The sequence below is a fragment of the Variovorax sp. Root411 genome (assembly GCF_001425205.1).
Lineage (GTDB): Bacteria > Pseudomonadota > Gammaproteobacteria > Burkholderiales > Burkholderiaceae_C > Variovorax.
The window spans coordinates 1-56,241 of record NZ_LMDW01000007.1 but is presented as its reverse complement, the minus strand read 5'-3'; the positions used below and the strand labels follow the sequence as shown (position 1 = coordinate 56,241).

49 protein-coding genes, 1 other RNA gene and 1 pseudogene are annotated in these 56,241 nt (G+C 67.3%); 26 read left to right on the top strand and 25 right to left on the bottom strand.

The features are described 5' to 3' along the window. Positions 1 to 35: 35 nt before the first annotated feature. The 5 genes from ASC92_RS10620 to ASC92_RS10600 are packed head-to-tail and all read right to left on the bottom strand — an operon-like array spanning position 36 to position 6,597. Positions 36 to 848 carry an oxepin-CoA hydrolase, alternative type gene (locus ASC92_RS10620; RefSeq protein WP_056514475.1) on the bottom strand — a complete coding sequence of 271 codons (813 nt, stop codon included), beginning with the start codon at positions 846 to 848 and terminating at the stop codon, positions 36 to 38. Continuing rightward, on the bottom strand, positions 845 to 1,999 hold the full coding sequence (locus ASC92_RS10615; RefSeq protein WP_056514471.1) for an acyl-CoA dehydrogenase family protein: 1,155 nt from the start codon (positions 1,997 to 1,999) through the stop codon (positions 845 to 847). The genes ASC92_RS10620 and ASC92_RS10615 overlap by 4 nt, the downstream gene beginning before the upstream one ends. 11 nt (positions 2,000 to 2,010) lie before the next feature. After that, positions 2,011 to 3,219: an acyl-CoA dehydrogenase family protein gene (locus ASC92_RS10610; protein WP_056514469.1), complete on the bottom strand. Its 1,209-nt coding sequence runs from the start codon at positions 3,217 to 3,219 to the stop codon at positions 2,011 to 2,013. A gap of 10 nt (positions 3,220 to 3,229) precedes the next feature. After that, complete coding sequence (locus ASC92_RS10605; protein WP_056514466.1) at positions 3,230 to 4,420, bottom strand: acetyl-CoA C-acyltransferase; 1,191 nt, start codon at positions 4,418 to 4,420, stop codon at positions 3,230 to 3,232. A 32-nt stretch (positions 4,421 to 4,452) separates the two neighbouring features. Then, positions 4,453 to 6,597, bottom strand: a complete 2,145-nt coding sequence (locus ASC92_RS10600) for a 3-hydroxyacyl-CoA dehydrogenase NAD-binding domain-containing protein (RefSeq protein WP_056514464.1) — start codon at positions 6,595 to 6,597, stop codon at positions 4,453 to 4,455. A 142-nt stretch (positions 6,598 to 6,739) separates the two neighbouring features. On the opposite strand from ASC92_RS10600, the gene ASC92_RS10595 reads away from it, so the two are divergent. Continuing rightward, entirely contained in the window at positions 6,740 to 7,654 is a 915-nt protein-coding gene (locus tag ASC92_RS10595; protein ID WP_056514462.1) for a LysR family transcriptional regulator, read from the top strand. Positions 7,655 to 7,661: 7 nt separating this feature from the next. Here the strand turns inward: ASC92_RS10595 and ASC92_RS10590 are convergent, their stop codons facing one another. The 4 genes from ASC92_RS10590 to ASC92_RS10575 all read right to left on the bottom strand — a co-directional run bounded on the left by ASC92_RS10590 (position 7,662) and on the right by ASC92_RS10575 (position 10,681). Further along, the gene (locus tag ASC92_RS10590) at positions 7,662 to 9,161 is read right to left on the bottom strand and encodes a GGDEF domain-containing protein (RefSeq protein WP_200935969.1); all 1,500 of its coding nucleotides are present in this window, start codon (positions 9,159 to 9,161) and stop codon (positions 7,662 to 7,664) included. 75 nt (positions 9,162 to 9,236) lie between these two features. Then, the gene (locus ASC92_RS10585; protein WP_056514459.1) at positions 9,237 to 9,812 is read right to left on the bottom strand and encodes a YbhB/YbcL family Raf kinase inhibitor-like protein; all 576 of its coding nucleotides are present in this window, start codon (positions 9,810 to 9,812) and stop codon (positions 9,237 to 9,239) included. 27 nt (positions 9,813 to 9,839) lie between these two features. Continuing rightward, positions 9,840 to 10,181 carry a Rieske (2Fe-2S) protein gene (locus tag ASC92_RS10580; RefSeq protein ID WP_056514456.1) on the bottom strand — a complete coding sequence of 114 codons (342 nt, stop codon included), beginning with the start codon at positions 10,179 to 10,181 and terminating at the stop codon, positions 9,840 to 9,842. A 143-nt stretch (positions 10,182 to 10,324) separates the two neighbouring features. Continuing rightward, positions 10,325 to 10,681, bottom strand: a complete 357-nt coding sequence (locus ASC92_RS10575; RefSeq protein WP_056514452.1) for a TfoX/Sxy family protein — start codon at positions 10,679 to 10,681, stop codon at positions 10,325 to 10,327. A gap of 175 nt (positions 10,682 to 10,856) precedes the next feature. On the opposite strand from ASC92_RS10575, the gene ASC92_RS10570 reads away from it, so the two are divergent. From ASC92_RS10570 to htpX, 7 genes are all read left to right on the top strand, one after another. Further along, on the top strand, positions 10,857 to 11,072 hold the full coding sequence (locus ASC92_RS10570; protein ID WP_056514449.1) for a DUF2892 domain-containing protein: 216 nt from the start codon (positions 10,857 to 10,859) through the stop codon (positions 11,070 to 11,072). Positions 11,073 to 11,075: 3 nt separating this feature from the next. Beyond that, the gene (locus ASC92_RS10565; RefSeq protein WP_056514446.1) at positions 11,076 to 11,618 is read left to right on the top strand and encodes an RNA polymerase sigma factor; all 543 of its coding nucleotides are present in this window, start codon (positions 11,076 to 11,078) and stop codon (positions 11,616 to 11,618) included. Beyond that, the gene (pyrC, locus tag ASC92_RS10560; protein ID WP_056514443.1) at positions 11,615 to 12,646 is read left to right on the top strand and encodes a dihydroorotase; all 1,032 of its coding nucleotides are present in this window, start codon (positions 11,615 to 11,617) and stop codon (positions 12,644 to 12,646) included. The genes ASC92_RS10565 and pyrC overlap by 4 nt, the downstream gene beginning before the upstream one ends. Before the next feature lie 160 nt (positions 12,647 to 12,806). Next, positions 12,807 to 13,634: an NYN domain-containing protein gene (locus ASC92_RS10555; protein WP_056514440.1), complete on the top strand. Its 828-nt coding sequence runs from the start codon at positions 12,807 to 12,809 to the stop codon at positions 13,632 to 13,634. Beyond that, complete coding sequence (locus ASC92_RS10550) at positions 13,631 to 14,401, top strand: DUF3025 domain-containing protein (RefSeq protein WP_056514436.1); 771 nt, start codon at positions 13,631 to 13,633, stop codon at positions 14,399 to 14,401. The genes ASC92_RS10555 and ASC92_RS10550 overlap by 4 nt, the downstream gene beginning before the upstream one ends. Positions 14,402 to 14,483: 82 nt before the next feature. Beyond that, entirely contained in the window at positions 14,484 to 16,733 is a 2,250-nt protein-coding gene (locus ASC92_RS10545) for an IgaA/UmoB family intracellular growth attenuator (RefSeq protein ID WP_056514432.1), read from the top strand. Positions 16,734 to 16,930: 197 nt separating this feature from the next. After that, entirely contained in the window at positions 16,931 to 17,803 is an 873-nt protein-coding gene (gene htpX, locus ASC92_RS10540) for a protease HtpX (RefSeq protein WP_056514428.1), read from the top strand. Between the two features lie 96 nt (positions 17,804 to 17,899). Here the strand turns inward: htpX and ASC92_RS10535 are convergent, their stop codons facing one another. From ASC92_RS10535 to cysK, 4 genes are all read right to left on the bottom strand, one after another. Further along, entirely contained in the window at positions 17,900 to 18,862 is a 963-nt protein-coding gene (locus ASC92_RS10535) for a ProQ/FinO family protein (protein WP_056514426.1), read from the bottom strand. Positions 18,863 to 18,912: 50 nt separating this feature from the next. Beyond that, positions 18,913 to 19,536, bottom strand: a complete 624-nt coding sequence (locus tag ASC92_RS10530; RefSeq protein ID WP_056514423.1) for a flavin reductase family protein — start codon at positions 19,534 to 19,536, stop codon at positions 18,913 to 18,915. A 33-nt stretch (positions 19,537 to 19,569) separates the two neighbouring features. After that, positions 19,570 to 21,207 (bottom strand): NAD(P)/FAD-dependent oxidoreductase, encoded by a 1,638-nt coding sequence (locus tag ASC92_RS10525; RefSeq protein ID WP_056514421.1) that lies wholly within the window; start codon positions 21,205 to 21,207, stop codon positions 19,570 to 19,572. A 151-nt stretch (positions 21,208 to 21,358) separates the two neighbouring features. Further along, entirely contained in the window at positions 21,359 to 22,279 is a 921-nt protein-coding gene (cysK, locus tag ASC92_RS10520) for a cysteine synthase A (protein ID WP_056514418.1), read from the bottom strand. A gap of 96 nt (positions 22,280 to 22,375) precedes the next feature. Here cysK and rnpB point away from each other — a divergent pair. The 6 genes from rnpB to ASC92_RS10495 all read left to right on the top strand — a co-directional run bounded on the left by rnpB (position 22,376) and on the right by ASC92_RS10495 (position 28,084). Further along, positions 22,376 to 22,733, top strand: an RNA gene (rnpB, locus tag ASC92_RS10655) — RNase P RNA component class A. A 165-nt stretch (positions 22,734 to 22,898) separates the two neighbouring features. Continuing rightward, the gene (locus tag ASC92_RS10515; protein WP_056514488.1) at positions 22,899 to 23,342 is read left to right on the top strand and encodes a MarR family winged helix-turn-helix transcriptional regulator; all 444 of its coding nucleotides are present in this window, start codon (positions 22,899 to 22,901) and stop codon (positions 23,340 to 23,342) included. Between the two features lie 3 nt (positions 23,343 to 23,345). Continuing rightward, positions 23,346 to 25,457, top strand: coding sequence for an FUSC family protein (locus tag ASC92_RS10510; RefSeq protein WP_056514415.1), 2,112 nt, complete (start codon positions 23,346 to 23,348; stop codon positions 25,455 to 25,457). Beyond that, a complete protein-coding gene (locus ASC92_RS10505) occupies positions 25,454 to 25,660 on the top strand; it encodes a DUF1656 domain-containing protein (protein ID WP_007838217.1) in 207 nt (68 codons plus the stop codon). Before ASC92_RS10510 ends, ASC92_RS10505 begins: the two co-directional genes overlap by 4 nt. Before the next feature lie 13 nt (positions 25,661 to 25,673). Continuing rightward, entirely contained in the window at positions 25,674 to 26,612 is a 939-nt protein-coding gene (locus ASC92_RS10500; protein WP_056514412.1) for an HlyD family secretion protein, read from the top strand. Next, positions 26,609 to 28,084: an efflux transporter outer membrane subunit gene (locus ASC92_RS10495; RefSeq protein WP_056514409.1), complete on the top strand. Its 1,476-nt coding sequence runs from the start codon at positions 26,609 to 26,611 to the stop codon at positions 28,082 to 28,084. Before ASC92_RS10500 ends, ASC92_RS10495 begins: the two co-directional genes overlap by 4 nt. A 19-nt stretch (positions 28,085 to 28,103) precedes the next feature. Here the strand turns inward: ASC92_RS10495 and ASC92_RS10490 are convergent, their stop codons facing one another. The 3 genes from ASC92_RS10490 to ASC92_RS10480 form a co-directional block, all read right to left on the bottom strand. Next, entirely contained in the window at positions 28,104 to 28,646 is a 543-nt protein-coding gene (locus ASC92_RS10490) for a hypothetical protein (protein WP_056514406.1), read from the bottom strand. Positions 28,647 to 28,724: 78 nt separating this feature from the next. Further along, positions 28,725 to 29,453 (bottom strand): RNA pseudouridine synthase, encoded by a 729-nt coding sequence (locus ASC92_RS10485; RefSeq protein ID WP_056514404.1) that lies wholly within the window; start codon positions 29,451 to 29,453, stop codon positions 28,725 to 28,727. After that, on the bottom strand, positions 29,450 to 31,114 hold the full coding sequence (locus ASC92_RS10480; RefSeq protein WP_056514401.1) for an MBL fold metallo-hydrolase: 1,665 nt from the start codon (positions 31,112 to 31,114) through the stop codon (positions 29,450 to 29,452). The genes ASC92_RS10485 and ASC92_RS10480 overlap by 4 nt, the downstream gene beginning before the upstream one ends. 119 nt (positions 31,115 to 31,233) lie before the next feature. Here ASC92_RS10480 and ASC92_RS10475 point away from each other — a divergent pair, with 119 nt between their 5' ends. After that, positions 31,234 to 32,238, top strand: coding sequence for a Bug family tripartite tricarboxylate transporter substrate binding protein (locus tag ASC92_RS10475; protein ID WP_056514398.1), 1,005 nt, complete (start codon positions 31,234 to 31,236; stop codon positions 32,236 to 32,238). A gap of 117 nt (positions 32,239 to 32,355) precedes the next feature. Here ASC92_RS10475 and ASC92_RS10470 read toward each other — a convergent pair whose 3' ends face one another. Continuing rightward, positions 32,356 to 33,291: a DMT family transporter gene (locus tag ASC92_RS10470; protein WP_056514396.1), complete on the bottom strand. Its 936-nt coding sequence runs from the start codon at positions 33,289 to 33,291 to the stop codon at positions 32,356 to 32,358. A 345-nt stretch (positions 33,292 to 33,636) separates the two neighbouring features. On the opposite strand from ASC92_RS10470, the gene ASC92_RS10465 reads away from it, so the two are divergent. Then, positions 33,637 to 34,668 (top strand): patatin-like phospholipase family protein, encoded by a 1,032-nt coding sequence (locus ASC92_RS10465; RefSeq protein ID WP_056514394.1) that lies wholly within the window; start codon positions 33,637 to 33,639, stop codon positions 34,666 to 34,668. A gap of 36 nt (positions 34,669 to 34,704) precedes the next feature. Next, positions 34,705 to 35,217, top strand: a complete 513-nt coding sequence (locus ASC92_RS10460; RefSeq protein ID WP_056514391.1) for an RICIN domain-containing protein — start codon at positions 34,705 to 34,707, stop codon at positions 35,215 to 35,217. A 37-nt stretch (positions 35,218 to 35,254) separates the two neighbouring features. On the opposite strand, the gene ASC92_RS10455 is transcribed toward ASC92_RS10460, so the two are convergent. Next, positions 35,255 to 36,121: an alpha/beta hydrolase gene (locus tag ASC92_RS10455; RefSeq protein WP_235505774.1), complete on the bottom strand. Its 867-nt coding sequence runs from the start codon at positions 36,119 to 36,121 to the stop codon at positions 35,255 to 35,257. A gap of 310 nt (positions 36,122 to 36,431) precedes the next feature. Here ASC92_RS10455 and ASC92_RS10450 point away from each other — a divergent pair, with 310 nt between their 5' ends. After that, on the top strand, positions 36,432 to 36,983 hold the full coding sequence (locus ASC92_RS10450) for a hemerythrin domain-containing protein (RefSeq protein WP_056514384.1): 552 nt from the start codon (positions 36,432 to 36,434) through the stop codon (positions 36,981 to 36,983). Positions 36,984 to 37,000: 17 nt separating this feature from the next. Here the strand turns inward: ASC92_RS10450 and ASC92_RS10445 are convergent, their stop codons facing one another. Together ASC92_RS10445 and ASC92_RS10440 are read right to left on the bottom strand one after the other, a co-directional pair. Then, positions 37,001 to 37,315 (bottom strand): hypothetical protein, encoded by a 315-nt coding sequence (locus ASC92_RS10445; protein ID WP_056514382.1) that lies wholly within the window; start codon positions 37,313 to 37,315, stop codon positions 37,001 to 37,003. A gap of 102 nt (positions 37,316 to 37,417) precedes the next feature. Further along, the gene (locus ASC92_RS10440) at positions 37,418 to 39,187 is read right to left on the bottom strand and encodes a sigma-54-dependent Fis family transcriptional regulator (protein WP_235505773.1); all 1,770 of its coding nucleotides are present in this window, start codon (positions 39,185 to 39,187) and stop codon (positions 37,418 to 37,420) included. A gap of 262 nt (positions 39,188 to 39,449) precedes the next feature. On the opposite strand from ASC92_RS10440, the gene ASC92_RS10435 reads away from it, so the two are divergent. Genes ASC92_RS10435 through ASC92_RS10425 form a run of 3 tightly spaced genes read left to right on the top strand, consistent with a single transcriptional unit; the run spans position 39,450 to position 42,726 of the window. Further along, positions 39,450 to 40,925, top strand: coding sequence for a benzaldehyde dehydrogenase (locus ASC92_RS10435; RefSeq protein ID WP_056514376.1), 1,476 nt, complete (start codon positions 39,450 to 39,452; stop codon positions 40,923 to 40,925). Positions 40,926 to 40,959: 34 nt separating this feature from the next. Next, positions 40,960 to 41,727: a coniferyl-alcohol dehydrogenase gene (locus tag ASC92_RS10430; protein WP_056514371.1), complete on the top strand. Its 768-nt coding sequence runs from the start codon at positions 40,960 to 40,962 to the stop codon at positions 41,725 to 41,727. Between the two features lie 6 nt (positions 41,728 to 41,733). Further along, complete coding sequence (locus tag ASC92_RS10425) at positions 41,734 to 42,726, top strand: alpha/beta hydrolase (RefSeq protein ID WP_056514368.1); 993 nt, start codon at positions 41,734 to 41,736, stop codon at positions 42,724 to 42,726. Between the two features lie 48 nt (positions 42,727 to 42,774). On the opposite strand, the gene ASC92_RS10420 is transcribed toward ASC92_RS10425, so the two are convergent. The 4 genes from ASC92_RS10420 to ASC92_RS28565 form a co-directional block, all read right to left on the bottom strand. Beyond that, a complete protein-coding gene (locus ASC92_RS10420) occupies positions 42,775 to 43,167 on the bottom strand; it encodes a hypothetical protein (protein ID WP_056514365.1) in 393 nt (130 codons plus the stop codon). 46 nt (positions 43,168 to 43,213) lie between these two features. Next, complete coding sequence (gene dkgB, locus ASC92_RS10415) at positions 43,214 to 44,035, bottom strand: 2,5-didehydrogluconate reductase DkgB (protein ID WP_056514362.1); 822 nt, start codon at positions 44,033 to 44,035, stop codon at positions 43,214 to 43,216. 43 nt (positions 44,036 to 44,078) lie between these two features. Continuing rightward, on the bottom strand, positions 44,079 to 45,281 hold the full coding sequence (locus ASC92_RS10410; protein WP_056514359.1) for an MFS transporter: 1,203 nt from the start codon (positions 45,279 to 45,281) through the stop codon (positions 44,079 to 44,081). 195 nt (positions 45,282 to 45,476) lie between these two features. Further along, positions 45,477 to 46,580, bottom strand: coding sequence for a hypothetical protein (locus tag ASC92_RS28565; protein ID WP_157609032.1), 1,104 nt, complete (start codon positions 46,578 to 46,580; stop codon positions 45,477 to 45,479). A gap of 363 nt (positions 46,581 to 46,943) precedes the next feature. On the opposite strand from ASC92_RS28565, the gene ASC92_RS10405 reads away from it, so the two are divergent. The 3 genes from ASC92_RS10405 to ASC92_RS10395 all read left to right on the top strand — a co-directional run bounded on the left by ASC92_RS10405 (position 46,944) and on the right by ASC92_RS10395 (position 48,732). Continuing rightward, positions 46,944 to 47,276, top strand: coding sequence for a hypothetical protein (locus tag ASC92_RS10405; RefSeq protein ID WP_056514356.1), 333 nt, complete (start codon positions 46,944 to 46,946; stop codon positions 47,274 to 47,276). 60 nt (positions 47,277 to 47,336) lie between these two features. Beyond that, entirely contained in the window at positions 47,337 to 48,293 is a 957-nt protein-coding gene (locus ASC92_RS10400; RefSeq protein ID WP_056514353.1) for an AraC family transcriptional regulator, read from the top strand. Positions 48,294 to 48,441: 148 nt separating this feature from the next. Further along, positions 48,442 to 48,732, top strand: a complete 291-nt coding sequence (locus ASC92_RS10395) for a putative quinol monooxygenase (RefSeq protein ID WP_056514351.1) — start codon at positions 48,442 to 48,444, stop codon at positions 48,730 to 48,732. Positions 48,733 to 48,744: 12 nt separating this feature from the next. On the opposite strand, the gene ASC92_RS10390 is transcribed toward ASC92_RS10395, so the two are convergent. Continuing rightward, complete coding sequence (locus tag ASC92_RS10390; protein WP_235505771.1) at positions 48,745 to 49,332, bottom strand: hypothetical protein; 588 nt, start codon at positions 49,330 to 49,332, stop codon at positions 48,745 to 48,747. A 334-nt stretch (positions 49,333 to 49,666) separates the two neighbouring features. On the opposite strand from ASC92_RS10390, the pseudogene ASC92_RS10385 reads away from it, so the two are divergent. Continuing rightward, positions 49,667 to 52,427, top strand: a pseudogene (locus ASC92_RS10385) (type VI secretion system Vgr family protein). A 50-nt stretch (positions 52,428 to 52,477) separates the two neighbouring features. Continuing rightward, positions 52,478 to 56,241, top strand: a 3,764-nt coding sequence (locus tag ASC92_RS10380) for a DUF6531 domain-containing protein (RefSeq protein WP_056514346.1), incomplete at its 3' end; no start/stop codon positions are given.

Below are 56,241 nucleotides of genomic sequence, written 5' to 3'. Positions count from 1 at the left end.
CGTGCGAGAGGTTGAAAGGATCGGCACGGCGCGTGTCAGGACGCGTCCTGCTTCTGGCGGCGCAGTGCGACGAAGTCGGCGCTGCGCTTGCCGAGGAACGCACCGATGCCTTCGGCCGATTCAGCATCGCCTTGCGACTCGACCATGAACACGGCCTCGGCGTCGAGCTGTTCTTCCAGCGTGGCATGGTGCGCCTGGCGGCACAGCGTCTTGATGCGCGTGGTCGCCCGTTGTGGACCGGTCGCCACCTTGGCCGCGAGCGCGACGGCCTCGGCCAGCGCGGCACCCTTGTCGGTGAGGCGGTTGACGGCGCCCAGCGCGTGCAGGCGCTCGGCCGGCATGCGGTCGCCGGTCAGGCACATCTCGGTCAACACCTGGCGCGAGACGAACTCGGCCAGGAAGGCCGTGGCGCCGCCGTCCGGCGTGAGGCCGACCTTCACGTAGGCGACTGTGAAGAACGCATCGCGTGCCGACACGAGCATGTCGCAGGCCAGCGCCATCGACAGGCCCGCGCCCGCCGCGCCGCCCTCGACGGCCGCGATCACGGGCTTGCTGCAGTCGCGCAGCGCGCGGATCAGGTTGTTGAGGCCTTCGAGGATCTCGCGGCGCTCGGCCGTCGGCAGCTCGCGCCGCTTGGCCAGCAGGTTGAGGTCGCCGCCGGAGCAGAAGAAATCGCCCGCGCCGGTGAAGACGATGGCGCCGACCTCGGGGTCGTTCTCGGCATCGGTCAGCGCGGCCGACAGCTCGGCATACAGCGTCGGTGTGATCGCGTTGCGCGCGCCAGGGTTGCTGTTGGTCAGGATGCGGACGGCGCCCTGCTGCGAGATCAGAACCGTCTTGTCCGTCATGCCGCGACCTCCTTGCCGGACTCTTTGCTCAGGGCAATGTAGCGCTGCAGATGATGGTCTTCGTCGCCCAGCTGATGGTCGATCATCACGAGCCGCTTGGCGTAGTGGGGCAGCGGCAGCTCCCACGTCATGCCGATGCCGCCGTGCATCTGAATGCTTTCTTCCGCCACCAGCGCACCGATGCGGCCGATGCTGAACTTTGCGGCCGACAGCGCGCGCTCGCGCGCCACGCGGTCCGCGCCATCGATGGCCGCGGCGGCGTTGATCACGGCCGAGCGGGCTTGTTCGATCTCGAGCAGCAGGTCGGCCATGCGGTGCTGCAGCGCCTGGAAGCTGCCGATCAGCGTGCCGAACTGCTTGCGCGTGCGCAGGTAGTCGAGCGTGGCGGTCTTGGCGGCTTCCATCGCGCCCAGCGCTTCGGCGCACAGCGCGAGCACGCCGCGGCCGATGGCGCGTTCCAGCGTCACAGCGCCTTGACCTTCAGCGCCCAGCAGCGCATCGGCGCCGAGCTTCACGCCGTCCAGCGTGAGTTCAGCGACGCGGCCGCCGTCGATGGAAGGACAGCCGCGCACCGTGAGACCGGCAGTCTTCGCGGGCACGAGGAACAGCGAGATGCCGGCTTCGTCATCCACCTTGCCCGAGGTGCGCGCGGAGACGAGGAACAGGTCGGCCTGCTCGCCTTGCGGCACCACGGCCTTGGCGCCATGCAGCACCCACCCGCCGCCGCTGCGTTCGGCACGGGTCGAAACGCGCGTGCGTTCGTAATGCGTATCGGCTTCGTCGTGCGCGAAGGCCGCGACGGTCACGCCGTTGATGATGTCGCCGAGCTTCTCTTTCTGCGCGTCGCTGCCGGCGGCGCTGATCGCCTCGCCGACCATCACCGCGCCCAGCAGCGGCTCGACCACCAGGCCGCGGCCCAGTGCCTCGAAGACCACGGCAATGTCGAAGCCGCCGCCGCCGAAGCCGCCATCGGCCTCGCCGAACAGCGCGCCGATCACGCCCAGTTCGGCGAACTGCTGGAAGATTTCCTTGCTGAACCCGTGTTCGGACTTCGCGATGCGGTCGCGCGCATCGAAGGCGTACTGCTCGCTGATGAAGCGGTTCAGGCTGTCGGCGAGCATGCGCCGGTCTTCGGTGTGTTCGAAGTTCATTGCATGTCTCCTTACAGGCCCAGGATCATCTTGCTGATGATGTTCTTCTGGATTTCATTCGAGCCGCCGAAGATCGACAGCTTGCGGTTGTTGAAGTAGCGCGATGCGGCAGCCGATGCATAGGCCGGGCCGAAGGTCTCGCATTCATAGCCGTCCTTCAATGCCTCGGCGATGAAGGGCCGGCCGTAGACGCCCATCGCGCGGCGCGCGAGCGACGAGATCTCCTGGCGGATCTCGGTGCCGCGGATCTTCAGCATCGAGCTTTCCGCACCCGGCACGCCGCCGCCGGCCACCGCGGCGATCACGCGCAGGTTGGTGGTCTTCATGTTCTCCAGGTCGATCTCGACGCGTGCCATGCGTGCCGCGAACGCAGGGTCTTCGTTCAATGGCTTGCCGTTCTTCGTCTGCGTCGCGGCAATGCCCTTGAGCTGCTCGAGTGCCGCCACCGAGAAGCCCACGCCCGCGATGTTCGTGCGCTCGTACGTCAGCAGGTACTTGGCGCAGGTCCAGCCCTTGTTCTCCTCGCCGACCAGGTTCTCGGCCGGCACGCGCACGTCGGAGAAGAACACCTCGTTCACTTCATGCTCGCCGTCGAGCGTGATGATCGGGCGCACTTCGACACCGGGCGATGTCATGTCGATCAGCAGGAAGCTGATGCCCTCCTGCTTCTTCGCCTCGCGGTTCGTGCGCACCAGGCAGAAGATCATGTTGGCGTGCTGGCCCAGCGTGGTCCATGTCTTCTGGCCATTCACGATGTAGTGGTCGCCCTGCGCATCGATGCCGCGCACGGCCGAGGTCTTCACGGCCGCGAGGTCGGAGCCCGCACCGGGTTCCGAATAGCCCTGGCACCACCAGTCGTCGCCGTTCAGGATGCGCGGCAGCCAATGGCGCTTTTGCGCCTCGTTGCCGTACTTGATGAGCACCGGTCCGAGCATGTTCACGCCGAAGGGCACGATGCGCGGCGCGAAGGCCAGCGCGCATTCGTGTTCGAAGATGAACTTCTCGACCGCCGTCCAGCCGGGGCCGCCGTACTGCTCGGGCCAGTGGTTGGCGAGCCAGCCGCGCTCGTTGAGGATGGCGTGCCATTCCTCCATGTCGGCCTTGGCGAGGATCTTGCCGCCGCTGACTTTCGCCGAGAGGCGCGCGGGCAGCTTGTCGGCGAGGAAGGCGCGCACTTCCGCGCGGAAGGCTTCTTCTTCGGGGGTGAAGTTCAGGTCCATCGCAGGCTCCTCAATAAATTTCGAACAGGCCCGCGGCGCCCATGCCGCCGGCAATGCACATCGTGACCACCGCGTACTTCGCGCCGCGGCGCTTGCCTTCGATCAGCACGTGGCCCGTGAGGCGCGCGCCGGTCATGCCGAAGGGGTGGCCGATGGAGATCGCGCCGCCGTTCACGTTGAGAAGCTCCGACGGAATGCCCAGCTTCTCCTGGCAGTAGATCGACTGCGAGGCGAAGGCTTCGTTGAGTTCCCACAGGCCGATGTCCTCGACCTTGAGGCCGTGGCGCGCGAGCAGCTTGGGCACGGCGAAGACCGGGCCGATGCCCATTTCGTCGGGCTCGCAGCCGGCCAGCGCGAGGCCACGGAAGGCGCCCAGCGGCTTGATGTTGGCGCGCTCCGCGTCTTTTGCCTCCATCAGCACGCAGGCCGATGCGCCATCCGACAGCTGCGAGGCGTTGCCGGCGGTGATGAACTTGTCCTCGCCCATCACCGGCTTCAGCTTGGCGAGCGCCTCGTAGGTGGTGCCGCGGCGGTTGCAGTTGTCCTCGGTGGCGGTGACTTCGCGGTAAGTGACTTCCTTGGTCTCCTTGTCGGTCACGGCCATCGTGGTGGTGCAGGCCACGATCTCGTCCTTGTAGCGGCCGGCCAGTTGCGCCTCTTCGGTCTTGCGCTGGCTCTCGGCGGAGAAACGGTCCTGCGCTTCGCGGCTGATGTTGTAGCGCTTGGCGACGATGTCGGCGGTGTCGATCATGGCCATGTACAGCGCGGGCTTGTGCTCGACGATCCACGGGTCCAGGCTGAGGTCGCCACCGTCGCCGGGGCTGCGGCCGCGGATCTGCGAGATGCTCTCGACGCCGCCCGCGATCATGGCCGGCGCGCCGTCCACCACGATGCGGCCCGCGGCCATCGCGATGGCCTGCAGGCCCGAGGCGCAGAAGCGGTTCACCGTGGTGCCGGCGATGCTGATGGGCAAGCCCGAGCGGATGATGGACTGGCGCGCGATGTTGCGGCCGGTGGTGCCCTCGGGGTAGCCGCAGCCGAGGATCGCGTCCTCGATCAGCGCCGGGTCCAGGCCCGAGCGCTCGACCGCGGCCTTCACCGCGAAGGAGGCCAGCGTGGCGCCGGGGGTGATGTTGAATTCGCCGCGGTGCGCCTTGGTGAGCGGGGTGCGGGCGGTGGAAACGATGACGGCTTCACGCATGGAAATGGCTCCTGTACGGCTGACGGTGTGGATTACTCGGATTGATTGAGGCTGGCGAAATCGGCACCGCGTTCGACAAGCTCCACGAGCAGCGGCGACGGCTTCCAGAAGATCGGGTCTTCCTTCGCGAATTCGCGGATGTCGGCCAGCACCTTCGGCAGGCCCACGGTGTCGGCGTATTTCATCGGGCCGCCGCGGTGGCGCGGGAAGCCGTAGCCGTAGAGGAAGGTCACGTCCACGTCGAGCGGGCGCAGCGCGATGCGCTGGAGCACGACGTTGGCGCCTTCGTTGATCATCGCGGCCATGTAGCGGCGCATGATTTCTTCTTCGGTGAACTGGCGCGGCGTGATGCCGGCGCGCACGCGTTCGGCGTCGATGATGGCCAGCACCTCGGGGTCGGGCACGCCGGTGCGCGCGCCTTCGGGGTACAGGTAGTAACCGCGCTGCGTCTTCTGGCCGAACCAGCCGCGCTCGCAGATGCGGTCGGCCACCTGCACGTAGCGCGCCTGCGGGTCGCGCGTGGCGGCCTTGCGCTTGCGCGTGGCCCAGCCGATGTCGCCGCCGGCCAGGTCCGACACCTGGAACGGGCCCATCGGGTAGCCGAAGTTGCGAACGGCCGCGTCGATCTCGTAGGGCGAGGCGCCGTCTTCCATCATGTGGTCGGCGGCCTGGCGGTACACCGCGAGGATGCGGTTGCCGATGAAGCCGTCGCACACGCCCGCGCGCACCGGCACCTTCTTGAGCTTCTTCGCGAGCTCGAAGCCGGTGGCGACCACGTCGGCGCTCACCTTGGCGGGCACCACGATCTCGAGCAGCTTCATGATGTTGGCGGGCGAGAAGAAGTGCAGGCCCACCACGTCCTGCGGCCGCGAGATGCTGTCGGCGATCTCGTCGATGTCGAGGTACGAGGTGTTGGTGGCGAGCACGGCGCCGCGCTCGCACACGCGGTCGAGTTCGGCGAACACGGCCTTCTTGACGCCCATCTCTTCGAACACGGCCTCGACCACGATGTCGACGTTGGAGAGCGCGTCATAGGAGGTCGAACCGCTGAAGCGCGCCATCACGGCGGCCTTGGCTTCGGGCGTCATGCGGCCCTTGGCGATGAGGCCGTCGTACACCTTCTCGACGTTGGCGCGGCCGCGCGCGAGTTGGGTGTCGTCGCGCTCGATCATGGTCACGGGCAGTCCCGCGTCCAGCATCGCCACCGCGATGCCCGCGCCCATGGTGCCGCCGCCGACGATGCCGGCCGACGCCAGCGCGCGCGGCTTGGCGCTGCGGGTCTCGGGCGCCTTCAGCACTTCGCGCTCGGCGAAGAAGGCGTGGATCAGGCCCGCGCGCTGCGGGCTGTCGATGCACTGCAGGAACAGCTTGCGCTCCAGCGCCATGCCTTCGTCGAAGGGCAGCGTGAGCGCGGCCTCGACGGCTTCGATGATCTTCATCGGCGAGAACAGGCCACGGCTCTTCTTGGCGGTGTCGGCGCGCGCGGCCTCGAGGGCGGCGCGACTGGCTTCCTTGTCGGCGAGGCCGGCGGCTTCGCGGGTGCGGCGCACCGGGGCCTTCGCGGCAACCAGTTCCTGTGCGTAGGCGAGGCCTTCGGCCAGCGCGTCGGCGTCGTTGCCGAGCCGGTCGACGAGGCCGAGCGACAGCGCTTCCTTGGCGCCGGCATGGCGGCCGCTGAGCATCAGTTCGAGCGCCGGCTTCATGCCGATCAGGCGCGGCGCGCGCTGCGTGCCGCCCGAGCCGGGCAGCAGGCCCAGCGCCACTTCGGGCAGGCCGAGCTTGGCGGTGGGCGAGGCGAGGCGGTAGTGCGCCGACAGCGCCACTTCAAGTCCGCCGCCGAGCGCGGCACCGTGGATGGCGGCGACGACCGGCTTCGTGCAGTTCTCGATCTTCAGGCAGGCCTCGGGCAGCGACGGCGGCTGCGGCGTCTTGCCGAATTCGCGGATGTCCGCGCCCGCGATGAAGTTGCGGCCCGCACCGACGATCAGCACCGCCCTGGCGGAGCTGTCGGCCTCGGCCGCGTCGATGGCGGCCACGAGGCCGCGGCGCACATCCACGCCCAGGGCGTTGACGGGCGGGTTGTCGATGGTCACCACGAACACGTCGCCGTGAACGTGGGACGGCTCGAAGGTGACGGGACCGGTGGACGTGGAGGGGCTGGGAGTGCTGGTGGCCATGTGCGTGTCGCTTGTCTCTTGCGTTGCGGGCCGGAGGGCCCGAGGCTCTGGGGTGAACCCCGCATTCTTGGACCGCGCCGCCTCTTTGACAATTGCATAGACGATTGACAGACTGTCAAAGAATTTTTGACACAATCGCCGCATGGACCTCCAATCGCTCACCCTGCTGGTGGAAATCCTCGACGCCGGCAACCTGAGCGCCGCCGCCCGCCGGCTCAAGATGAGCCGCGCCAACGTCAGCTACCACCTGAACCAGCTGGAGCGCTCGGTGGGTGCGCAGCTCGTGCGGCGCACCACGCGGCGCGCCGAGCCGACCGAAATCGGCCTGCGGCTCTACCAGCACGGCGTCGCCATCCAGGGCGAGCTGCTGGCCGCGCGCGAATCGGTCACCACGCTGGGCCAGGAGCTGCAGGGCCGCGTGCGGCTGAGCGTGCCCAGCGGCTACGGCCAGCTCGTGATGGCCGGCTGGCTGATCGACTTCAAGCGCCAGTACCCCGGCATCGTGCTCGACGTGGTGTTCGAGAACCGCATCGAGGACCTGCTGCGCGACGAAGTCGACATCGCGATCCGCGTGATTCCCGAGCCGCCGCAGAACCTCGTGGCGCGCGAGATGGGGCCGGTGCGCTACGTGGCCTGTGCCTCACGCGACTATGCAGAAAAACATCCGCTGCCCGTGCAGCTCGACGAACTGCACGGGGCGCCGGTGGTCACCGCCGCCGTCATCGGCCGCCAGCTGCGCGTGTCGGCCTATCAGGGCGAGACACGGCGCGAGGTGATCCTGGAGCCGACGCTCATTTCAGAGAACTTCCTGTTCCTTCGCCAAGCCGTCCTCGCGGGCCTGGGCATCGGCCTCGTGCCCGACTACGTGGTGCAGGAAGACGTGCGCCGAGGCGACGTGGTGACCACGCTCGACGACTGGCGCCTGAGCATCTTCGGCACGCAGATGTTCATGCTCTACATGCCGAACCGCCAGCACACGCGGGCGATCCGGACCTTCATCGATTTCATCCTGGAGCGGGTGCGGCCGGTGCCCGGTCAGGCGCCGCAGGCGCGATAGCCGGCGGCTACGCCTGCCGCCGCTCCACCCCGGTGCTCTCGTAGTGCCGCGCCTTGTCCACGTACATCGCCCGGTCCGCCCGCTGCAGCGCCGCCTCCAGCGACTCGTCCCCGTGGCAGGTCGCCAGCCCGATGGCCAGGCTCAGCGCATGGCCGCTCTGGCCCGCATGGAACTGGTTGTTCATTTCGAGCAGCGTGAGGATGCGCTCGCGCATCGCCTCGGCGCCGCGCTCGTCGGTCATGGGCAGCAGCACCGCGAACTCGTCGCCGCCGATGCGCGCGGGCCAGGCGGGCAGGGCGACGGCCTTGTCGAGTACTTCGCCCATGCGGCGCAGCAGCGAGTCGCCGGCGGCATGGCCTTCGTGGTCGTTGATCTGCTTCAGCCCGTTGAGGTCGATGGCCACGATCGACACCGGCCAAGGCCCCTTGCGCGACAGGCGGTTGAGCTCCTCGGTGTAGTAGGTGCGGTTGCACAGCTGCGTGAGCACGTCGTGCTTGCCGAGGTATTCGAGGTAGGCCTCGGCCTTCTTGCGCGCGGTGATGTCGACCAGCGACACCAGCACCAGGTCCCAGGTGTCGAGCCGGTCGTCCTGCACCGCGAACTGCATGTGGATGTTCAGCACCTCGCCCGACAGCGAATAGTTGAGCACCTCGCGCTGCTGCACGGTCTTGCCGTTCCACAGGTCCTGCAGCTGCTCGGCGAAGGAGTCGCGCATCTCGTCGCGGAAGATGCGCGAGATGCTGCCCAGCAGGGTCTGCAGGTCGGGCGCGCCGAACATGCGCAGCGTTTCCTGGTTCACGTCGACGACGCGGATCTCCTGCATGCAGCGCGTCACGAAGTCGGGGTGCACCTTGATGAAGGTGGCGAAGTCGGTGATGCCGCGCGCGCGGATGGTCTCCAGCAGCGAGCGCACCGCGCTGAAGTCTTCCACCCACAGCGACACGGGCGAGCGGTCGAACAGGCTGCGCGCGTGCTTCGCACTCTCGTCGCGCAGGCGCTGCGCGGCCACGCGCTCGGTCACGTCGTCGAGCGACACCAGCACGCGGCTCCACGTATCTTCGTGGCCGGGCAGCACGCGGGCCCGCACGCGCACGTCGAGCCGCCGGCCGTCGAGCGCGTAATTGACGGTTTCGCTCTCGAAGGTGAGCTGGCCGCGCCACAGCTGGTCGAGCTCGTGCACCACGGTGGCCGACATGTCGCCGCGGAACACGCGGTCCAGCGCGCCCAGCAGGGTCTGCTGGCTGTCGGCGGCAAAGAGCCGCAGCGTGTGCTGGTTGACCCGCAGCACCTTCAGCAGCGCCATGCAGTCGCTCACCCGCCGCGGGTCCGCCGACAGGTGCGCCACCAGGTCGGTGACGCCCTCGGCGCGCCAGCCGTCGAGCTTGCGCTTCAGGTCGCCGTAGTCCTCGATCCAGAGCGAGACGGGCGCCAGGTCGAACATGCCGTCGAGGTCGTCGTGGGTCGGCGAAACCGAAGAGGGGGCGAACGCGGCTGCGGGCAGGGCCATCGATGAAGCTTTCGAGGAAGCGGCTGTGGATATCGGAAAAACGAGGACTTAATTATTACATTTGTTAACGCAGGGTCAGCGGCTGTAGAGGCCCACCACGCTCTGGCCGCCCAGCGCATGGCCCTTGAGCGCGGCCAGCAGCGCGTCGCGCGCGAGGCCGGCCGGCAGGCTGCCCGGTGCGAGGTCGGTGGCAATCACGGTCACTACGTAGTGATGCGGCCGGTCGCCCACCGGCGGGCACACGCCGCGGTAGGCGGGCGCGCCGGCCACGTTCGGGCCCATCGTGAAGTTGAAGTTCGAGCCCGCCTGTCCTTCGCCCGCCTTGAGCTCGCCGCGCTCGGCCGCGATGTTGTAGGCCACCCAGTGCGACACGCCGAGGCCGGCCGCACCGTCGGGGTCGAGCACCAGCACGGCGACCGATTTCGTCCTGGCCGGCAGGTTGCTCCACGCCACGGGCAGCGAGACGTTCTTGCCGCCGCAGTCGCCGGCGTGGTCGGCCGGAATGACGCCGTTGTCGCCGAAAGCGCTCGACGTGACTCTCATGCCCGTGAAGGCCTTGCCGGTGCCGGGCGACATCCCCGTGCAGCCCGCCAAGAGGCCGGTGAACGCGAAGGCCGCGATCGACAGGGCAAGAGGATTGTTGTTGCGCATTTCTCTATTTCTCCTGGAGGGTTGTCTTCATTCGGCCCGGCCGAGCCACACGCTGCCGTCCGCTCTTTCGTGCACCGCCAGCGGCGTGAGCCGCGCGCCGCGGCAGGGACCGCCGACGCACTTGCCGGTGTCGGGCTCGAAGATCGCGCCGTGCCGCGCGCACATCAGAAAGCGGCCTGAACTCTCCAGCACCTGGCCCTCGAAATCAAGCGGACCGCCCGCATGAGGGCACTGGTTGAGATAGCCGTGCACGCCGCCTTGCCAGCGCACGGCGAAGGCCCGCGCGCCGCCGGGCGCGGTGAACAGGGCGGCGGGGCCGCTCTCGGCGAGTGCTGGGGAGATCAGCTGGGGCTCTGTCGTGCTCTTCATTCTTTTGACTGCATTTCGCAAGGAAGCCTGGGCCTGAGCGAAGGAAACAGTATCTCTTGCGAGGTGGGGCGAGGCAAAGCAGTCTGCATGGCCGATCTCGCGTAGGAGCGCATGAACGATGCCGCTCCCGTCGACCCGCAAGGCTAGGTGCCCTTGCCGGCCGGCTTCTTCAGGCTTTGTGCCACCAGAACAGCTTCCCTTGCCAGGGCCGCCAACGCTTCATGGTCTTCGATGATCTCGATGGGGACCTCGAAGTACTTCCTGACCTGGACCCGCCGCGCCTTCGTGTCGTAGGCAAAGCACTTGCTGCCCAGCTTCTCGTACTTCGGCCGGGTGTCCTTGTCCACGACGAAGTACACGGTGCTGCCCATGATCATCGCGAACTGCGTGGCGTCGGCCGACAGTCCTGTTCCGCCGAAGAATCGGGTCTTGGCGATGCGCGGGATTCCGCGGAGACGGTCGACGATGAAGTCGACGAACTGCGACGAGGCTTCCGACATGATGCTGCTGGCGTCAGGCGCGCGATGAAAAGAGCGCAGTGTCGCCGAGTGCGGCCACGCTGCGTCGGCTCCCGGCAGTGGAAAATTTGTGGATTCCCGCGAACCGTTCGGCGGGTTCGACGCCTCCTTGTGTCCGAGGGTCTTCCTCATGCACCCAAGGATCGAAGGAGTCACCATGGTCTACGTCAAGAATGTCCCCGGTTGGGAACGCGCGCTGCGCATCGTCATGGGCCTCGCCGGCCTGCTTTTCGCCGCCATGAGCTGGGGCACGGCCGGCTTCGGGCTCGCGGTGATCGCCGGGCTCACGGGCGCGACGCTCGCGCTGACGGGCCTGTTCGGCTTCTGCCCGATGTGCGCCATGGTCGGGCGCAAGCCTGGCAAGGGGCGCTGAGCCATGGGCGTGGGCATCGACCGCACCGGACTGATCCAGGCCGCGCAGACCGGCGACCCCGCCGCCATCTCGGGCCTGCTCGCGGTCTGCCAGGCCGATGCGCGGCGCTACGCCTGGCGGCACTGCCAGGCCAGCGACGTCGACGACGCCGTGCAGGAATCGCTGCTGGTGATCGCGCGCAAGGTCCGGGCGCTGAAGGCGGCCGCGGCCTTCTCGTCGTGGCTCTTCACTGTCATCCGGCGCGAGTGCCTCAGGCTGCAGCGCGCGATGTTCCGGCACGAACCGCTCGACGACGAGCTGGCCGAGCGGCAACTGGCCAGCCGCAGCGACGGCGCTTTGCGCATCGACCTCACGCACGCGCTGGAGTCGCTTCCCGCGCACTACCTCGAAGTGGTGCTGCTGCGCGACTTCGAGGAGCTGACCATCGCCGAGATCGCCGAACGGCTCGGCGAACCGCCGGGCGCCGTGAAGAGCCGGCCGCACCGCGCGCGGGCGCTGGTGCGCGAGTATTTGCTGGGGGGCGATGCGACAATTGCCGGGCCATGACAGACACCCTCACGATCACCCGCCCCGACGACTGGCACCTGCACGTGCGCGACGGCGCCGCCCTCGAAGCCGTCGTTCCACACAGCGCGCGCCAGTTCGGCCGCGCGCTGATCATGCCGAACCTGCGCCCCCCCGTGACCACCGCCGCGCAGGCCATGGCCTACCGCGACCGCATCCGCGCCGCCGTGCCCGCGGGCACCGCCTTCGAGCCCGTGATGTCGCTCTACCTCACCGACAAGCTGCCGCCCGAAGAAATCGCGCTGGCCGCCGAGGCCGGCGTGCGCGCGCTCAAGCTCTACCCGGCCGGCGCCACCACCAACAGCGATGCCGGCGTGACCGACATCCGCAAGACCTACAAGACGCTCGAAGCCATGCAGAAGCACGGCCTGCTGCTGCTGGTGCACGGCGAGGTGACCGATCCGGCCATCGACCTGTTCGACCGCGAGGCCGTGTTCGTCGACCGCGTGATGATTCCGCTGCGCCGCGACTTCCCCGAACTCAAGGTGGTGTTCGAGCACCTGACCACCAAGGAAGGCGCCCACTACGTGCGCGACGCCGGCCATTTCACTGCTGCCACCATCACGGCGCACCACCTGCTCTACAACCGCAACGCCATCTTCACCGGCGGCATCCGCCCGCACTACTACTGCCTGCCGGTGCTCAAGCGCGAGACGCACCGCGTGGCGCTGGTCGAGGCGGCCACCAGCGGCAGCGACCGCTTCTTCCTGGGCACCGACAGCGCGCCGCACCCGGCGCACCTGAAGGAACATGCGCTCGGCTGCGCCGGCTGCTACACCGCGCTCACCGCCATCGAGCTGTACGCGGAAGCCTTCGACAACGCGCAAGCGCTCGACAAGCTCGAAGGTTTCGCGAGCTTCCACGGCCCCGACTTCTACGAACTGCCGCGCCATACCGACACCATCACGCTCAAGCGCGAAAGCTGGACCGTGCCGGAGACCGTGCCCTATGGCGATGCCACGCTGAAGCCGCTGCGCGGCGGCGAAACCGTGCAGTGGAAGCTCTTGTGAGTACTTCATCACGCGATCAGTCGCTCAACGCGCGGCATCTGAGGTTGGCAAGATCCCGTCGAGAAACACCACGGAACCGGCTTTGCCGGGCCGTTGGTGTTGCCCCCGGTGAGGGGGTGGGAGAAGCGACACGAAGTGCGCGCAGCCTGGGGGTGAGCCAATGACTCGCGTGATGCTGCTGATCGACGCCGACAACGTCTCGGCCGACGTGATCGAGCAGGCCGTGCAGCGCACGATGGACGAGTACGGCGCCATCCATGTGCGCCGCGCCTACTGCAATGCCGAGATGGCGGTGAACCGCCAAGCCCTGTTCAAGCGGCTGTCGGTGCGCCCGATGGTGAACCTGTCGACCGGCAAGAACAGCACCGACATCGCGCTGGCCGTCGACGCCATCGACCTCGTGATCGACGAGCGTCCCGACGTGGTGGTGCTGGTCTCGTCCGACTCCGACTTCGCGCCGCTGGTGATCCGCCTGCGCGAGAAGGGCTGCCGCGTCTGCGGCATCGGCCAGCAGGGCAAGACGGGCGAGGAAACGGTCGGCATCTACGACACCTTCATGGACCTGGCGCACCACGGCGCGGGCTACGCGGCGCCAGCAGTGCGCACCGCGCCAGCGAAGAAGACGGCCTCTGCCAAGTCGGCCGGCGCCAAGACCTCGCGGGCGAAGAGCGCCGGCACGACGACCGCAGCCGCACCTGCAGCGAAGAAGGCCGCGGCGAAGAAGACGGCACGCAAGACGGCGGCCAAGGCGCCCACCGCGCCGCAGCCGCAACCTCCGTCCGAAGCCGCCGAGTTCATCCTGCAGGCCGCGCCCGCATTGCGCGGCGGCAAGGACGTGCCGCTCAACGACGTGGCGAAAGCCTTGCGCACCGCCGGCCTGCTCGGCAAGCACGGCAGCTCGCTCAAGCTGTTCGACAAGCTCACCGCGGAGTTCGCGGTGATGCAGCACCCCGACCGCATCCGCTGGACGGGCGCGCCCGCGCCTTGATCCTGCCGGCGGTCGATTGGGCGCAGCCCTGGCTTGCGCCCTATCGTTCGAGCGGCGAAGCGGTGGCGCAGGCCGCGCGGCATGGCGGAGTCGCCGCCGCGCTGCAGGGCACCAAGCCTGCGCCTGTGCCCGCGTCTGTCCCCGCGCCAGTTCCCGACTTCGTGCACCAGCACGCACTGCCGCCAGGCCAGGCCTACGAGGCGCACATCTTCCAGACCCGCAGCGTGCCCACGCGCGACAACCTGCACGACTTCTTCAACGGGCTTGTGTGGCTTGCGTTTCCGCACACCAAGCGCCGGCTCAACGAACTGCAGGCGGGCGAGATCGCGCGCAGCGGTGTCGCGGCCGTGCGCGGTCCGCTGCGCGACGCGCTCACGCTGTTCGACGAGAACGGCGCGCTGCTCGATGCGCCACCCGCGCTGTGGCGGGCGCTGGTCGCGCGCGACTGGCATGCGCTGTTCGTCACGCAGCGCGGCCTGTGGAGCGAAGCGCGCCTGCTGCTGTTCGGGCACGCGCTGCTCGAGAAGCTGGTGACGCCGCGCAAGCCGATCACGGCGCACGTGCTGCTGCCTCGCGGCATGGACGTAGCGCCGACCCTCGACGACGCAGCGATCGCGAAGAATTTCGATGCGGACTGGCTCCAAACGAAGCCTTTCGTACCCCTTCCGGTGCTCGGCGTGCCCGGCTGGTGCGCTGAAAATACAGCGGCATCCTTCTACGCCGACGCGAGGGTCTTCCGGCCCTTGCCGAGCGCCTTGCAGGTGTAGTTTTCGCGGGCTCGGGAGGCCCGCCGCAGCGCGTGCACCGCACGCGGACTGCTTTCCATTTCAGAGGAGCTCAGACAACAACATGGACACCGTCATTCTTCTGCTCAAGGTCGGGCTGATTCTTTACGCGATCTACAGCTTCATCGTCTACGCCTCGCGCCGTTCCGGCAACCGCGATGCGCTGAAGGGCTTTCGCAACACGCCCGTGCTGCGCCGCATCACCGACGAAGAGAAATCCGCGCTGCAACCCTTTCTGATGGGACAGGGCCTCACGGTCGACGACGAGGTGCGCGAACTCCGCGGCGCCTTCCTGCGCCACGGCCTGCAGACGCAGGGCTCGTCGACCGAGCACGACACCATCGGCGACGTCGATGTGCTGCTGCCCTACGACGCCATCGATTACATCGAGCCGCACAACGAGGCGCTGGTCGTGCTGAGCAAGAAATGCGCGGTGGTGATCCGCGTGAACGGCTTCGACCTGCTCGAAGGCCGCCAGCGCGCGCAGCGCCAACAGGCGCAGGACAAGCAATGGAAGCGCGGCGAAGCCGGCGCGCTGCCGAGCCTCGACGAAGTCGCGCAGGACGCGAACCCGCTCGCCCGCTACGAACGCGGCGAGGTCGACATCCTCGGCCAGCGCACCGAGACCCCCGAAGAAGTCGCAAGCCGCATGGGCCGCGGCGGCTGGGCCTCCGCGCTCGCATGGCTGGCCGCCTTCGTGCTGTTGTGGATCACCACCTGGGACGCCACGCGCGGGGCGCAGGCCTACCTGCTGGGCGCGGGCCTGCTCGCGGCCCTGTGGGCCGCGTGGCTCTTCGTGCGCCGGCCGTCGTCGATGGCGGTGGTGCGCCAGCCGCAGCCCGTCAACCGCGTGCGCGGCATGCTCAACCAGATTGCCGTGGTCGACGTGCGCAACGTGGCGGTCAGGAAGGTCGGCATGTTCATCGGCGACAAGCTGAGCCTGGTGCTGCCTTCACACTGGAGCAACCCCGCGTCGGTGCCGTACGGCGAGGTGATCGAGGCCGAACTGCGCACCAGCGACTACAGCGCGGTGAGCTTCGGCGACAAGTGGTCCGTGGCCGACGAATGGCGACGCTTCCGGCCCGTGTATTGGGGGCGCCACCTGCTGCTGTTGCTGGTCGGGCTGCTGGCCCTCGGCGCGCTGGCGCTGTCGGCGCCCGACCTGCGCGGCGAAGCGGCGGTGGTTGCGCATTGGATCTCGCATGCAAAGAGCCCTGGCTACGCCAACCCCGCGCAAGTGGACGAGAACCCGCCGAAGTGGGCCAGCTTCGCCAACATGGAAGGCGAAGCCCGCTGCGAGATGGACATGAACGGCCGCAGCGAAGACGCGCACGCCGTGCCGGTCATCGACTGCACCACCGTGCGCTGGGCCGGCTCCGACCCGGTCGTGCCCGCGCTGGACATTCCGCAGAGCGTGCTGGCGCTTGCCGGGGCGGACTTCATCCGCGCGTCGGAGAACGGCATGTCGGCCGCCCTGATGGCGATGCTGCGCATGCAGATGGGCCAGGCGCCCGACCCGCTCGCGGCCTACCGCGCGCGCGAGAACGTGCCCATGATCGTGCGCGGCTTCGACCGTTCGGTGGCCATGATCGAGGCCGCCTGCCACGACAGCGGCGGCCTCTCGCCCGAAGCCTGCGCCCACCTGCAGCGCGAGCTCGTGCGCGCGATCGACGCCACCGTCGAGAAGGACGGCGCCGACACGCCGGTCACCACCTGGGCGGCGTTGGCCGCCAGCGCGAAGACGGGCGCGCAGAACGCCGACCTCGTGCTGTCTCGCGGCCAACTCGCGACCGTGCAGCGCGTGCTGCGGCAGGCCGTCGACAGCGTGGTCACCGCGAAGATCGCCGCCGCGCGCCCGGCCATCGTGCCTGCCAAGGGCGGCGTGCTGCTGGCGTCCACTTCCCGCATCGGCGATGCGCAGGGCAAGTCGGGTGAGTCCGACGCCGAGCCGGGAGAAGACGGCGCCGATGGCCCGGCCGATGACGTGCCTCGCGGTTCCCTGCTCGAACGCTGGGAACGCCTGCGTCGCAATGCCACCACCGATGGCCTGCATCCCTTCGTGCTCGAGGGGTTGGTGACCGCCGTCGGCGAGGACGCCAAGGGCACGACGCTGGTGCGCATCGACCCGAACCTGGACGCCGCGCGCACGGCCAGCGCCGGTGCGTACACGCTGTGGGCGCTGTTCGCGGCGCTGCTGGTGCTGGTCAACGGCATGCTGTTCGCGGTGCGCCTGACGCAGGGCATGCGCCGCAGCGCCCGCCTGCACGCCGACATCGCCACGCGTCCGGCGCCGGGAACGACAGGCCTCTTCTGAGTTCTTCGACAGGCCTTTGCGCGGCCGGGGAATACCCGGGCGTTGGAACTTTTGCTCCTATCATGGCCTTGCCGGCTACCGCCGGCCGGAGCGCCCCACAACGCACAACAACACCCAGGACCTCCATGCCGCGCACGGCTTGAAGAGAGCCGCGAGGCCCTCATCTGGGTGGCAGATTTCCCCACGGAGAATTCAACTTGAAACGTATCCTTCTGTTCGTCCTGACCAATGTGATGGTCGTCGCGGTGCTCGGCATCGTCGCCAGCCTGCTCGGCGTCAACCGCTTTCTCACGGCCAACGGGCTCAACCTCACGGCGCTGCTCGGCTTCGCGCTCATCATGGGCTTCGGCGGCGCGTTCATCTCGCTGCTTATCAGCAAGCCCATGGCCAAGTGGACGGCCGGGCTGCGCATGATCGACAACCCCCAGTCGCCCGACGAGGCCTGGATCGTCGGCACGGTGCGCAAGTTCGCCGACAAGGCCGGCATCGGCATGCCCGAAGTTGCAATCTTCGAAGGCGAGCCCAATGCCTTCGCGACCGGCGCGTTCAAGAACTCCTCGCTGGTGGCGGTGTCCACCGGCCTGCTGCAGAACATGACGCGCGAAGAGGTCGAGGCCGTCATCGGCCACGAGGTGGCGCACATCGCCAACGGTGACATGGTCACCATGACGCTGATCCAGGGCGTGATGAACACCTTCGTCGTGTTCCTGTCGCGCGTGATCGGCTATGCGGTCGACAGCTTCCTGCGCCGCGGCGACGACCGCTCGTCGGGCCCCGGCATCGGCTACTACGTGAGCACCATCGTGCTCGACATCGTGCTGGGCTTTGCCGCCGCGATGGTGGTGGCGTGGTTCTCGCGCCACCGCGAGTTCCGCGCCGACGCCGGCGCCGCCGCGCTCATGGGCAACCGCCAGCCGATGATGAACGCGCTCGCGCGCCTGGGCGGCCTGCCGGCCGGCGAACTGCCGAAGGCGGTCGAAGCCATGGGCATCACCGGCAGCATCGGCAAGCTGTTTGCCACGCACCCACCGATCGAGGAGCGCATCGCGGCGCTGCAGAACGCGCGCTGAGCAAGCTGCGGGGTGCGGCAAACGTCGCGTCGCCCATGAAAAAAAGCCGCCACAGTGATGTGGCGGCTTTTTGCGTTGGGGCTGGCGCGCCGTGCTTCAGTCGGCGGCGGGTGCGTCGGTCGCGGCCGGAGCGGCTTCTGCTTCGGGCGCTGCCTGCACCTCCGTTGCCGCCACAGCTGCTGCTGCCGCAGCGGCCTCTGCCCGCTTCTTGTCGTCGCGCACCCGCTGCAGCGTGCGCGTCACGTCGCCGGGCTTCATGCCGTACATGTCGGCGAACTCCTGCTCGCTTCGGCCGCTGGCCTCGAAGGCGCGCAGCAGCGCCTCGCGCTTGGCGGCCTGCTCGGCGAGTTCGGCCAGGGCTTCATCGACCACGGCGTTGGCGTTCGCGTCACGCGAGCGCACGAGCACCGCATAGGCCTCGCGGTCGAGGCCTGAGGCCTCGACGGCCTTGGCGATGCGCGCTACCAGCTGCGGGCGCAGTTCTTCGGCGTTGCCGTTGTTGCGCAGCATGCGGCGGCGGTGCAGCTCGAGGATGGCGTGGTGCACGTGCTCGGGCGCGACCGGGTCCAGTGCGTTGCCGTCGAGGTCGTGGCGCGCCAGGCCGGCGGCCACGGCCTCGAGGTAGCGCGTGGAGCGCGCGTGCTGGCCCATGGCGATCTTCAGGTCTTCGGCCTTGAAGTCCTCGGGGTGGCGCGCGATCAGTTCCTCGTACACGCCGAGCTTCAGCGGCACGAAGCGCGCGCCGAAGAGCTGCGGGTACAGCTCGAACAGGCGCTCCAGCACCGGGTTGACCTTGCGCGGCGCGCGCTGCGGTTGCTGCTGCTGCGCCTGCGCTTTCTGTTGCTGGGGCTGCTGCGCACGCGGGCCGCGGCCGGTGTTCTTCTGCCGCGGCGGGCGCGAGGCCTGCCGGGGTTGCTGTTGCTGCTGCGCCGGCGCGTCTGCGCCCGCGTCTGTTCCTGCACCGGCCTGCAGCTGCTTCAGCTGGTCGGCCATGTCCAGTTGCTGGCGCCGGGGCGGGCGGGCGTTCGTCTTCGGGGTGGCGGTGGAAGCGTCGGTCATGCGGGGGCGCTGTGGAAAGGATTGGAAAAAAGAAGGCCGGCCGAGCGCGTTCAGCGCGGCCGGAACATCCTGAAGAGATTGTCGGGGCTGACTTCGAAGTAGTCGCCCGGGCCGCCGCCGCGCAGGATGGGCTGCGCCGCGGCGGTGTCGTAGATGCCGTCCTTCAGCAGGTGGCGCGCAATGTGCACGCCCACCACTTCGCCGAGCACGAGCCAGGTCTGCACGGGCACGCCGTCCACGCCTTCGAGCTGCAGGATCTGCGTGAGCTTGCACTCGAAGGACACGGGGCTTTCGGCCACGCGCGGCACCGCGATGGTCCGCGAGGCTGCCGTGGCGAGGCCGGCGAGCTCGAACTCGTTCACCTCGGGCGGCACCGCCGCGCAGGAGCGGTTCATCTGCTCGGCCAGCGGCCGGGTTGCCAGGTTCCAGCCGAACTCCCGCGTCTGGCGGATGTTGTGCAGGCTGTCCTTGGCGCCGATGCTGGCGAAGCCGACGAGCGGCGGCGTGTAGTTGAAGGCGTTGAAGAAGCTGTAGGGCGCGAGGTTGAGCACGCCGTTCTCGTCCTGCGACGAGATCCAGCCGATGGGGCGCGGCCCGACCATCGCGTTGAACGGGTCGTGCGGCAGGCCGTGGCCCTTGGCGGGTTCGAAGAAATGGAAGTCGTCGCTGGCCATGCAGGTCTCGATGTCGGGTGGCGGCTCAGTGGCTCAGTGGCTCAGTGCCGAGGCTTCGGCCAGCACGCCGTGCGCCACGGCCTCGGCCACCTTGATGCCATCCACGCCGGCCGACAGGATGCCGCCCGCGTAGCTTGCGCCTTCGCCGGCCGGGTAGAGGCCACGCACGTTGAGGCTCTGGAAATCGTCACCGCGCGTGATGCGGATCGGCGACGAGGTGCGCGTCTCCACGCCGGTGAGCACCGCGTCGTGCGTGTCGAAGCCCTTGATCTTGCGGCCGAAGGCGGGGAAGGCCTCGCGCATGGCCTCGATGGCGTAGGCCGGCAGCGCCTTGTGCAGGTCGGTCGGGGTCACGCCGGGCTTGTACGACGGAATCACGCTGCCGAGCGCGGTCGAGGGCCGGCCGGCGATGAAGTCGCCCACCAGCTGGCCCGGCGCGCGGTAGTCGCCGCCGCCGAGCACGAAGGCGTTGCTTTCGAGTTCGCGCTGCAAGGCGATGCCCGCGAGCGCGTCGCCGGGGAAGTCTTTCGGGTCGATGCCCACCACGATGCCCGCGTTGGCGTTGCGCTCGTTGCGCGAGTACTGGCTCATGCCGTTGGTGACCACGCGGCCGGGCTCGCTGGTGGCCGCCACCACGGTGCCGCCGGGGCACATGCAGAAGCTGTAGACCGAGCGGCCATTGCTTGCATGGTGCACCAGCTTGTAGTCGGCCGCGCCGAGCAGCGGATGGCCCGCATGGCGGCCCCAGCGCGCGCGGTCGATCAGGCCCTGCGGATGCTCCACACGGAAGCCGATGGAGAAGGGCTTGGCCTCGATGTGCACGCCGCGCGCATGCAGCATCTCGAAGGTGTCGCGCGAGCTGTGGCCCAGCGCCATCACGACGTGGTCGGCGCGCAGCTCGCTGCTCGTGCCGGTGGTCTGGTCGAGCACCGTGAGGCCGCGCAGGTGGCCGTCTTCGATGTGCACGTCGGTCACGCGCTGCTCGAAGCGGATCTCGCCGCCCAGCGCCACGATCTGTTCGCGGATGTTCTCCACCACCTTCACCAGCTTGAAGGTGCCGATGTGCGGATGCGCGACGTAAAGAATCTCGGGCGGCGCGCCGGCCTTCACGAACTCTTCCATCACCTTGCGGCCGAGGAAGCGCGGGTCCTTGATCTGGCTGTAGAGCTTGCCGTCCGAGAAGGTGCCGGCGCCGCCTTCGCCGAACTGCACGTTCGACTCGGGGTTCAGCACGCTCTTGCGCCACAGGCCCCAGGTGTCGCGGGTGCGCTGGCGCACGGTCTTGCCGCGTTCGAGCACGATGGGTTTGAAGCCCATCTTCGCGAGCATCAGCGCCGCGAAGATGCCGCAGGGCCCGAAGCCGACCACCACCGGCCGCGCCGTGCCTTCGGCCGCATTGGCCGGCGGCGTGTAGCGCATGTCGGGGGCGTTCTGGATGTGCGGATGGCCCGCGTGCTTCGCGAGCAGCGCGGCTTCGAGCTTCGCGTCTTTCAGCTGCACGTCGCAGATGTAGACCGTGAGCAGTTCGATCTTGCGCGCGTCGAAGCTGCGCTTGTAGACGGTGTGGGAGGCGATCGCGTCGAGCGGGACGTCGAGCGTCCTGGCGATCAGTGCGGCCAGCGCGTCGGGCGCGTGGGCTAGCGGGAGTTTGAGTTCGGAGATTCTCAGCATGGCGTGGGGCTTGTGACTATCAAGCAGCCCGGCATTTTAGCTTCGTCGTCGTGGAACACCGCGGAACCGGCTTTGCCGGGCCGCAGGTGTTGCCCCCGGTAGGGGGTAGGAGAAGCGACACGAAGTGCGCGTAGCCTGGGGGCGAGCCAAGTCACGCCGGCAGGAACCCTTCGACGGAGAGATAGCGCTCGCCCGTGTCGTAGTTGAAGCCCAGCACCACCGCGTCGGGCGCCAGCGAGGGCAGCTTCTGCGCGATGGCCGCGAGCGTGGCGCCCGACGAGATGCCGACCAGCATGCCTTCCTCGACCGCGCAGCGGCGTGCCATTTCGCGCGCGGGTTCGGCGTCGACCTGCAGCACGCCGTCGAGCAGCGAGGTGTCGAGGTTCTTCGGAATGAAGCCCGCGCCGATGCCTTGAATGGGGTGCGGCGCCGGCGCGCCGCCGGAAATCACGGGCGAGGCCACCGGCTCGACCGCGAACACCTGCAGCTTCGGCCACTTCTTCTTCAGCACCTTCGCCACGCCCGTGATGTGGCCGCCCGTGCCCACGCCGGTGATGAGCACGTCGACGCCATCGGGAAAGTCGGCCGCGATTTCCTCCGCCGTGGTGCGCACGTGCACGTCGACATTCGCGGGGTTGTTGAACTGCTGCGGCATCCACGCGCCGGGCGTGCCGGCCACGATTTCCTCGGCGCGCGCGATGGAGGCCTTCATGCCGCCGGCGCGCGGCGTCAGGTCGAAGGTGGCGCCGTAGGCCAGCATCAGGCGGCGGCGCTCGACCGACATGCTGTCGGGCATCACCAGGATCAGCTTGTAGCCCTTTACGGCCGCCACCATCGCGAGGCCGATGCCGGTGTTGCCCGAGGTCGGCTCGACGATGGTGCCGCCGGGTTTGAGCGCGCCGCTCTTCTCGGCGTCTTCCACCATCGACAGCGCGATGCGGTCCTTGATCGAGCCGCCGGGGTTGGCGCGCTCGGACTTGATCCAGACCTGTTGTTTCGCATTGCCGAACAGGCGGTTGATGCGGATGTGCGGCGTGTTGCCGATGGTCTGGAGGATGCTCTGGGCCTTCATGGAATCTCCTTGGGTCGATGCGTTTGTCGGACGAACAGCGCGCATTGTGGGACCTGCCCGCCGGTGTGCCCGGGCAGAGGCGATAATCCACCCCGTGAAGCACGCCAGACCGCCGCTGGTGCAAGCCCGAAAGGGGCGACACCTTCGGGTGCCGCGTCGAAAGACCGCACTGGAGGAACGTCCGGACTGCACAGGACAGCGCAGGAGTTAACGACTCTCCACCGTGAGGTGAGGATCAGAGCAACAGAGACGAGCCGATTGAGTTCGGGTGAAACGGGCAATCTCTGCGCGCAGCAACACCAAGTAGGCCAGTATCGAGGTGGTTCCGCTGAGCTGGCGGGTAGGTGGCATCGAGCCGTTTGGCGACAAACGGCCCAGAGTAATGGCGGTCACGTCGAAGGCTTCGCAAGAGGCCCTCGATGCACAGAATCCGGCTTATCGGCGGGCTTCACACTTTTCTTCCCTTTTCATTTTTCGCGCCTTCGACCGCTGAAGGCGGGCGGCAGCCTTGTTGCCCGCACGGATTGGTAGTTACCCGTATAATCGATAGCATGCTAATTAATAGGCGGCTATCGTGAGCAAGTCGAGCAACTACCTCCCAAAGCGCGAAAACGCGCTGATGCGGCTCGGCATGGCGCTCTCGGTGCTGCAGCGCGGCTACCGCGCGTCGGCGGACAGGGCAGTGGCGCACGTCGGCGTGTCGCAAACGCTGGCCTGGCCGATCGTGATGCTCGGGCGCATGAACGGCGAAGTGCGCCAGGGCGTGCTGGCCGATGCACTGGGCATCGAAGGCCCGTCGCTGGTGCGCTCGCTCGACCAGTTGGTGGAGGCCGGTTTCGTCGAGCGCCGCGAAGACCCGGCCGACCGCCGTGCCAAGACCTTGCATCTCACGCCCGCGGGCAAGGCCGCCTGCGCGCCCATCGAGGCGGCGCTGAGCCTGATGCGCAACGAGCTGTTCGAAGGCGTGTCCGACGACGACATCGCTGCCTGCCTGCGCGTGTTCGGCGTGCTCGAGGAGCGCCTGGGGCGCCCGGTCCCGGCGCCGCAGGAAGGGCGCAGGTAAGAAATGCCCGCGCTCCGTCTTCCGCGCTTCAGCCGTGCGGAGCTTCTCTTTTCCGGCAAGAGCTTCGCCGCCGCCATGCTGGCGATGTACCTCGCCAGCCGTGCCGGCCTGCCGCGCCCCTTCTGGGCGCTCATGACCACCTACGTCGTCGCCCATCCGCTGGCCGGCGCGGTGCGCTCGAAGGCGCTGTATCGCTTCTGCGGCACGCTCATCGGCAGCACCGCGACCGTGCTGATGGTGCCCGCGCTGTCCAACGCGCCGGAACTGCTGACCCTGGTGCTCGCGCTGTGGGTCGGGCTGTGCCTGTGCATCTCGCTGTTCGACCGCACGCCGCGCTCCTACGTGTTCATGCTCGCGGGCTACACCGCCGCGCTGATCGGCTTTCCGTCGGTGCAGACGCCGCTCGCGCTGTTCGACACCGCCGTGGCGCGCGTGGAAGAAATCGGCCTCGGCATCTTCTGCGCCACGCTCGTCCACAGCCTTGTGCTCCCCGCGGGGCTTGCGCCGACCGTGCTGGGCCTGCTCGATCGCACGCTGCTCGACGCGCGCAAGTGGCTCGGCGACCTGCTGCAGCCCGCCGACCGCAGCAGTGACGCCGAACCGAAGCGCCTGGACGACGACCGCCGCCGCCTCGCAGGCGACATCACGCAACTGCGCCTGCTCTCCACGCACGTGCCCTTCGATACCACGCACCTGCGCTGGACCGCCGGGGCGATCCGCGCGATGCAGGACCGCGTTGCCGCGCTCACGCCCGCGCTCTCGGCTGTCGAAGACCGCCTGCAGGCGCTGGAGCAGGCCGAAGGGCAACTCGCACCCGACGTGGCCGCCGTACTCGCGCAGGCCGCGCAGTGGCTGCGCGAGGAGGCTGAACCTGCCTCCGCCCACCGCGCCGAGCGGCTGCAAGCCCTGCGCCGTGCCATCGACGCATTGAGCGCCGCTCCTGCCGACGCGCAGCAGCCCACTCCATGGGGCCGCGCCCTGCGCATCGGCCTCGCCGGGCGCCTCGAAGAACTCGTCGACGGCTGGACCGCCTGCGCCCGGCTGCGCCTGGACATCGACGAAGGCCTCAAGGGCGCCGCGCCGCTGCGCCGCACGGCAGCGCTCGGCAGCCGCGTGCTGCACCGCGACTACGGCATGGCGCTGCTCTCTGCGCTGGCCGCTGTCATCGCCATCTGCCTGTGCGGCGCGTTCTGGATCGTCACCGGCTGGCCCATGGGCTCGGCCGCCACCATGATGGCCGCCGTCTTCTGCTGCTTCTTCGCCACCATGGACGACCCCGTGCCGGCGATCCACGGCTTTCTCAAGTGGACGCTGTGGTCCATCCCGATCTCGGCGCTCTATGTGCTGGTGCTCATGCCCACCGTGCAGGACTTCGGCATGCTCGTCGTCATCTGCGCGCCGCTCTTCTTGCTGCTGGGCTTCTACCTGCCGCGTCCGACGCACTTCATGCCCGCGATGGCGCTGATCTTCGGCGTGGCCGGCACGCTCGCGCTGCACGACACCGCCAGCTCCGACCTCGTGAGCTTCATCAACAGCATGATCGGCCAGATCGTCGGCGTGCTGGTCGCGGCGCGCGTCACGCGGCTCGTGCGTTCGGTCGGTGCCGACTGGAGCGCGCGCCGCATCCAGCGCGCGACCTGGCGCGAGCTCGGCGACATGGCTGCTTCGCCGCAGCCGCAGTACGCGCAGAGCGATGCGTACGCCGTGCGCATGCTCGACCGCATCGGCCTGCTCGCGCCGCGCATCGCGCAGGCGGGCGGCACCGTCGAAGGCGTGGCCGCCAACGACGCGCTGCGCGACCTGCGCATGGGCGCAGACATCGCCGTGCTGCAGCGCGTGCGCGCCCAGCTGCCGCTGGCCACCTCGGCCGCGCTGCTGGGCGGCATCTCGCGCTTCTTCCGCCAGCGCGCGGAAGGCCGCGCGAACCCGCATCCGGCCGACCTGCTGCCGCAGATAGACGAGGCACTCGGTGCCGTGCTTGCTTCGCGCGACTCCGCTTCTTCCGCCGCATCGCGCTCGGCCGTCACCGCATTGGTCGGCCTGCGCCGCAATCTCTTTCCCGATGCGCCGCCCAGGCTGGCGGGCGCAGCGATCACCCAAGGAGCTTCCGCATGATCGGCGAAGCCAGTTTCTACGGCCTCTACGTGCCCTGGATCATGGTGCTGGCCCTCGGCGCGCTGCTCGCGCTGTGGGGTGTACGCCGACTGCTCGCGGCCACCGGCGCCTACCGCTGGGTGTGGCACCCCGCGCTGTTCGACATGGCGCTCTACCTGCTGTTGCTCTATGCACTGAGCCGCCTCACTTCCTACCTTCAATGACGACGAGATTCCGATGACAGCCTCCCGTTCCTCCGCAGACAACCCATGGGCCCGGCGCCTCGGGCGCGTTCTTCTCACCGTGGCCGTGGTCGCCGCCGCCGTGTGGGCCGGCCTGCGCCTGTGGGACCACTACGAACTCGCACCGTGGACGCGCGACGGCCGCGTGCGCGCCAACGTCGTGCAAATCGCACCCGACGTGTCGGGTCTCGTCACGGCAGTACCGATCCGCGACAACCAGCCGGTCGCCGCCGGCACGCTGCTGTTCGAGGTGGACCGCGCCCGCTACGACCTCGCCGTGCGCCAGGCCCAGGCAGCGCTCGCCGCGCAGCGCGCCATGAGCGCCCAGGTGCAGCGCGAGAACGCGCGCAACGCGGGCCTCGACGACCTGGTGTCGAAGGAGTCGCGCGAGCAGACCCGTTCGCGTGTCGAGCAGATGCAGGCCGCCGTCGCGCAGGCCGAGGTGGCGCTCGACTCGGCCCGCCTCAACCTGCAGCGCGCCCAGGTGCGCGCGCCGGCCGACGGCCTCGTCACCAACCTCGACCTGCGCCAGGGCAGCTACGCCGCGGCGGGCCGCCCGGTGCTCGCGCTGGTCGATGCGCAGTCGTTCTACGTCGAAGGCTATTTCGAGGAAACCAAGCTGCCGCGCATCCATCTCGGCGACCGCGTGCGCGTCACCCCGATGGGCGGCGGCGCGGTGCTGGAAGGCGCGGTCGACAGCGTGGCCGCCGGCATTGCCGACCACGACCGCTCCACCAGCGCCAACCTGCTGCCCAGCGTGAACCCGACCTTCAACTGGGTGCGGCTCGCGCAGCGCATTCCGGTGCGCATCAAGCTCGATCCGCTGCCGCAGGGCGCACGCCTCGTCGCGGGCCAGACGGTCACGGTGCAGGTGCTGGAGAACAAGCCGGCGCACAGCGCCCAGGCACCGGCAGCCGCGCCGCAGAAGGGATGAACGCCATGAGCCGCTTCGCATTTCGCCTTGCATCGCTGGCCGTCGCCGCCGGGCTTGCGGCCTGCGCGGCGGTCGGTCCCGACTACCGCCAGCCGCCCGAGGCGCTGGCCAGCCAGGCCGCCGCCGCGCGGCCCTTTGCCGAGGCGTCCGCCAACGCCGCGCCGCTGCCCGCCCACTGGTGGCGCCTGTACCACGACCCGTTGCTCGACAGGCTGGTCGAACAGGCCCTCGCGCACAACACCGACCTGCGCCAGGCCGTCGCCAACCTCGAACGCGAACGCGCCATCGAAGACGAAGTGGCCGGCGCCAAGTACCCGACCATCGGCGTGAACGGCGGCCCTTCGTTCGGCCATGTGTCGGGCCTGTCGCTGCTGCAGAAGGGCTACGAGCCGCCGAGCACCTTCAACTACAGCGCGGGCGCTTCGCTGTCGTACCAGGTCGACCTGTTCGGCCAGATCCGCCGCGGCATCGAGGCTTCGCAGGCCAACACCCAAGCCGCCGAAGCGGCGCTCGACCTCGTGCGCGTGAACGTCGCGGCCGGCACCGCGCGCGCCTACGCCGAAGCCTGCGCTACCGGCCTTCGCCTGCAGATCGCACAGAAGTCTGTCGCCTTGCAGCAGGACGCCGTGAACGTCACCGACCGCCTGCAAAGTGCAGGCCGCGCCGGTGCCATCGACGCAGGTCGCGCGCGTGCGCAACTGCAGCAGCTCAACGCCGCCTTGCCCCCGCTGAAGGCCGAACGCCAGGGCGCGCTCTATCGCCTCGCCACCTTGACCGGCGCAGTGCCGCAGGACTTCCCGCGCGAAGTGGCCGACTGCACCGTGCCGCCGCGCGTGGCGGGCACGCTGCCGGTCGGCGACGGTGCCGCGCTGCTGCGCCGCCGCCCCGACATCCGCCAGGCCGAGCGCAGCCTTGCTGCCTCCACGGCGCGCATCGGCGTGGCCACGGCCGAGCTCTATCCCAAAGTCACGCTGGGGCTTTCAGGCTCCTCTGTCGGCCATGCCGACGACTTCGGCCGCAAGGACACCTTTGCGTGGAGCCTCGGCCCGCTGATCTCCTGGACCATTCCCAATACAGGCGTCGCACAGTCCCGCATCGCCCAGGCCGAGGCCGGCACGCGCGCCGCGCTCGCCAAGTTCGACGGCACCGTGCTCACCGCGCTGCGCGAAACCGAGACCGCACTCGGCACCTATGCGCGCGAACTCGATCGCCACGCCGCGCTGCAAGCCTCGCGCGACGAAAGCGCGAAGGTTGCCGCGCAGGCGCGCCAGCTCTACCAGAACGGACGCACCGGCTACCTCGATTCGCTCGACGCCGAACGCTCGCTGGCCGCCAGCGAAGCCGCCCTCGCGGCCAGCGAGGCGCAGCTGGCCGACGATCAGGTCGTGCTGTTCATGGCGCTCGGCGGCGGCTGGGAACCCGACGACGCACACCTTGCGCAGGGCGCCGCGCCGACCACCGCGAAGCATTGACCGAGAGTGACCGCGGCCCTCAGCGTGCGAACAGCCAGCCGCCCTTGGGCTGGCGCACCAGCTCGTGGCGCTTGACGGCACGTTCCTCGCCGTCGTCGCCCACGTAGACCACCTCGAAGCGCAGCAGCTTCGGCGTGACCATCTTCCAGTTCTGGATGCGCTTCACCGTCACGCAGGCGGTCTTGTCGTGGTACTGCATCTCCGACATCGGGCCGCCCTGGAAGCCCGTGGTGTCGAACAGGCGGCCGGGCGCGGCGAAGGGGTTGAGCACCGCGCCGTTGCGCGCGGTGATGCAGCCTTCGGTCCGCACGAAGGACTCGATGGTCGGCGAGGCGCTGCGCACCACCTTGCCCACGGCCGGGCTGGGGGGCTTGACGCCGATGGCGTCGCGGATGCGCTCGACCTGCTCCTCGGTGATGGGCGCGAGGCCGTCCTTCGAGACAATGGCCGGCGGCGCCGCCGCTGGCGCGGGGGGCGGTGGCGGCGTGAGGAGCGTGCAGCCCGCCACCAGTGCCAGCGGCACGGTGCAGGCCAGGGCGGTGCTCGGCGTTCCGAACTTCATTGGCTCAGTCTCCCTGTCGGCGGCCCATCGGGGCCGCGGCTGAAAATTACGGGCCGCGAACATGCGGTGCATCGTTGTTCAGAAGCGTTCGTGGGGTGCGAGATAGCGCCACTGGCCGGGCTGCAGCCCCGCCAGCGGCACGCGGCCGATGCGGATGCGCCGCATCGCAAGAATGCGCAGGCCCACGCCGTCGCAGATGTTGGCGATCTGCCCCGGCCGCGCGCCCTTGAGCGCGAAGCGCAGGCCCGTTTGCTCGTCGCTCTGGCGGCCGATGCTCACGCGCGCGGGCGAGCGCTCCAGCCGCGCCAGCACCTCGGGGCTCACCGGGCCGGCCACGTCCACCATCACCTCGTGCTCGAGGATGCCCGCGTCTTCCTGCAGCTTGCGTTCGATGCGGAATTCCTGTGTGTAGGCGACCAGCCCGCTGGCGCCGGTCTCGAGCGGCGTCATGCAGTGCTGCGCCTTCGCATGCGCCGGCAGAAAACGCAGTCCGGCGCGCTCGGGCTCGTGATGGTTCGCAGCCACCAGCAGGCGGTGCGCGGTGTCGGTGACCATGCCCGCAGGCTTGTACAGCAGCAATGTGACGGGCACCACGGGCTCGGGCTTTGCGCCGGCCTCGATCTCGACCTGCTGGTGCGGCAACACGCGCGACTGCGGCAGCATCTGCGCCACGCCGTCGACGCGCACCGCGCCGTTTTCTATCAGCAGCTCGGCTTCGCGCCGCGACACGCCGGCCAGCGCGGCCACGCGCTTGGCCAGGCGGATGCCCTCGTCTTCACCCGGAGAGTTTTTGCTGTTGTTGTTCATCGAGCCACCGCCAGTTGCCGGATGCGCGCCACATGCGCGGCCAGCGAGCGGGCCGCTACCGGCCACATGCGTTCGGGCACGTCGTCGTAGGCCAGCGGCAGCCATTGCTCGGGCGTGCCTTCGGGCAGCTTCTGCATGGCGGCTGCGATCCTGGCTTCGCGCTTGAGCCGGTGCGCCTTCAGCATGCCGATGGCGGTGCGGGCAAAGCCGATCACGTAGCCATGCGCGGGCAGGATGAAGTCGATGCCGCCGGCTGCGCAGGCCGCATCGAGCGTGTCGAGCGAATCGAGGTACGCCGTCATGTCGCCATCGGGCGGATCGACCACCGTGGTGCTGCCGTTGAGGATGTGGTCGCCGGAGAACAGCAGCCCGTCTTCTTCCAGCACCAGGCACAGGTGGTTGGCCGCATGGCCGGGCGTGTGGATCACGCGCAGCGTGTGGGCGATGGGCTCGCCTCCGGCCGTTGTGCCCGACAGCACGAGCCGCTCGCCATCGGCCAGTTCGCGCTCCGGCGTGAAGCGCGCGCTGGCGCGCGCTGTAGGCTTCGAGGCCAGGCCGAGGATCGGCGGTTTGCCGTTCTTGCACAGCGCCTGCAGCGGCGCCGCGCCCGGCGAGTGGTCGGCATGCGAGTGCGTGCAGACGATCATGCGGATGTCGCCCTGCGTGGCGCGCCACAGCCGCCCGATGTGGTCGGCGTCGTCCGGGCCCGGATCGATCACCACGTAGCCCGTGGCCGCGTCGCCCACGATGTAGCTGTTGGTGCCCGGGCCGGTCATCGCGCCCGGGTTGGGCGCGGTGAAGCGCATCACGTTCTTCAGCAGCGGCACCGGGCGGTCGCTCTGCCAGTCGAGCGCGTGCACGGCCTGTCCGTCGGGGCACACCAGCGCGAGCTCGCCGTAGGGCGATTCGTGCTCCATGTAGCGCGCGTCCTCGCCCTTGAGCAGGCCGGCGCGCGGGCAGCTGGTCCACAGCGGGGTCTCGCCGGCGCAGGCCGCGAGCAGGGCGTCCACGGTGGCATAAGCGGCCATGCGCTGCAGCGTGCGCACGGTCGGGAAGATCATGAAGAAGCTGCCCGCCGCATGGCGCGCGAGTGCATCGGCGGGGCGCACCCAGCAGGGCTCGAACTGTTCGCTCTCGTCGGCCGCGGGCTCCTGGCCTTCGGGCATGCGCGCCACCAGAAAGGGCACGTCGAAGCGCCGGGGCAGGTCGCGGTCGGTGATCCAGTGCGCGAAGGTGAACACCTTGTCGGAATCCAGCACCAGCCCGCGTGCCGCGCACTGGTCTGCAAAGGCCGTGCCCGCCGTGTTGCCGCGGTCCATTGCGGCGATGTCTTCGGCGTTGGCGGGCCGCCCGTCGGCATGGTGCGCGAGCAGCACGCCCAGCTCCTCGAAAGCCTCGCGGATGGCCGCGATCGCCTGCGTGCGCTGCAGGCCGCTTTGCGTGGGCCGATGCGCGGCGATGCGCTGGGCCGCTTCGTCGGCGGTGTCGATCTGGCCGCCGGGAAATACATAGGCGCCGGGCGCGAAACTGGCGGTGGCCGAGCGGCGGGTCATGAGCACTTCGATGCCGGCGGCGCTGTCGCGCAGCAGCAGCACGGTGGCGGCCGCGCGCGGAGGCGCGGGCTCGCGTGGGGTGTGTAGTTGTTGGGTGGAACGGACCATGGGGCGATTATGGAGAGCAGGCACGCGGCGTGCATGCCGCGCATAAGCTCATATGGAATCGGGCATCAGTGGCGCGCCACAATGCGCGCTTGCACCGCTTGCCTCGCAGAAAGACAGTCATGTTTCATTCTCCCTTCTCTCGACTTGCCCGCCGCGCATTGCTGCTGGGCGCAGCCTCGCTCGTTGCGCCCGTCGCGTCCTTCGCCCAGCAGGACTGGCCGCAGCAACCGGTCACGCTGATCATGGGCTTTCCGGCCGGCTCGGGCGTCGACGTGGTGGCCCGCGTCATCCAGGAACCGCTGTCGAAGCAACTCGGAAAGCCCGTCATCATCGACTACAAGTCGGGCGCCGCCGGCAACATCGCCAGCGAGTACGTGGCCCACGCCAGGCCCGATGGCTACACGCTTTCCTTCGGCACCGCTGCCACGCACGGCAGCAATGCCGCGCTCTACAAGAAGCTGCCCTTCGACGTGGAGGCCGACTTCATTCCGGTGGCGCCGGTGCTCGACGTTTCGAACGTGCTCACCATCAATCCCGACGTGATCAACGTGCGGACCTTGAAGGAATTCGTCGAGCTGGTCAAGGCAAATCCCGGCAAGTACAACTATGCGTCTACAGGCAATGGCGCGGGCACGCACATGGCCTTTGCCGAATTCAATTCGCGCCTCGGCCTGAGCATGGTGCATGTGCCCTACAAGGGCGGCCCCGAGGCCATCACCTCGGTGGTGCGCGGCGAGACCTGCTGCATCATGAACCAGGTGCAGACCGTGCTGCCGCACTACAAGGCCGGCAAGGTGCGCCTGCTGGGCGTGACCACCGCCGCCGCGGTGCCGGCCGTGAAAGAAGTGCCCACCATCGCCTCGAGCGGCCTGCCGGGCACCAAGGGCTTCGACAGCTCGATCTGGTTCGGCATCTTCGCGCCCAAGGGCACCGACCCGCAGATCGTCGACAAGCTCAACGCCGCCGTGAAGGCGGTACTTGAAACCCCCGAGATCCGCGAGCGCTTCGAGAGCCAGGGCAATACCGTGCGCATCGAGTCGCCGGCGCAGTTCAAGAAGACTGTGCACGACAACCGCGTGAAGTGGGCGGAGGTTGCGAAGGCTGCGAACATCAGCATCGATTGAAGTCTTGGAATGTCCCCCGCTTCGCTCCTCCTTTATTTCGCTGCGTGAGTCACCCGACGCCCTGCGCACGAGGGCACGCTGCTGGTGCTCGCCGATCAACGACTGGCCTGAACATGATCACGCCGCCCGGGCTGCTGCGCCGCGCGCCGGCATCGTCATTGCGATGACGCCGGCCATGATGCATGCAAGCCCGATCCATGCGGTGGGCGCCAGCCGCTCGCCCAGAAACATCACACCGATCATCACGCCGATGGGCACGCGCAGATACGCTTGCGCGGCCGTCGACATCGGCCCCAGCGTCTTGATGAGCCGGAAGTAGATCGTGAAGGCCAGCGCCGTGGAAAGCATCGCGAGTGCGAGCACCGCCGTCATCGACGCGGCCGATGGCGCCAGCGTCCACGGCCGATCGACGGCGAGGCTCACGGGCAGCAGCATCGCCGCGCCGCTCAGCAGCGAACCGGCGGCCGGCACCATCGGGTCCAGTCCCTTGAACACGCGGCCGAACATCGCGGCGCAGCCGTAGCAGACTGCGGCCGCCACCAGCGCGAGCTGCGCGAGCAGCGAATGCCCGAGCCCGTTCAGCGCCTCGAAGCCCACGATCAGGCAGATGCCCGCGAGGCCCGCGCTCACGCCGAACAGGCGGCGCAGCGTGGGCTTGTCGGAGCCGCCGAGGCCCAGCCCGAGCAGGAAGATGAAGATCGGCGAGGTCGAGTTGAGGATGGTCGCCAGGCCCGCATCGACGCTGCGTTCGGCCCACGCAATGAGCATAAAGGGCAGCACGCTGTTCAGGCAGGCCTGCAGCACGAAGCGCCGCCACATCGCCGGCTCCTTCGGCAGTTTCACGCCGCGCATGCGCAGCACCGCGAGCAGCAGCAGGCCGGCGACGAGCGTGCGCGCCGCAATCAGCGTGACGGGCGGGATCGTCGCCACGCCGATCTTGATGAAGGTGTACGAAGCGCCCCAGCAGGTGGCGAGCAACGCGAGCAGCGTCCATTCGAAGGCGGCGTTGATCTGGGGCTTGCCGGCGGTGGAAGTGAGTGTCGGTATGTGCATGGTGTGCCGATCTTCGCGAGACCCGCGCACCGACACTTCGCTCGCGGGCGAAGCGTGGATGCCTCGGGCTTCGCGGCCGGCGCCGGCGATCTAGAGGCGCTTGCATTGACCTTTGCGAATGAGCGCGAACTAAGGTACGCCCTCGACGCACTTTGCCAATCCCCTGCATGAAGACGACTTCATCCCGCGCAATTTTTCCCCCGCATTGGTGCAGTCCGACTCCTTGCGCGGCCTCAGGAATTACGCAGATGGACTGAACGGGATTCCACTCGTAGACGATGAATGCGCCGCACGCCGAGACTCCGCTTCCCGATCTGGGGAGTCATTTCTTTCAAAGGAGTTGGCATGGCAGAACGCAACAAATTCACCATCCTGGCGCTCGTCGGCGGCGGCATACGCGGCCTGATGTCGGCGACCATCCTGAACCGGCTGTTCACCGAGAACCCGGGCATTGTCGAGACGACAGACCTGATCGCAGGCTGCTCTACGGGATCGATCATCACCAGCGAACTTCTTGCGCGCAAATCTCCGCAGGACATCATCGATCTGTTCACCGGGCCGGAGATCGGGTTCTACAACAACATGAACTCCGACCCGAGCAAGCCGGCGTACTCGATCGAGAAAGTCTACGCATCGCAGTTCGCGCTGCACGGCGAAAAGCCCGTGAAAAAAGCCGACCGGAAAGTGCTGTTCGTCTCGTTCAACGTGGGCGGCCTCGATGTGGTGGATGGCATCGTGGTACCCAAGCCCTGGGAGCCGCTGATGTTCACCAACATGCTCGACGATGCAGACAAGCTCGCCGGCCTCGACGGGCATGGCGACTACCCGATCGCCAAGGCCGCGACATCCAGCGGCGCGATGCCGGGGCAGCTGAACTCCTTCGAAGGCAACGTCGACGGCGCGTTCTTCAACCACGACCCCACGCTCGCGGCCATTGCGCTGGCCGTGCACAAGGGGCATGCGCTCGAAGACATCACGGCGATCACCATCGGCACCGGCCTCATGCCCGACTGGGTGGCAGCCAACACCTACGAATGGGGCGCCAGGCAGTGGATGGACGGCGTGCCGAACCCGTTCGACAACACGCCGCCCTTTCTCATGAATCAGAGCAGGCCGTCCCCGATGCTCGACATGTGCCTGAGCGGCACGTCGGCCCAGATCATGCCGACGATGGTGCAGATGCTGCTCGGCGAGCGCTACGTCAACATCAATCCGCGGCTGCCGTGCTTCATTCCGGAGAACTCGACCAGTTCGCAAGCCATTGCCCTGCTTCAGGACCATGGCAACAGCGCGAACATCGACGCCGCCACGGCATTGATCGACAAGTACTGGAAGCTCACGACGACGCCCCTGCAGGGCAATTCCGTCGGCGCGTGATCGAGACTTACACAACCCATCGCGAAAGGAGCAAAGATGTCGATCACCAACAAGGGCGCGGCAGCCGGCACTGCCGCAGGTACGAAGGAACTCCCCAAGATCTTCTACATCCAGCGCATGCAGCCACGGGGCTTCGTGCTGGACGTGTACCAGAACAATCCCGCTTCGAACCAGCAGGTCATCGCATACGCGCCGCACGGGGGAACCAACCAGCAGTGGGAGTTCGTTCCCGCTGAATCTCCGGGCTGGTGGTACCTGCGGACCCGCATGGGCACGGGGTTCGTCGCCACGCTCGACGTGTCCAGCAGGAACATCGTCATGGCGCAGCCGGCGGGCGGAAGCCGCGACGAGCAACTCTGGTGCCTGGTGCCGACCTCGGCGCCCGGCTACTGGTTCATACAGAGCAAGCTCGACGTGAGCAATTCCGTGGACGCCAATGTCATCGGTATCACCAACAACGCAAGCACGCCGGACGCGGTGGCCGTGTCGCTGGACTACAAGGGTTTCGAGAACCAGGCGTGGGCGTTCGCGCCGATGTACGAGCCCTGAGGCGAGGGCGGGCGGATGCCCCCGCCGGCCATGCGAGCTACGGCAACACCTTCGCGATCGCGTCGCTGAACGACGGAATATCGGTGCCGGTGTGCGTCGTCGAATACGTCGTTTCCGTAGCCGCCAGGCCCCGGTACGAGCGCGCCAGGAGCCGCCTGTACATCCCGTCCACGGGCTCGAAGTTGCACTCGGCGGGGTTGTCGCAACGCGTGAGAACGAGCGTTGCGGGCAAGGGCTTGCCGGCGAGTGCGTCGTGCATCTTTTCTTCGAGTGCCTGGTGCTGGTCCGCCTGAACGCCGAACGACCCTTCGAACGACAGGAAGTGCGAGAACGTCAGGCGGTCCGCCGCGCCCTCCAGGAAGAGCGCGATGCCGGTCATGCTGCCGCTCAGCGACAAGCCCGTCAGCAGGCGTCTTCCTGCATCGGCGCGGTATCGCGCTTCGATGAATGGCACGAGTTCGAGCGTCAGGAAGTCGTGGTACGCAGTGGCGCCGGGCAGGATGTAGTCCTTTGTGCGGCGGGCCGAGCCGCCGATGCCGACCAGGATCGCCTCCGTGCGGCGCGCGTCGAGGATGTCCCTGAAATTCGAGAACCGCGTCCCGGGCGCGTTGAAGACCGCGTCGCCGTCCATCGCATAGATGACCGGATAACCCGCCGAACCGCCGTCGTAGGAAGCCGGCAGGTAGATCTCGAGCGGATAGCTCGCGCCTGTCTTGGCCGAGGCGATGGTGTCGGAGACGACACGGCTGCTCGCCGCGGGCGTTGCGGCCGATGCAGCCGGCTCATCGGCCACAGGCGCAATGGGAATGGAAGTGCCCCCACCGCCACCGCCACCGCCGCCGCAGTTCCACACGCCGAACACGACCAGAAGCGCACAGCTTCCGGCAAATACAAGCGCCCGCACTCTACGTCCATACCGCATCGGAGTTCCTCGATCGCGTGAGTGGTTTGAAGATGCGCATCAGGCGCCATGCCGAAGCAGGTGTGCGCCAGGCGAATGCGCCTTTCTTCAGGATGCCATGGGCCGCCGCTGTTTCGGCCCAGGCCCGGGTAGCGGAGACCTGAAACAGTCGTATCAGCACCAGGCAGGCCGTCGGTGCCCGCGCAGGCCATAGGCTTGCGGTGCCGCCCGCAACGATGTAGAACCATGGCGTTAAAAGGCTCAAGCTCACAGGCAATTTCGGAACAGTTCGCTGGTCCAAAGGAGGTGAAGCATGTTGGCAGCCGAATGCGCGTGGGCCATCCTGCGCGCCGAGCACACCCGCACCCGGGAGTTGTTGGCTCGACTCGATACGGCGATGAAGACAGGCGATGGAACGCGCACCGGAAAACGGGCGGCGTCTGCCATCGAAGTCATCGAACGTCTTCAGGCCTTTGAAGAAACAACGCATCGACCCAAGGGCGTCGTCATGCTGAACATGCTGCGCGGAAGGTCGAGCGAAGCCGACGAGCTTCTCGACGAGCTCGACTCGGAGAGCGAGTGCTGCAACGGCCTCCTCTCGGAGGCAAAGACCACCTTGCAGCGTGCCGAGACCGGCGATGCGAGAGCAGCCGAGGAGGCCGAGGCCCTGTTGCAACGGCACCGGCAGTTCATGTACGTGCACCTGGACAAGGAAGACACGCTCCTGCATTCGCAGACGGCGCTGCTGCTCACGGCGGAGGAATGGGCCGCCGTGGTCTCGTCCATTTCGAAGGAGGTGCACGCCGCGAGGGTGCGTGAACATCGGCGCCCGCCACACACAGGAAAGCCTCGACGCCCCCATTGAGCGCGACCACGGTGGCTTCAGGGCAGAGGCAGCTCGCGCATCAGGTTGCTGCGTACCCACGTGAACGCTCCGGACTGGACGTTGTCCGCTTGCCAGCGGCGGAATTCGGGGTCGGCTGACAGCGGGTCCGTGACCTTCGCGTATGCGACCGCATTCTCGAACTGGACGGTCAGGACATAGTTGCCCAGTTCGCCGGCGGCCACGCTCCATAGCTGCGGGTTGGGCGCACCATGCTTCTTCCAGAGTGCCGCGCCCACCTTCAGGGCTTCGATGACGGTCCCGAGATCGGCTCCGGGGTTGGGTCGCAAGACGTATCGCGCTTCGTAGGCCATGGAAGTCTCCTTCGTCAAAGCAAGAGCCGACATTGAAGCACCGGAGTGCTTGTGGGGCAAATCGACAAATGCAGTCACGGCGCCGGCAGGCGCAGGCGGCCGTCAGCGCGTGACGATGCCGCGTTTGCGCGCACGGTAGGCGAGCTGGGGGCGCGTGACGCCCAGCACACGCGCTGCCGCGGAAATGTTTCCCCCGCATTGCTCCAGCGCACGGCGTATCAGCGTCTCTTCCATCTGTCCCAATGAACTGGCGCTGGCATTGGTGCTGGTGCTGGTGCTGGCGGCGCCAGCCAGGTGGCCATCGGGCCGCACCGACAGCACGTTCTTGTCCAGCGTCTCGCCGCTCGTGAACAGGTGGTGAACTTCGAGCAGGCCACCCTCGGGGGCGACGATCACGGCGCGCTCGATCAGGTTCTGCAGTTCGCGGATGTTGCCGGGGTAGTCGTAGTTCAGAAGCGCCTTGACGGCGGCCTGCGTGAAGCCGGCGACCCGCCGGCCGTGCTTGCGGCCGTAGTGCTGCAGGAAATGGCTCATCAAAAGCGGCACGTCGTCGCGCCGCTCGCGCAGCGGCGGCAGGTGAATGGGAAAGACGTTGAGCCGGAAGAACAGGTCGTCGCGAAACTTGCCCTCGCGCACGGCCTGGCGCAGATCGACGTTGGTGGCCGCGACCACGCGCGTGTCGACCTGGATGCTGCGCGTGCCGCCCACGCGCTCGACTTCGCCCTCCTGCAGCGTGCGCAGCAGCTTGCCCTGGGCCGCGTAGCTCAGCGTGCCGATCTCGTCCAGGAACAGCGTGCCGCCGTGGGCGCGCTCGAAGCGTCCCGGCCGCGCCGCGCCGGCGCCCGTGTAGGCGCCGCGCTCCACGCCGAACAGCTCGGACTCGATCAGCGTCTCCGGAATGGCCGCGCAATTCACCGCGATGAAGGGCTTGTCGCGACGCGGGCCGATGCTGTGCAGCATGCTCGCGAACTTTTCCTTGCCGACGCCGGACTCGCCGGTGAAAAGCACGGTGGCCGTGGTTGGCGCGACGCGATGCAGCAGGTGGCAGGCCGCGTTGAAAGCCGATGATGCGCCCACCATCGCGTCGTTCTTGCGCGGCGGCGTGGGCAACGCCGCGGCCTGCGGCTCCGCGCCGCCCACACCGTCGTATTGCGCCGCGCCGACAAAGTCGCGCGCACGCAGGTAGCGCATGTCTTCTTCCACATCGTCCCAGCGCTCGGCCGATTTGCCGATCACGCGGCATTGGCTCTCGCCCATCGAGCGGCAGGCGACTTCGCGGAACACCACCAGCCGCCCGAACAGCGTGCTGACGTAGCCGGTGGCATAACCCACCTGCATCCAGCAGGCCGGCGAGCCGCCGATGCCGTAGGCCGCGATGTGCTCGTCGTCTTCGATCGAGTGGTGCCAGATGAATTCGCCCTCGTAGTCCGAGGTCTCGGGGTCATAGCGCGCGTGCACCAACTCGACTTTCACCAGGCCTTCCAGAGCATGCAGGCGGGTGCCGGCCATGGCGGCCGCGGCCGGCTCGGCGTCGGGCCAATGCTTGCGCACCAGCTGCGCGTCGCGCGCGCCGCTGACGTAGCCCGCGCGCGTGAACAGGCCGCGGGCCTTCTCCTGGCCCAGGCTGTCGATCAGCTCGCGCCGCAGGGATCCCAGCGCCTCGGTATGCAGCAGCACCATGCGTTGATCCTGCAGCCAGATGCGGCCGTCGCCGGGCGAAAAGAACAGGCATTCGCTGATGTCGGCAATCGTCGGATGCTCTTCGCTGCCCACGTGCGAGGCCTCGAAGCGGCCCAGCGCGGCGCCGGTGGCACGCGCCACGTCGGCCAGGGAGATCCGCTCCGGGAGCGGTGAGTTGGTGGTTTTGATCAATTTGCAGCTCATCGTTTGGTGAAAACGAGTGGCCGATTTTTGATCATTTGGTGAAACCGCAGGGCAGGGTAAACCAGTTATTCCGGATAACCAGTACAGCCTCGGGAATCCCCCTAATCCCCCAATGAAAAACACCGTCGCGCGGCGGCGTCGGGCCACCCCACCGTAGCGCCGCTGGTACGCCCGTTGCGAAAAGAAGGCAGTGCCGCGCGCATTTCCGCCCGCGGGCAGCCGATCAACTTTTTTTCGCAAGGGGTGAGTCATGGATGTTTCGCAGAAGCCGGCGTTCCTGGACCCGGCAGCCTGGGCCGGCAAGGTGTTCAACGGCGCGTGGGTCGCGTCCGCAGGTGGTGTGCGCGACGTCGTCGAGCCGGCCACGGGCCAGGTGATGGCGGCCGTCGGCATCGCCGATGCGCAGGACATGGGGCTGGCCACGGCCGCCGCGGCGCAAGCGCAGAAAAGCTGGGCGCAGGTTGCGCCGCGCGAGAAGGCCGCGGTGTTCCATCGGGCCGCGGCCCTGTTCCAGCAGCACTTCGACGAACTGGCGCTGTACGTCGCCCGCGAGACGGGTGCCATCCTGCCCAAGGGCCAGCACGAGGCGCGCGAGGCCATCACCCTGTGCCACCTGGCGGCCGCCATGCCCCTGCAGGCGCAGGGCCAGGTGCTGCCGAGCGCGAGCGGCACCACCAGTCTGGCGCGGCGCGTGCCGCGGGGCGTGGTGGGCGTGATCTCGCCCTTCAACTTTCCGCTCATCCTCACCCTTCGCACCGTGGCGCCGGCTCTTGCGGCGGGCAACGCCGTGGTGATCAAGCCCGACTCGCGCACACCGGTGAGCGGCGGCTTCATGATCGCCCGCGTGTTCGAAGAGGCAGGCCTGCCGCCCGGCCTGCTGCAGGTGCTGCCCGGCGACGCTGCCGCCGGTGAAGCGCTGGTGACCGATGCGCGCGTGCCGATGATCGCCTTCACCGGCTCGCCCGCCGTGGGCCGGCGCATCGGCGAACTGGCCGGGCGCCACCTGAAGAAGGTCACGCTGGAGCTGGGCGGCGCCAACTCGCTGATCGTGCTGGAAGACGCCGATCTCGACATCGCAGCCAGCAACGCCGCCTGGGGCGCGTACCTGCACCAGGGCCAGATCTGCATGGCGACCAATCGCATCATCGTGCACGAGAGCATCGCCGCCGCCTTCACGCAGCGGCTGGTCGCGAAGGCCCAGCACCTGCCGGTGGGCGACGGCGCCAGCGGCCAGGTGGCCCTGGGGCCGCTGATCGACGCGAAGCAGCGCGACCGCGTGCACGCCATCGTGCAAGACAGCATCGCGGCCGGCGCGCAGCTGCTGGCCGGCGGCAGCAGCGACGGCCTGTTCTACAAGCCCACCGTGCTGGCGGGCGTGAAGGCCGGCATGCGCGTGTACGACGAGGAAGTGTTCGGCCCCGTCGCCAACATCATCACCTTCAGCACCGACGACGAGGCCGTGGCCCTGGCCAACAACCACCAGGGCAGCCTGGCCTCGGCGGTGATCTCGCCCTCGATCGGGCGTGCCATGGCGATGGCCGCGCAGTTGAACTCCGGCATGGTCCACATCAACGACCAGACCGTCAACGACGAATGCGTCAACCCCTTCGGCGGCCCCGGCATCGCCGGCAACGGCAGCAGCGTGGGCGGCCCGGCCGACTGGGAGGAATACACCCAGTGGCAGTGGCTGACCATCAAGCAGGCGGCGCACGCCTATCCGTTCTGAGCGCCAGCGACCGAACCCACAAAGGAGACATTTCATGCAGCTTCAAGGAAAAACCATCGTCGTCACCGGCGTGTCGTCGGGCATCGGCGCCGAGGTGGTGCGCATCGCGCGCTTTGCCGGCGCCCGCGTCATCGGCATGGACCGCAACGACCCCAGCCTCACGCTCGACGGCTTCGTCAAGGCCGACCTGAGTTCCGTCGCCGCCATCGATGCGGCCGTGGCGCAATTGCCCGAGCGCTTCGACGCGCTGTGCAATATCGCCGGCGTGCCCGGCACGGCGCCCGTGAAGCTGGTTGCCGACGTCAACTACCTGGGCCTGCGCCATCTGACCGAGCAGGTGCTGCCGCGCATCCCGCGTGGCGGTTCCATCGTCAACGTGGCCTCCATCCTCGGCGCCGAATGGCCGCAGCGCCTGGCGCCGCACAAGGCCCTGGCCGCAGCGCAGGGCTTCGAGGCCGGCGCCCACTGGCTGCGCGACCACCCCGTGCCGCAGGAGACTTGCTACCAGTACTTCAAGGAAGCGCTGATCGTCTGGAGCGCCACGCAGTCGCAGAAATGGTTTCTCGAGCACGGCGTGCGCATGAACTGCGTCGCGCCGGGCCCGGTGTTCACGCCCATCCTGGGCGACTTCGTGAGCATGCTCGGCCAGGAGCGGGTGCAGGCCGATGCGCACCGCATGCTGCGCCCCGGCTTCGCCGACGAGATCGCGCCGGTGATCGCGTGGCTGTGCAGCGAACAGGCGCGCTGGATCAGCGGCGCGAACATTCCGGTCGACGGCGGACTGGCATCGACCTACATCTGAGCCGCGATGAGCCACACCGCCACCTCCACCATGCTCGACACCGCGCCTCTGGACCCGGCGCTGGCCGGCTTCCTGGCGCAGGCCGCGGCCCAGGGCCACCCGCCGCTGGAGTCGCTGCCGCCGCCGGTGGCGCGCCAGGTCTACCGCGACCTGGCCGCCGGCCTCGGCCTGCCGGCGCCGGCCATCGCGTCGGCGAACGACCGCGTCATCGACGGGCCCAGCAGCCCGTTGACGCTGCGCATCTACCAGCCCGACGCCCAGCAGGGGCCGCTTCCGTTGCTGCTCTACGTGCACGGTGGCGGCTTCGTGATCGGCGACCTCGAAACCCACGACAAGGTCTGCCGCACCCTGTGCCACGACGTGGCCGCGGTGGTGGTCGCGGTGGACTACCGGCTGGCGCCCGAACATCTCTTTCCAGCGGCGGTGGACGACGTGGCCTGCGCGCTGCGCTGGGTGGCCGCGCACGCGCGCGAGCTCGGTGCCGATCCGTCGCGCATCGCGCTGGCCGGCGACAGCGCGGGCGCGCAGCTCGCCACCGTGGCGGCGCTGCGTGTAGCCGGCACGATTGCGCCGCGTGCACTGGGCCTCATCTATCCCGTCGCGCAGCACTACAGCGAACCGAGCCCTTCGATGGCCGAGAACGGCGAGGGCAAGTTCCTTACCACCGGCGTCATGCAATGGTTCATCGACTGCTACCTCGGCGGTCGGCAAGAACTCGCGCGGCACCCCGATTTCGCCTTGCTGCACGCGCCGGCACTGAACACGCTGCCGCCCACCTGGTTGGCCACCATGGGCCACGACCCGCTACGCGATGAAGGCGTTGCGCTGGCATTGCGCATCGGGCAGGCCGGCGTGCCGACCGAGCATCGCCACTACCCCAGCGCGATTCACGCCTGCATTCACTTCACCGCGGTATCGGCACAGGGCACCCAGGTGATGGCCGACCTCGCCGCGTGGCTGCGCTCGCAACTGCTGCCCGGCTCTCACCCCGATCGCTGAAGGCAACGGAGCCCCGCTCCGGGCGCGGCCTTGCCAAGGGGCGACTGATCAGTTGCCCGCGCGTTGCACCACCGGAACGTGCACATCCCATGCGGGCGAGGCGCTGCTCGAGGTGCGCGTGCATGCCACGGCGACCACGCGGCGGCTGCGTTGCGACGGTTCCCCGCTCCTCGACACCACGTGCCACCGGATCGCGTCCCATCGCGCTTTCAGCGGCACTGCGCATTTCGGAACAAAGACCTTCAGGTTGGGCTCCAGCACCTCCCATTGATCGCGATGCCTCGCGTTCTCCCGCGCGACGAAATTGCGGGCTTCTTCCCGTATTTCGTAGAGGCCGTGGCTCACGTCGTTGGAGCGCATCTGGTCGATGCCCGTGGAAGACAGGCAGTGTGCCGACGCGGCGAGCAGCGCAAGAGGCAGAAGATGGCGGTATCCGTGCATGACGGCCGATTGTGGGGTCGGGCGCGGTGTAGCGCGGGGCCGTTGATCAGTCCCAGGCCGGCGAAAGGCCCGCCGGATCGGTGAGCCGCTCGCCGCGGTCGAGTGCCGCAATCTGCGCCATCTCCGCATCCGTCAGGCGCAGTTGCTGCGCCTTCAGATTGCCTTCGAGGTTCGCGCGCCGGGTGGACGACGGAATCACCGCGTAGCCCAGCTGCATCGCCCACGCCAGCACCACCTGCGCGGCCGTGGCGTCGTGCGCCTTCGCAATCGCCTCGATCACGGGATCGTTCAGCACCTTGCCGTACGCCAGCGTCATGTACGAGGTGATGTGGATGCCCACGCTCTTCGCGAACTCCGCCACCTTGCGGTTCTGCAGATAAGGGTGCAGCTCGATCTGGTTGGTGGCGATATGTTGCGCGCCCACGGCCGCGATGGCTTCCTTCATCAGCGCGATGTTGAAGTTCGACACGCCGATGTGCTTCGTGAGCCCCTGCGCCTTGGCCTCGGCCAGCGCGCCCATGAACTCCGCCACCGGCACCGCATTGCCGGGCGAGGGCCAGTGGATCAGCGTCAGGTCGACGTGGTCCGTGCGCAGCTTGGCGAGGCTGTCTTTCAGACTAGGCACCAGCTTGTCTTTCGCGTAGTTGTCGGTCCAGATCTTGGTGGTGATGAAGAGGCTGCTGCGCGCCACGCCGCTTTCGGCAATGGCCTGGCCTACCTCGGCTTCATTGCCGTAGATCTGCGCCGTGTCGATCGCGCGGTAGCCCACGTCGAGGCCGTTCTTCACCGAGTCGATGACCACTTGGCCCTTCAGGCGGAAGGTGCCGAGGCCGAAGGCGGGAATGGGGTTGCCGATGTTCGTGTTCATGGTGTGTTCCTGTGCGTTTGAAAAGAGGGGAAGAAAGCGAAGCTCAGTGACCGACAGGCACCGGCCCCGAAGCGCGAACCGGAATGCCCGCGCGGCGGTCGAGCGTGCCGCTCCATTGCGTGAGGGCCAGCGAGAGCAGCACCACCAGCGCACCGATCCACGGCGTGTGCATCAGCCCGAGGTGCGTCACGATCAGCCCGCCAGCCCAGGCCGCACCCGCAATGCCCAGATTGAACGCCGCGATGTTCAGGCCCGAGGCCACGTCCACCGCCTGCGGCGTGAAGCGCTCGGCCTGCTTCACCACGTACACCTGCAGGCCCGGCACGTTGCCGAAAGCCACCGCGCCCCACATCAGCACCGCCACCAGCGCCAGCCACTTGTGCGGCGCCGCGAAGTTGAACACCAGCAGCACCGCGGCCAGCAGCGCGAAGATGATCTTCAGCGCCGGAATCGGCCCCATGCGATCGGCCAGCTTGCCGCCCCAGATGTTGCCCACCGCCACCGACACGCCGTACACCAGCATCACCCAGCCCACCGCGCCCGCGCTGAAGCCAGACACGTCGGTAAGGATCGGCGCGAGGAACGTGAACGGAATGAACGAGCCGCCATAGCCGATGGCCGTCTTGGCATACACCAGCAGCAGGCGCGGCTCGGCCAGCACCTTGGCCTGCTGCGCCAGCGAGGCCGGCGGCGTGTGGCGGATGTTGCCGGGCACGAAGACCCAACTGCCGATGAACGCGATAACGCCCAGCGCAGATACCGCCAGGAAAGTCTCGCGCCAGCCGAAGTGCTGCCCGATGAACGTGCCCAGCGGCACACCCGTGACCAGCGCCACCGTGAGGCCAGTGAACATGATCGCGATGGCGCTCGCCGCTTTTTCCTTCGGCACCAGGCCGGTGGCAATCGTCGAGCCGATGGAGAAGAACACCCCGTGCGCCAGCCCCGTGAGCACGCGAGCGGCAATCAGCGATTCATAACTCGGCGCCTTCCACGCCAGCAGATTGCCGACCGTGAACAGCGCCATCAGCCCGAGCAGCAGCGCCTTGCGCGGCAGCTTGCCCGTGAGCGCGGTGAGTACCGGCGCGCCGATGGCGACACCCAGTGCGTAGAGGCTGACCAGCAGGCCGGCGGAGGGGAGGCCGATGTGGAGGTCGGCGGCGACTGTGGGGATGAGGCCAACGATGACGAACTCGGTCGTTCCGATGGCGAAGGCGCTGAGGGTCAGCGCGAGTAGGGCGATTGGCATGAGAGCACTCCTTCTTGGATGTAGAGGAGTGTCTTGCGGTTACCTTTGCGGATAAATGGTGGGTGAGGAAGAAGATAGTTGCTTTGAGATCAAAAATAAGTGGCAATGTTCATGCCAAGAAACTTACTCGAGGAATTCGTCATCAGGATGATAGATGCGTTTGTTAATACGAGTTGATTAAACGATTTTGCATTTTTATTTATCACCTCCCCGCACGCTTCTAATTAAATTTGCAATTTGTTCGGCCCCGTCAAAGGTTGAAGGTATTCCTGCTTCGTCGGTGACAAGGCTGCTAAATATCAGCGACTCAAATTTGCTCAAAGCAGTCGAACCTTTATCTCTTGCCTTTGAAGCGTATTCCGCAAAACTTTCAATAAATTGGCACAGGGAAATTCGCAAATCTATTTGCAGTAATTGTGTTTTAACGGATCGAAATTGTGAGAGGACAACGCGAAAAAAATATATCAATATCACTTCCGTTGCAAGTATTGTAGGTAGTGTGTATGCCAAGGTTGTTTTATGACTCTCGATGAGATCAATGTGCTGAGTGACAAAGCCTAGTTGGATCAAAGGCGGTAGTGCCATTGCGATTGCAAGCGTTATAAGTGATTTAAAAGAAAATTTACGCTCATCTTCTTTTTGTTCTTTGAGTTTTTGAAAGCCATGAACAAGGCCAACAAAGTTATACTCCGATGTTAATTTGTTGATGTTGGCTTCAAGTCCTTCAAGAAGGGCTAAGCGCTCTTTTAAATTTTTATCCCACTCTTCTCGCAGCTTTCGAGATTTTTCTATCGTTTCTGAGAATTGTCGGAACTCGGCTATAGATGGATGACCAAGCAATTTCTTTGTTACTTGAGCCGGCATTGCATATGACGCGTACACAAGTTGCTGCCGATCGGTTCCTGTGAATCCATCGAGATTGTCATGAACGAAATTCATGATTCGATGAATTTCAAAACTCGCCTCGCCGGGTTGCGTGAATTCGAGCTCACAAATAAAGCGGTATGCGGAAGTGAATATAGATCTGAGAATTGCAGGCCGAGCATCCGGAGGGGCTTCGAAATAATTGCCTATTTCTCCCAAGAATGAGTTCCCGATCCATTCAACGTTAATTCCTGCGTACTCGTCAAACCTGGTGGGGCTGGAAATCATGAGTTCAAGAATCTGCAAAAGCACATGGCTCAGGCCCGGAGGTGAAATATCATCATTTGATCTGGCGCGAACATCTTGAGCTAGACGTCGTAATAATGCCACGGTCGTTGGATTGGCGAATAATGAAGTGGTGGATTCTGTAGGCATGTTGATCGACTTTTGAGATTTGCTGACGATGTGGGTTGATTTTTCGATTTAACTATAACCGCGAATCTTTTTTTCGTCGCATTTTGTTAATCCACTCGTGATAATCCCTGGATCAGTTTGAATGATGTTCATCATAAATGGTGGAGATAAATGAATAATTGTCGTGCGCGACGGAGTGATTTCGAGTTCGTACGATGGCCCTCGCTGAGATATATGCTCTTTCAGAGACTGTGTACTTCGTGTCTCAGTGCTGGCGCACCTATATTAGTGTTGGAGCATGGATATACTCCTCGGCGTTGCGCTAGGTGGCGCGGCCGGGTTTGGAAGCCTGATGAAGCCCCTGCGTAACTTGGAGTCCATCTAATGGCTGAATCCGCTCGCGCCTGCCCGCAATCTCGCAATCCTTCCACTTCTCTCGATCCCGCATCCCCCGACCTCGACCTCGACGACCTCGCCCTCCAAACCTGCGATGACGCCGAAAGCCTCAACGAAGTCCTACGCGCCTACACCGCGTTCGAAAAGCTCATTGAACCCGGCGCCCCCAACGACAGCGAAGCGCTCACTCCCACCCGCAGCGAACTGAGCGCCTTGCTGCGCCTGCTCAACGAAGCGCTCGTGGCGCGCATCGACGCCGTCAACACGGCGGCGGGCGACATGCGCCGGGCGCTGCAGGGCAGCTTGCCCTTAGCGGCATAAGGCGGGCCGCCGGTGAGGCCGGTGGCCTTCTCTTCTTCTTTTTTCCAAGAACAAAAACCAATGCCAGCCCCGCTCGTTGCCGCCGACAACAGCAACAACCACAAGCCCGACGAAGCCGCTGGCATTCCCGCTGCCTGGATCCATCTGCGCGACATGGTCGCCGCACGAACCCCCACAGACGGCCGCACCGATGCCCTATATCCAGGCCTGCGCTGCTACCGCTTCTCACACCCAATCCGCTACGAAAAAACCCAGCGCCTCACGCCGGGCGTGGTGGTGGTCTTGCAGGGCCGTAAGACTGCTCACCTCGGTGACCGTCGTTCGCTCGACTACGGCGCGATGCAGTGCCTGGTGCTCGGGGCCGAGGTCGCGTGCCTCGGCACGGTGGTCGGGGCGAGCGCCGGGCATCCGTACCTTGCGATTCATCTCGACCTGCCGCCCGAGGTGCTGGTCAAGTCCGTCGTCGCGCTGGCGGAAAGCGGAACGCTGGCCGAGCCCGCCCGCGTGACCGAGAACTTCACGGCCCCGGTGGGGCCGGAGGTGGTCGAGGCCTTCGCCCGGCTGCTGCTGGCGGCCGACGACCCGGTGGACCGCCGCACGCTCGCGCCGCTGGCGGTCGAAGAAATCGTGCTGCGGCTGCTGCGCTCCGAGGCCGCGGCCGCCATCCGCAGCGCGGGCGCCGTGACCAAGTCCGGCGCACGCATTCAGACGGCCATCGCCTTCATGCGCCGCCATCTGGGCCGGCCGCTGTCGGTGGCCGAGATTGCCAGCCACGTGCACATGAGCCCTTCGCACTTCGCGCACAGTTTTCGCGAGGTGGCCGGGGTCACGCCGATGCGCTGCATCCGCGACCTGCGCCTGGAAGAGGCGCGCATGCTGATGCTGGGCACAGGGCTGCGGCCCGGCGATGCGGCCGCGAAGGTGGGGTTCGAGAGCGCGGCGCATTTCAACCGCGCGTTTCGCAGGCGCTTCGAGACGACGCCCGCCGAGTACGTGCGGCGCGTGCAGGCGGGTTGATGGGCTGAAGGGCTGATGTGGGGGATGGCCGGTCGCATCCTTCGCAGCCATGGTCAATTTCTTCGCAGCTTCGCGCCTTGGCGCGGGAGAGGGCGCTGGCTAACCTGCGTTCTTCCTTTTTCTTCAAGCCAGCGAGCAAGAAATTTCCATGAATCCGATCAACGTCATCATCACTTTCGAAGCCAAGCCGGAGCGCGCATCGGCGTTCGCCGAACTCATGCAACAGGTCAAGCAGTCGCTGCCATCGGCGGATGGATGCCGAGGCGTGCAGCTGTTTGGGCGCGCCGACAACGACTGCGTGTTCACGCTGGTCGAGTCGTGGGAGTCACGCAGCCAGCATCAGGCTCATATTGCGGGCGTCGTGGCGTCGGGGGCATGGGACGCGATGGCGGCCGAGCTGGCCGGAGCGCCTGTCAGCTGCTATTGCAACGAGCTTTGATGCTCGTCTGTCTCAGCGCGCGGGTGTTTGGGTTTCCACGGGAGACGTGTCGATCATCTCTACAGCCAGTGGCTCAGCGAAGATCCGCTTGAGGCGCTGGCCGGTCCATAGATAGTAGAACCGGCCTTCCGGAGGCTTCTCATTGAAGCTGCCGGAGATGATCAGCAGCCGGCTGTCGAGCCGGAAATCCACCCGCTCATCGCCGTTGCCCATGGCGCCCACGATCGCATCGACGTTGGGAAGGGTGTAGGCCTGGCCCGTGTTCTGGTCGAGCACTGCGAAGTTGCGGCAATCGGTGCCGCATCCCCAGGCTGCCACCCGCAGATGGCCGGCGAAGTTGGGCGGCTCGTTGTAGGCTTGGTGGATGACGGTGGTGTAGTGCCGGGCCGTTCGGGTCGTCAGCCGCAGTGGGGGGTGTGAGCCTGCAAGGGGCTGATCGCGCGCGGTGGTCGGGTAGTCGGTGAACTGCGGCGGCGCTTTCGGTGCCGCGGCGGCGGTGGCCGCGCACAGCAGGATCATCGAAAGCGCGGAGGCAATCGCCAGGCCTTGCGGGAGCGGGAAGCGTCTTGCACTCGGGGCGGGTTGAATCGTTGGGCTCATGGGTCTTGCCGATGAAAAAGGCGGGAGGCGCGGAGGGGGAGTTCGGTGGCGCCGCGCATGCGCTGAAGATACATGTTCGGGTCTCAGCCCATCGAAGTCGTCGATGTCGGCCGCGGCCACATGGGAGGGCATCCGGCGATCACGGCGAGCAAGCGGGCACTTCGTGAAGTCGTCCACGTTCGAGCTTGCGCGGTGCTACTTTCGGGTGCTTACGCGAAGGCTGCACCGCCTTACATAATCGAACAAAGCTCGCCCTGGTTCACAGCGGCGGTCATCTGCAGGGAGATCCCATGTCCATCCACGAAGGTGCGTGCGCACGCACGGCCTTGTCGCCATGACGCGGCGCGTCACCATCGCCACGCCGGCAGGCGATGCGCTTCAGTTCCATCGTCTGGCCGGTCGCGAAGCACTCAGCCAGCCGTACGCCTTCGACGTCGATCTGCTGGGCAGCCACAACGCCATCGACCCCAAGGCGCTGCTCGGGAAAAGCGCCTCCGTCGCCATCGAGACGGAACACGGCGACACGCGCCATCTCGGCGGCATCGTGACCAGCTTCGGGCTGTCTCAAGAAGACAGCCGACAGTCTTTCTACAAAATGCGGCTGCGCCCCTGGCTGTGGCTTGCAACGCGCAGAAGCGACTACCGCATCTTTCAGGACCAAACGGTTCCCGACATCGTGGCGGCCGTCCTCGGGCGCTACGGCTATCCCATGGAGCAGAAGCTCAGCCGCAGCTACCGCGCCTGGGACTACTGCGTGCAGTACGGAGGGCCGACCGGCGGGGAAACGGACTTCGAATTCGTCTCGCGCCTGTGCGAGCACGAGGGCATCTACTACTTCTTCTGCCACGAGGCCGGGCAGCACACGCTTGTCTTCGCCGACGACATCGCGAGTTCCCATGGCCCGCTGCCCGGCGGCGAAGAGCTTCGCTACCACCCCGACGAAAAGGCCGGCATGACCGGCGGCCTGGAGCCTGCCGAACGCATCACCGAATGGATGCAGCACGAGAGCGTGCGCCCCGGCCGGCACCAGCGCCGCCACTATGACTTCGAGAAGCCCAAGGCCGACCTGACCACCCAGCGGCAGATGCCGCCCGGCCACGACCACGACGGTTTCGAGCAGTACGAGTGGCCCGGCAACCACACCGAGCTCGGCGACGGCGAAACCTATGCGCGCGTGCGCAACGAAGAGCAACTGAGCGAGCGCAGCCGCGCGAGTGGCCGCTCCAACCGGCGCGACCTGGCGCCGGGCTTCACCATGCGCCTGGCCAGCCATCCCCGCGCCGACCAGAACCAGCAGTACCTGCTGCTCGGCGTGGACTACGACCTCCAGGAAAACCTCCAGGCCAGCGAAGGCGCGAGCGCCTCCGAGGGCTCCGTCCAGCGCTTTGCCTTCGACGTGCAGCCCACCACCTACGCATGGCGGCCGAAGCGCAGCACCGTCAAGCCGCGCACGCGGGGTCCCCAGACCGCCGTGGTGGTCGGCCCGGCCGGCGAGGAGATCTGGACCGACAGGTACGGTCGGATCAAGGTGCAGTTCTTCTGGGACCGCCTGGGCCAGCACAACGAGAACTCCAGCTGCTGGCTGCGTGTGTCGCTCGGCTGGGCCGGCTCGACCTTCGGCATGGCTGCATTGCCGCGCATCGGCCAGGAGGTGATCGTCGATTTCCTCAACGGCGACCCGGACCACCCGATCGTCGTCGGCCGGGTGCACAACGCCGACGAGATGCCCGCCTGGCAGTTGCCCGAGCAGAAGCACCTGGCGGGCCTGCGCAGCCGTGAACTCAAGGGCAGTAAAAGCAACCACCTGGCGCTCGACGACACGAGCGGCAAGATCCAGGCGCAGCTCAAGAGCGACCATCAAAGCTCCAGCCTGAGCCTGGGCCACATCGGGCGCATCGACGACACCGCGGGGCGCAAGGACGATCGGGGCCAGGGCCTGGAGCTGCGCACCGATGGCCACGGAGCGGTGCGCGCAGCCAAGGGCCTGCTGATCACCACGCAGGCGCGTGCCAACGCCCAGGCCCACATCACCGACATGCGCGAGACGGTGGGCCGGCTGACGCAAGGCCGCGACCTTCACGAGAGCCTGGCGGAGGCGGCCAAGGGTGCCAAGGCACACGAAGCGGGCGATCAGGACGAAGTCGCCAAGGGCCTCAAGGAGCAGAACGATGCGATCAGGGGCAGCGGCGGCAACGCGGCCCAGGGCGAATTCCCCGAGTTCCAGGAGCCGCACCTGACGCTGGCGAGTCCGGCCGGCATCCAGGCCACGGCACAGGGCTCCACGCACATCGTGAGCGTCGAGCACACGGCCATCACCAGCGGGGCGCATGCCAGCTTTGCCACCGGCAACAGCTTCCTGGTGAGCGCCAAGGACGCGGTGCGCATGGTCGCCTTCAACAACGGCATCCGCATGGCGGCCGCTGCAGCCAACATCGACATCACGGCGCTGAAGGACAGCATCAGGCACCAGCTACACGCGCTGGAATGCCGGCGGCATCGAGAGCGGGACCAATGGCCTGTGGCGTGCGCATGCCTCGTCGCATTCGATGGTGGGGCCGAAGAGCGATGGCCGGCCGCGGCTGCCGCAGCCGACGCAGCTTCCCAAGGGGCAGCTCGATCTGTACCACCAGTACGTGAAGGGCGACGGTGCCAAGCGCATGGGCGTCAAGCAGGGCGACTACACGGTTGTGGACTCCGAGGGCGCGACGCACAGCGGCCAGCTCGACAGGAATGGTTTCGCCACGGTGTCCGGTCTTCCTGTGGGGCAGGCCAAGGTGACTTTCGGCAAGGACCCGAGCGACCCGTGGGAGAAGGGCAGCTACTTTGGTCAGGCCGATCGGTGGTCTGCAAAGGCTGCGGTGGGCGCCGATGCCGCCGGTGCCGCGGGCGCTCCAGGTGGGGCTGCCGGCCTCGCCGCGCAGATCGGCCAGGCGGCCGGCACGGCGCGGCAGGCGCTCGGCGCGGTGCAGGCGATCCGGCAGGGTGGTGCCAAGGCGTTCCTGGGCCAGGCCGCACAGGCCGCCCCGGGCATCGTGCAGAGGCTGCCGGGCGCATCGGATCGAACGCCGGGCCGTACACCGGGCTTCGCCGGCTGAACGCAGCATCGCATCGACAACAAGACAAGCAATTTCGGGGAGAAGGAAAAATGGCAGGCGAGACGCCGCAACAGGATCGACTGGCCGAAGAGGAGCGCGAGCCGCAAGTGGCCGTCGCCCCGCTGAACACCATCGCGCAGGAGGACATCGGCAAGGGCGCAGCCAAGTTGGACGCATGGCTGCGAAGCATCAGCGACGGCTGGATCACGCTGGAGCGCCTGTCGACCGTGGCGGGCACCATTCCGGTGGTCGGCAACATCATGGCGCTCGCCGACGCGATCATGGACGTGGTTCGCATGATCCAGAAGAAGACCTGGAACCAGTTCCTGGAATGGGTCTCGCTGGTCATCAACGTGATCGGCGTCATTCCCTTCCCGCCGACCATGGCAGCCGCACGCATGAGCTTGCGGCCCATGCTGGCGCTGATCAAGCAGAACATCGGACGCGTGATCAAGGACCAGGCCGGACGCGCCTTCGCCAACGCGGGCGAGGCCATGGTCACGGTCGCAATCGGCCACCTGAACGACACCATTGCGGGAGAAATCGACAAGTTCGTCGACGAAGCCATGGCGCTCCTCGACAGCATGCTGAAGGACTGTGCCGACATGGTGGATGCGATCGTGAATGCCCTGATCGACATCATGCAGCGCGGGCTTGGGGAGAAGCCGCTGCTGACGCTCACGCCACAGATGGAGAGGAAGACCTACGACCCCCACACCCAGACCACCATGGGCAGCCTGCTCGCCACGCTGAGCTCATGGGGCACTTCGGCAGGCAATGCCGCAAAGACCGGAATCAACTACGCCAGCAAGAAGGCATCCGGCCTCATTCCCGAGTGGGCGGTCGCGAAGGTCAGGGAGCACATGGCCAGCCTGGTCGACATCAAGCAGGTTGCCCGCAGCAAGCTGCAGGCGATGGCCAGCGAAGCCGAAAGAAACAGCATCAAGTCGCTGCTCAAGGCTCTGAAGAAGGCGCTGCTCAGACGCAAGAACCGGAAGGGCGGGCTCGTGAACCCGTCCACGGGTGGCCGGGTGGACAGCGACAGGGCGGGCGGCGAGGTGGGGTTGTCCGCGGCACAGGCCGGCCCTGGCGGCGACCCCGGCTGCAAGAACTGCCCTGTTTCGGCGGCAACGCCCCACGCCATCAGCTTCGCCATGGGCTGCGAGACTTTCACGCACGTCGACTTCGTGCTGGCCGCGCCGCTGCCCATCACCTGGGCGCGCACCTACCGCAGCAATCTCGGCGCGTTCGATCAAGGCAGCCTCGGCGCGCGCTGGCTCACGCCCTACAGCACCCGCGTGGACATCGCCGTTGCCACGCACGGCAAGCGCCGCGGGGAAAAGAGCCTGATCCATCACGGTGCCGACGGCCGCAGCCATGCGTATCCCTTGCTCGCCGTGGGGCAAAGCCACCGCGACCCCATCGAGGAAGTGACGCTCACCCGCCTGAGCGACACCCTCCTGGCGCTGGACTTCGGCAAGCCGATGCCCGCCGGCGCGCCCAGCGACTGGCGCGAGACCTACGAACTCGTCGACACCGTCGCCGCCAAGGCAGGAACCCAGGGCAAGCAGCACTTCCGCCTCGTGGCGCAGCATGCCGGCGATGGAACCGGCATCGGCCTGCGCTACGACCACGTGATTGCAGCCACCGGCGAGCAGGTGCTGAGCGACATCGTCAGCAAGCAGGGCGACGCCACGCTCGCCCATGTCGGCACCCGTCCGCATGCCCAAAGCGGACTCATCGAAAGCCTGTGGGAGATCAAGGAAGGCCAGGTCGTGCGCCAACTCGCGGCCTATGTCCACGATGCGCAGGACGACCTCGTCTCGGCCCGGGACGAGGACGGCGCAGCCTGGCGCTACACCTACAGCCATCACCTCGTGACCCGCTACACCGACCGCACGGGGCGCGGCATGAACCTCGAATACGACGGCACCGGCCCCGACGCCAAGGCCGTGCGCGAGTGGAGCGACGACGGCAGCTTCGCATTGAAGCTGGAATGGGACAAGAACATCCGGCTGACCTACGTGACCGACGCCCTCGGCGGTGAGACCTGGTACTACTACGACATCCTGGGCTACACCTACCGCGTCATCCATCCCGACCAGCTGGAGGAGTGGTTCTACCGCGACGACGACAAGAACATCATTCGCCACATTCATACGGACGGCAGCGTCGACAGCTTCGTCTACGACGCCCATGGCAACCTGCAGAGCCACACCCGTGCCGATGGCGGTCGCATCCACTTCGAGTACGACGCGCGTCACCGGGTGACGGGCATCCTCGATGCCGAGGGCGGTGTCTGGAAGCGAGACTACGACGACCAAGGGCACCTCACCGAAGAAATCGACCCGCTCGGGAACAAGACCGAATACGCCTACGACAAGGCCGGGCGCCCCGTGCGCATCACCGATGCCAAGGGCGGTGTGAAGACGCTGGCCTACACGCCCGCGGGCCAACTGGCCAGCCACACCGACTGCTCGGGCAAGACCACCCAGTGGGCCTACGACGGCCGGGGCCGATTGACCAAGGCCACCGACGCGCTCGGGCAGGCGACGCGGTACCGGTACAGCGAGACGGCACAGGCCGAGACGCCGGGCAGCGCCAGCCACCCAGGCCAACTCGAAGAGATCGTCCATCCCGACAACACCAGCGAGCACTTCGTGCACGACGCCGAGGGCCGCCTGCTCGCGCACACCGACGCGCTCGGGCGCCGCACGAGCTACAGCTACACCCGTGCCGGCCTCGTCGCCGGGCGCACCGATGCCGCGGGCCGTACGCTCAAGTACGGCTGGGACCTGCTGGGCCGCCTGAGCAAGCTGCACAACGAGAACGGCAGCCGCTACGACTTCCGCTACGACCCGGTCGGCAGGCTGCTCGAGGAGACCGGCTTCGACCGCAAGTCCACGCAGTACCGCTACGACGAAACCAGCGGCGTGCTGGCCGAGGTCGTCGAAGCCGGGCACCGGACCGAGCTGGAGTTCGACCCGCTCGGCCGCCTGAGCGAGCGCAAGGCCGGGGAGCAGGCCGAACGCTTCGCGTACGACGGCAACGGACGCCTGATCGAAGCCACGAACAGCGATGCCCGGCTGCAATGGTTCTACGACCGTGCGGGCAACTTGGTGCGCGAGCATCAGCACTACCTGGACGAGAAGCGCACGGCTGTGTGGCAGCACGGCTACGACGAGCTCAACCAGCGCGTGACCACCATCCGCCCCGACGGCCACATCACCCAATGGCTGACCTACGGCTCGGGCCACGTGCATGGCCTGCTCGTCGACGGACAGGACATCCTGGGCTTCGAGCGTGACGACCTGCACCGCGAGGTTGGGCGCGAGCAAGGCAACGGGCTGACGCAGAAGCTGCACTACGACCCTGCCGGCAGGCTGCTGGAGCAGCAGATCTCGCAGACCAGGGCTGGCGCAGTCGACGCCGTCGGCATTCGCCGCAGCTATGCATACGACAAGGCCGGACAGTTGACGGCCATCGGCGACAGCCGGCGCGGCAACCTGAGCTACCGCTACGACCCGGTGGGGCGATTGCTCGAAGCCAACAGCCGATTGGGCCGCGAGACCTTCGCCTTCGATCCGGCGGGGAATATTGGCAACCCTTCCGATGTCGATGCCAACGCGCAGGCGGCAGGCCGCATCACCACCCGCGTCGCCGTTCGCCTCGACGATCAAGGCCGCAGCATGGCCGGGCGGTTGATGGACAACCTGCTCAAGAGCTACGCCGGCACCTTCTATTCGTGGGACGAGCGCGGCAATCTGGTGGAGCGTGCCCGCAATGGGGAAACGACCGCCTTCACGTGGGACGG

Excerpts from the sequence above, each read along its gene's own strand:
- ASC92_RS10620 (WP_056514475.1), bottom strand. The coding sequence starts at position 848 with ATGACGGACAAGACGGTTCTGATCTCGCAGCAGGGCGCCGTCCGCATC.
- ASC92_RS10615 (WP_056514471.1), bottom strand. The coding sequence starts at position 1,999 with ATGAACTTCGAACACACCGAAGACCGGCGCATGCTCGCCGACAGCCTG.
- ASC92_RS10610 (WP_056514469.1), bottom strand. The coding sequence starts at position 3,219 with ATGGACCTGAACTTCACCCCCGAAGAAGAAGCCTTCCGCGCGGAAGTG.
- ASC92_RS10605 (WP_056514466.1), bottom strand. The coding sequence starts at position 4,420 with ATGCGTGAAGCCGTCATCGTTTCCACCGCCCGCACCCCGCTCACCAAG.
- ASC92_RS10600 (WP_056514464.1), bottom strand. The coding sequence starts at position 6,597 with ATGGCCACCAGCACTCCCAGCCCCTCCACGTCCACCGGTCCCGTCACC.
- ASC92_RS10595 (WP_056514462.1), top strand. The coding sequence starts at position 6,740 with ATGGACCTCCAATCGCTCACCCTGCTGGTGGAAATCCTCGACGCCGGC.
- ASC92_RS10590 (WP_200935969.1), bottom strand. The coding sequence starts at position 9,161 with ATGGCCCTGCCCGCAGCCGCGTTCGCCCCCTCTTCGGTTTCGCCGACC.
- ASC92_RS10585 (WP_056514459.1), bottom strand. The coding sequence starts at position 9,812 with ATGCGCAACAACAATCCTCTTGCCCTGTCGATCGCGGCCTTCGCGTTC.
- ASC92_RS10580 (WP_056514456.1), bottom strand. The coding sequence starts at position 10,181 with ATGAAGAGCACGACAGAGCCCCAGCTGATCTCCCCAGCACTCGCCGAG.
- ASC92_RS10575 (WP_056514452.1), bottom strand. The coding sequence starts at position 10,681 with ATGTCGGAAGCCTCGTCGCAGTTCGTCGACTTCATCGTCGACCGTCTC.
- ASC92_RS10570 (WP_056514449.1), top strand. The coding sequence starts at position 10,857 with ATGGTCTACGTCAAGAATGTCCCCGGTTGGGAACGCGCGCTGCGCATC.
- ASC92_RS10565 (WP_056514446.1), top strand. The coding sequence starts at position 11,076 with ATGGGCGTGGGCATCGACCGCACCGGACTGATCCAGGCCGCGCAGACC.
- pyrC (WP_056514443.1), top strand. The coding sequence starts at position 11,615 with ATGACAGACACCCTCACGATCACCCGCCCCGACGACTGGCACCTGCAC.
- ASC92_RS10555 (WP_056514440.1), top strand. The coding sequence starts at position 12,807 with ATGACTCGCGTGATGCTGCTGATCGACGCCGACAACGTCTCGGCCGAC.
- ASC92_RS10545 (WP_056514432.1), top strand. The coding sequence starts at position 14,484 with ATGGACACCGTCATTCTTCTGCTCAAGGTCGGGCTGATTCTTTACGCG.
- ASC92_RS10535 (WP_056514426.1), bottom strand. The coding sequence starts at position 18,862 with ATGACCGACGCTTCCACCGCCACCCCGAAGACGAACGCCCGCCCGCCC.
- ASC92_RS10530 (WP_056514423.1), bottom strand. The coding sequence starts at position 19,536 with ATGGCCAGCGACGACTTCCATTTCTTCGAACCCGCCAAGGGCCACGGC.
- ASC92_RS10525 (WP_056514421.1), bottom strand. The coding sequence starts at position 21,207 with ATGCTGAGAATCTCCGAACTCAAACTCCCGCTAGCCCACGCGCCCGAC.
- cysK (WP_056514418.1), bottom strand. The coding sequence starts at position 22,279 with ATGAAGGCCCAGAGCATCCTCCAGACCATCGGCAACACGCCGCACATC.
- ASC92_RS10515 (WP_056514488.1), top strand. The coding sequence starts at position 22,899 with ATGCGGCTCGGCATGGCGCTCTCGGTGCTGCAGCGCGGCTACCGCGCG.
- ASC92_RS10510 (WP_056514415.1), top strand. The coding sequence starts at position 23,346 with ATGCCCGCGCTCCGTCTTCCGCGCTTCAGCCGTGCGGAGCTTCTCTTT.
- ASC92_RS10505 (WP_007838217.1), top strand. The coding sequence starts at position 25,454 with ATGATCGGCGAAGCCAGTTTCTACGGCCTCTACGTGCCCTGGATCATG.
- ASC92_RS10500 (WP_056514412.1), top strand. The coding sequence starts at position 25,674 with ATGACAGCCTCCCGTTCCTCCGCAGACAACCCATGGGCCCGGCGCCTC.
- ASC92_RS10495 (WP_056514409.1), top strand. The coding sequence starts at position 26,609 with ATGAACGCCATGAGCCGCTTCGCATTTCGCCTTGCATCGCTGGCCGTC.
- ASC92_RS10490 (WP_056514406.1), bottom strand. The coding sequence starts at position 28,646 with ATGAAGTTCGGAACGCCGAGCACCGCCCTGGCCTGCACCGTGCCGCTG.
- ASC92_RS10485 (WP_056514404.1), bottom strand. The coding sequence starts at position 29,453 with ATGAACAACAACAGCAAAAACTCTCCGGGTGAAGACGAGGGCATCCGC.
- ASC92_RS10480 (WP_056514401.1), bottom strand. The coding sequence starts at position 31,114 with ATGGTCCGTTCCACCCAACAACTACACACCCCACGCGAGCCCGCGCCT.
- ASC92_RS10475 (WP_056514398.1), top strand. The coding sequence starts at position 31,234 with ATGTTTCATTCTCCCTTCTCTCGACTTGCCCGCCGCGCATTGCTGCTG.
- ASC92_RS10470 (WP_056514396.1), bottom strand. The coding sequence starts at position 33,291 with ATGCACATACCGACACTCACTTCCACCGCCGGCAAGCCCCAGATCAAC.
- ASC92_RS10465 (WP_056514394.1), top strand. The coding sequence starts at position 33,637 with ATGGCAGAACGCAACAAATTCACCATCCTGGCGCTCGTCGGCGGCGGC.
- ASC92_RS10460 (WP_056514391.1), top strand. The coding sequence starts at position 34,705 with ATGTCGATCACCAACAAGGGCGCGGCAGCCGGCACTGCCGCAGGTACG.
- ASC92_RS10450 (WP_056514384.1), top strand. The coding sequence starts at position 36,432 with ATGTTGGCAGCCGAATGCGCGTGGGCCATCCTGCGCGCCGAGCACACC.
- ASC92_RS10445 (WP_056514382.1), bottom strand. The coding sequence starts at position 37,315 with ATGGCCTACGAAGCGCGATACGTCTTGCGACCCAACCCCGGAGCCGAT.
- ASC92_RS10435 (WP_056514376.1), top strand. The coding sequence starts at position 39,450 with ATGGATGTTTCGCAGAAGCCGGCGTTCCTGGACCCGGCAGCCTGGGCC.
- ASC92_RS10430 (WP_056514371.1), top strand. The coding sequence starts at position 40,960 with ATGCAGCTTCAAGGAAAAACCATCGTCGTCACCGGCGTGTCGTCGGGC.
- ASC92_RS10425 (WP_056514368.1), top strand. The coding sequence starts at position 41,734 with ATGAGCCACACCGCCACCTCCACCATGCTCGACACCGCGCCTCTGGAC.
- ASC92_RS10420 (WP_056514365.1), bottom strand. The coding sequence starts at position 43,167 with ATGCACGGATACCGCCATCTTCTGCCTCTTGCGCTGCTCGCCGCGTCG.
- dkgB (WP_056514362.1), bottom strand. The coding sequence starts at position 44,035 with ATGAACACGAACATCGGCAACCCCATTCCCGCCTTCGGCCTCGGCACC.
- ASC92_RS10410 (WP_056514359.1), bottom strand. The coding sequence starts at position 45,281 with ATGCCAATCGCCCTACTCGCGCTGACCCTCAGCGCCTTCGCCATCGGA.
- ASC92_RS28565 (WP_157609032.1), bottom strand. The coding sequence starts at position 46,580 with ATGCCTACAGAATCCACCACTTCATTATTCGCCAATCCAACGACCGTG.
- ASC92_RS10405 (WP_056514356.1), top strand. The coding sequence starts at position 46,944 with ATGGCTGAATCCGCTCGCGCCTGCCCGCAATCTCGCAATCCTTCCACT.
- ASC92_RS10400 (WP_056514353.1), top strand. The coding sequence starts at position 47,337 with ATGCCAGCCCCGCTCGTTGCCGCCGACAACAGCAACAACCACAAGCCC.
- ASC92_RS10395 (WP_056514351.1), top strand. The coding sequence starts at position 48,442 with ATGAATCCGATCAACGTCATCATCACTTTCGAAGCCAAGCCGGAGCGC.
- ASC92_RS10390 (WP_235505771.1), bottom strand. The coding sequence starts at position 49,332 with ATGAGCCCAACGATTCAACCCGCCCCGAGTGCAAGACGCTTCCCGCTC.